Origin of the sequence: Rhizobium sp. BK376, assembly GCF_004341625.1 — a bacterium.
Classification (GTDB): Bacteria; Pseudomonadota; Alphaproteobacteria; order Rhizobiales; family Rhizobiaceae; genus Rhizobium.
Genome location: NZ_SLZG01000027.1, coordinates 1 through 56,760 on the forward strand (window position 1 = coordinate 1; position 56,760 = coordinate 56,760).

The window sequence follows — 56,760 nt, forward strand, 5'->3', positions numbered from 1 at the left end:
AGTCTGCCCGCTGTGGCACGCTGACATCCCCTCCGACCCGACGTCGGAAAGCACGGCAATCAGCCGTCAGCTACACCACTCCAATGGACACGATCGGCAAGACGAAACGAAATCAAACCATTCCATCGTACGCCAAAGGCCTCAAGCCCGTCTCTAAACAGCGCACCAGTCGCATTGAAACCCGCATCGATCATTGCCGACTTGAGCAAGCTGCTTCCGAGACGGTAGAACCGGTGAGTTCAATTTTGCAGGATGTGTTGGCGTTGTCGAAATTGATCCCAATTCGCCATGTGCCCTCAGGAAACTAAGGCCGCAAGCAAAGCGCGAATGATCGGGCGATCTGCCTCACTTTGGCGGAAAGCGAGAAAGTGCTGTGAATGAAACCCGAAACGTCCGGGTTTGATGGCACGCATCTGCCCGGCATTAGACCAGATCTCGGCCATATGCTTTGGCAGGAAGCCGATATAGTGTCCTGAGAGGATAAGCATGGCCTGAGCTTCCATCTGATGGACGGAAGCGGATACTTTCGAATGACCGATCCGGTAAAGGTCGTCTAGTTGTCGATAGGCGCGAACCGATAGGTTCGCCCGCTCGATGTCGCTTTGGTCGATAAGGCGGTCCGGCCGGTCGAACAACGGATGTCCCTTTCCGCAGTAAAGTTCGTTCAATTCCCGATACAGCGAGCGGTAGACGATCCCGGGCGCTTGTTGCGAAAAAGGTCCGATCACAGCATCGCGACGGCCTTCCGCGACGGCTTTTTCCAGTTCCAATGGCGTCGCCTGCGTGAGATCGATGACGACATCGATATCCGGCTGCATCAATCGGTTAAGGGTGTGTTGGAGTCCCAGCTCCCGGCTGGTGATGACGCCATCTACGATACCCAGCCGCAGACGTCCCGTAAGCCTTCCATTTGCCGCTGCGACCCTGTGGCCGAAATTCTCGACGTCGATGAAAAGCCGTGTTGCTGCCTCGTAAGTCGCCTGTCCGAGGTCCGTCAAACGGAAGGCCTTCCGCCCGCGAATACAAAGCTGGCCGCCGAGGCGCTTTTCCAGATCCGCCAGATGCGTGCTGAGAGTGGACTGGGAAAGGTTTAGCGCGATCTGCGCGCCCGCGAATCCTCCCGCATCGACCAATGTCATGAAAACACGCAGCAAACGTAAGTCTATATTATCCAATCTACGCATGGTTTCACATTGATGGTTTTCAATTCTTCGATTGGAATATTTTGATAGTTTTCAAACGAAAACCTGTCCATGATTTTTTCATTCAGCCGGTTCCCTCTAAAACGGACCCTCACGATGCTCCTGGACTTTTCGGGAAAAACCATCGCCATCACCGGCGCGAGCCGCGGCATAGGGCTGGCGGTCGCCAAGGCCTTCCATGCGGCCGGCGCGACGCTCCATCTCCTCGCCGACGATCCGGCGGTCGAATCCGTAGCCGCCAAGCTTAGTGCAAGGGGGCATGTTGCGGATGTCGCCGACGCCGCATCCCTGGCGGCGGCCTTTGAAAACATCGAAGGCCTGGACGTCCTGATCAACAATGCGGGCGTGGAGCGCATGACGCCTATCCTGGAATGGTCGCCCGCCATCGAAAGTGATTTCCGCCGCATCCTGGAGGTCAACGTTCTCGGCACCGCGCGGGTAACTGCGTTGGCCCTTCCGCGCATGGCAGGTGGAAGCGCCATCATCAATACCGCCTCCATCTGGGGCCGCGTCGCCGAACCGCTGTTTGGCGCCTATGTCGCGTCAAAGCACGCCGTGATCGGCCTGACAAAGACCTTCGCACGGGAACTCGGGCCGAAAGGCATTCGTGTTAATGCCGTCTGCCCCGGCTGGGTGCGGACCGATGCGGCAATGGCTTCGCTTGCCCGCATGTCGGTGCGCAGCAATACAGACCAGGAAGAAATGCTTTCGGCCATCGTCGGCGCCCAGGCGCTGCCGGGCCTGATGGCCCCGGCCGACATCATCGGCCCTTATCTGTTTCTGGCGTCCCCTCTCGCTGCAAACATCACCGGACAGACAATCGGTATCGATCGGGGAGAAGTGCCATGGTAGAGGTCCTGTCCGGCAAGACGGCCCTTGTGACGGGTGCTGCTCGCGGTATCGGTCGGGCGACCGCGCTTATGCTGAGCCAGCAAGGAGCTGCGGTGATCGGCCTCGATCTGGTGCCATCGCCAGCGCCTTTTGAGATCCTGCCATGCGATATCGGTGACGAAGCGTCTGTGATCGAAGCGGTCGAGGCAGCAAGCAGGAAACTCGGCGGCATCGACATTGTCGTCAACAATGCCGGTATAATGATCGAATCGACGCTTGCCGAGACCGGAACGGAACAGATCGACCTGCAGTTTGCCATCAATGTCCGAGGCACGATCCTGGTGACGCGCGAAGCGCTGAAGGCGGTGCGGCCCGACGGGCGTATTATCAATGTCGCGTCCGATCTCGCTTTTGTCGGCCGGGAAAACTTCGCCGTCTATGCCGCGACCAAGGGAGCTATCGTCAGCCTCACCCGGTCCTGGGCACGCGAACTGGCGCCGGATATCCTTGTCAACGCGGTCGCACCCGGACCGATCGACACGGATCTGCTCGGCTTCGAAACCCTGTCGTCGGAAATGAAGGCTGCTGAGACCGCCCATCCTCTCGGACGCATCGGCAATTCCGATGAAGTGGCCGCCGCAATAGCCTTCCTTGCGGGTCCCGGAGGCACATTCTTTACCGGACAATGCCTGGGCGCCAATGGTGGCTCGGCGATGTTGTGAGGTGATCATGAACGAAGGCGTTTTTCTCTCCGAATTGTCCTGGCCCGAATTCGCCAGACGCATTGAGGCCGGTCAACCGGTCCTGTTGCCTTTAGGGGCAACCGAGCAGCACGGCCGGCATATGGCAATGAACGTCGATGTCGTCCTACCGACTGCGATCTGCGAACGGGTGGCAAGGCGCATCGGTGCTATCGTTGCTCCGACTATTCCTTTCGGCAACCGGTCTCAGCCGCGCAGCGGCGGTGGCCGCTCCTTTCCCGGGACCCTCAACCTGACAGCCGCCACCCATGCGGCCGTCGTCCGGGATATCGTCTGCGAACTCCATCGGCATGGTGCAAGGCGCATCGTTCTGGTCAACGGCCATTACGAGAATATCTGGAGCAGCGTCGAGGGCATAGAACTCGCGCTCGACACGCTCGGGCGCGATCCGAACGATACTCTCGCCATCCTGCGTATCGACCATTGGGACATGGTGCGCCCGGAAACGATCGCGCGCGTCTTTCCCGATGGCTATCCCGGGATCGAGCTTGAGCATGCCAGCGTGATCGAAACATCGATGATGATGGCCCTGCGCCCTGATCTCGTCGATCTTTCGGCCGCCGCCAATGACGGACCTGCGCTTTTCAAGCCCTACGATCGTTATCCCGCGCCGCCGCAGGGACTCCCGCTCTCCGGTGTGCTCTCGCTCACCGAAGGTTCGACGGCAGAGAAGGGGCAATGGCTTCTCGATGACGTCGTCCTCGGCATCGAACAAGCGATACGAGAAGAATTTGGACTGGAGTAGAAGATAATGGATATACCACTTCAACAGGTCGATGCCGCCGTCGTGCCGCGTTTTGCCGGCATAGCGAGTTTTATGCGCCTGCCGGTTCTCGGCTCCGCCGAGGGGCTCGATATCGCCATGTTCGGCGTTCCTTGGGATGGCGGCACGACCAACCGTGCCGGTGCGCGTCACGGACCACGTGAAGTACGTAACCAATCGAGCCTGATGCGCAGCACGCATCACGTTTCCGGCGTCGAGCCCTTCGCGATGGTTCGCGTGGCCGACATCGGCGATCTCTCGGTCAATCCCATCGACCTTGCGGATGGATTGAAGCGTATCGAAAACGGCGTCGCGGCAGTGGTTGCGGCGGGCGCCTTGCCGCTTGGCATTGGCGGCGACCATCTGACCACCTTGCCCGCCCTACGCGCCGTCGCCCGCAATCGTCCTGTCGGGCTTATTCATTTCGATGCCCATTCCGATACCAACGACACCTATTTCGGCGACAATCCCTATACGCACGGAACGCCTTTCCGCCGCGCCATAGAGGAGGGCCTTCTGGATCCAAAGCGGGTGGTCCAGATCGGTATACGCGGCTCGATCTATGAGCCGGGTGAACACAGCTGGGCAAAGGAACAGGGCATCCGTATCATTTACATCGAGGAATTCGCCGCTCGCGGGGCCGAGGCCGTCATGGCTGAAGCGCGCAGCATCGTCGGTAATGGCCCCACCTATGTCTCCTTCGATATCGACAGTATCGACCCGTCCATGGCGCCGGGAACGGGCACGCCCGAGATCGGCGGCTTTACCACGCGCGAAGCGCAGCAAATGGTCCGGCTGATCGATGGTGTGGATATCGTTGGCGCAGATGTCGTGGAAGTGGCTCCGCCCTTCGACGTGGCAGGGCTGACCGCACTGACCGGCGCGACCATCGCCTTCGAACTGCTCTGCGTCATGGCGAAATCCGTGCGCATGCGGAGGTAAAAATCCTCGGCCGCCCCGTAAGGCGATGAGGCCATGCGGTCGGGCTTGCCCGACAGAGGAGACTGCCATCGATGTTTTCCGGCCTCGGGCCGGAACCGCGATCCAAGCAAACCATATAAAAGAGGGGCTATCGTAATGAAATCGAGCGCAAACATCTTGAATATCCGTCGCATGCCGGCCGTCATTATCGGTGCGGCCCTGTTGGCTGCATTCGCCAGCAGCGGCGCACGGGCAGCGGGACTGGCCGACAAGGTTAAGGCCAAGGGGACGCTGACCTACTGCAGCGACCTTTCGGTGCCGCCGTTCCTGTCTCTGGATTCGGCGACGATGAAGCCAGTCGGGTTCGATATCGATGTCGGCAATGCGATCGCAAAGGCGATGGGCGTTACGGCGTCCTATAAGAACATCAGCTTCGACGGCCTCATTCCGGCCCTGCAGGCCGGCCAATGCGATGCCATTATTTCCGCGCTTTTCGACAAGCCGGAAAGACGCAAGGTCGTGGATTTCGTCGATTATGCCAATGTCGGCAACGCCATCATCGTCAAGGCGGATAGCGCGCTTGCGGTCAGCTCCCTTGGTGATCTCTCCGGCAAGAAGGTGGCGGTCGAGCGCGGCTCCGTCAATGCCCAGGAAGTGACCGCCGCCAGCGACGAACTGGTGAAACAGGGAAAACCGGCGATCTCCATCGTCGCCCTGCCGAAAGCGACGGATGCCATCGTCCAGCTTCTGTCCGGTCTTGCCGACGCTTTCTACGGCGGAACGGCAACCGAGGCGGCGTACAACCGGCAGAACCCCGGCAAGCTCAAGCTTGCAGGCCCCCAGATGAGCACGTATTTCACCGGTATTGCAACGTTGAAATCTCACGCCGACCTGCATGAGGCGCTGGCAAAGGCGTTTGAAACGACGCTGACTGACGGGTCCTACGATGCGACGGTCAAGACGTGGAGTTTCGAGTCCATGGCTGTTGGAAAATAAGGACCTGAGCGACGCGAGCGGCATGTTGTCCGGCTGTCCGGGAACATGCCGCCAGGGCTCGCAGCAAAGGACGCGCAAACGTGGATTTCCACTATTTCCTCGAATTCCTGTTCAATCCGCCTGCGATAGTCTGGGAAGGCATGTTGATCACGATCTATATTTCGATCATCGCCCAGGCGGCCGGCGTGGTGATCGGGTTGATTGTCGCGCTTGCGCGAGGGGCGCGGTCCCGGGTGCTACGCTTCCTATCGGGCTTCTATGTCTGGTTTTGGCGCGGCACGCCGCTTCTGGTGCAATTGCTTCTCGTCTACACCGGCGTTGCTGCCGCGGGGTTCTATTCCTATCCGGAAATCGTCCTCGGCCCGATATCAATATCTGGCCCCATGCAGGCGGCCTTGGTTGCACTTGCGTGCAACGAAGGCGCCTATATGAGCGAGATCTTCCGAAGCGCGATCGGCACGGTGGGATCTGGCCAGATGGATGCCGCCCGCGCTCTCGGATTCCGTCCCTTCCTTGCGTTTCGCCTGATCGTCCTGCCGCAGGCGATGCGTGTCGTCATTCCGCCTCTCGGCAACGAGTTCACGCTAATGATCAAGGGCACGTCGCTGCTGAGCATCATTGGCGTGCGGGAATTCTTCGGCACGCTGCAGGACATCAACTCCGCCACGTTCAAGACGTTCGAACTCTTCCTCTTTGCCGCAATCTGGTACCTCATCCTCACCAGCATCCTTGGACTGTTCCAGAACTGGCTGGAACAGCGCATGTCGCGCCATGAATTGGTCTCTCATACAAGCAACATGGCTGCGAGAACGCGATGAGCCGCAATATCAGGAACAAATAACATGCGTGACTTTCATCTGCCGGGCCGTTCGCCGTCGCTCGGAACCGGATACGCCATAGCGACCTCGCATCAGGAAGCAAGCCTTGTCGGCGCAGAAATCCTGCGCAACGGCGGCAACGCTGTCGATGCCGCGATCGCGGCTTGCGCCCTTCTCGGGGTCATTGAGCCGCAAAGCACGGGCATCGGCGGCGATTGTTTTGCCTTCGTCTGGAATGCGAGTGACCGCAAGCTTCACGCGATTAACGGTTCCGGTCATGCTCCAGCGGGTATTTCGGCCGATTGGCTCCGGGCGAAGGGCTTATCGATGATCGACGAGGACAGCGTTCACAGCGTCACCATCCCTGGTGCTCTCAGAACTTGGGAACTACTTCTGTCGACATTCGGTACGAAGTCGCTCGGAGAGCTTCTTCAGCCAGCGATCGAGCGCGCGTCTTACGGATTTCCGGTCGCAGAACGCGTGGCTGCCGACTGGCAGGAAGCGGCTACCCGGCTCTTGTCGTCCGCCGGCCTGTTTCTTCAAGCCGGAAAAGCTCCTCGGACGGGCCAACTATTCTCCACGCCGCAACTGGCACGGACACTTCGCATCGTCGCCAGAGAAGGGACCGAGAGCTTTTATGAAGGTGATCTGGCAAAGTCGATGGTCGCGTCGTTGAATGCGGCAGGCGGGTGCCATCGCCTCGAGGACTTCGCCGACTGGCGCCCGGCCTGGGTCGAGCCGCTGACGGTGCGCTATCGCGACGTGGACGTGCATCAGATCCCTCCGAACGGACAGGGTCTTGTCGCATCGCTGATGTTGAAAATCCTCGAAGGCTTCGAGCACGGGTGTCTTGATCCAGTCGGCCCGGAACGGTTTCACCTGCAGATCGAGGCATACCGTCTGGCCGCCGAAGTTCGGGACCGGTATATCGCCGACCCGGATCACGCGCTCGTGCCGGTCGATATGATCCTTTCCGACGGCTACGTCGAGGAATTGCGTGACCGTATCCAGCTGGGTTCGGCCATGCAGGCCGTAGCGCCGCTACCGCAGGGGCCGACCGACACCGTCTATCTGACGACTGCCGACCGGCACGGCAACTTCTGCTCCCTGATCAACTCCATCAGCGGATCGTTCGGCGCGGCGATCTGCTGCCCGCAGACCGGTGTCCTGTTTCAGAACCGTGGCGCCAATTTTACGCTGGAAGACGGCCATCCCAACCAGGTGGCGCCTCGCAAGCGGTCCCTCAACACTATCATTCCAGGATTCGCGACAAAGAATGGAGGGCCCTACCTCTCTTTCGGGGTGATGCATGGTTTCTACCAGCCCGTCGGGCAAGTCCAGGTGCTGCAGAACGTGGTCGATTTCGGCATGGACGTCCAGGCGTCGATTGACATGGGGCGCGGGCTTTTCACTGGCGAAGCATTCGAGGCGGAACGATCCGTTCCAGCGGATACCTTGAAGGATCTCACCCAGCGCGGGCATAGGACCAAGCCGGTCGATATGCCTTGGGGTGGCGGACAGGCGATCGCCCCGATCAATGGCGTGCTGCACGCTGGTTCCGATGCTCGGAAGGACGGATCGGCGATCGCGATATAGCGGTAGGCTTGCGAAATCCGAAGATAACTGCAAGTCGCATCCTCGATGATGCGTATAGAGCAACTCTCGGAGCTCCAGGCCGATTCAAAAGGCGCTCATCAAAAGCTCCAATGGACGGCTACGAGACGAGTTCTTGAATGAAACGCTCCTTGGCTGCGACCCATTGCTTGATCGGCCTTTTTAAACCGGCAAGGCGATACAACAGTTGCTGACCGTAGATTTGAACGGCAAGCCCATCATCCTTGCCGGCGCCGGTGCCAATATCGGCAAGGAGACCACCTCGTGATCCGACCGCCTTGCCGGACTTCTCGATCAGATTGAAACCCCTGTTGAGCGTTCTATAGCCGATGGCGCCTATGGTGTGCAGACGCGCGATCTGCTGGCGGCACGCTTGTGCAACAATGCGGATGTGGTTATTCCGCCGACGAAGAACGCCGTTGCCGTTGCAAGCCCCTGATGCGACAGCAACACCGACGGTTCAGGGGCGCCCGGGTTGAGGACTTGAATTGATGTACGTACCTCACTTTACTACAGAATTTTTCTGTTGCGATCCAGCCTTCGGAAGCAACCGAGGGGCAGGAGCGGGGAGGACATTCAGGGGAGGGTGAGCAGGAGTTAATGGTTTCGCTCGGGAGCCAGGACCACTGCGCCAAATGTGATAGGTCATTCCTATGGAGATGGACGAAGAGGTGCTCCTGAGCATTGGCGGTGGTGAAGACAAAAAGAAGCCCGCGTAAGCGGGCTTGAGGAGGAGAGTTCAACTCGCACACGGGAAACAAGATGTGCGATAGTTTGAAGTAGGGAAGCCGTCCAACCAATCAAGGCCCTTTCGTTCGGGCTGATGGTGCAACAACAGGGATACCCACGTCAACTTGTCTGAAGCCACTCGCGAGGCATACATTGAACTATAACAGTTCCATCCGCTTGTTCACCGAACGCCTCGTGCTACGTCCGACGGTGCCGCGCGATGTCGAACGCGCCATTGAGATCAGGTCCAATCACGAGGTCGCACGCAATCTCGCGTCGGCGACAATTCCGCCTGACATTGAGAAAATGACCAACTGGTTCGCGGGCCACGCCGAGGAGTGGCGCATGGGCTCCGCCTACCGGCTGGCGATTATACTCGATGGCCATATGATCGGCATCTGCGACGTCTTCGACGTGTCCGAGGGACAGGGCGAAATCGGCTACTGGCTCGACCAAGCGGTATGGGGGCGCGGGTTCGGCCTTGAAGCCGCAGAACGGCTGGTCCGGTTCGCTGCGGAGGATGTCGGCCTAATCTCTTTGCGGGCTGGGTGCGCGGACGACAACGTCGCTTCGGCGGCGATCCTTACGCGCCTGGGCTTCACCCGGCTGGAGCACGTCCGGATTTTTTCAAGATCGCGGAATGAAGAGATCGTCCAGCGTCGTTTTCGACTTGCTGTCTAACTACGTCAGAAGTCGTGTGAAGAAGCGCTCACCCGCGGAGCTGCACCAAATGGGGCGGCCGCTCGCCGATCGCGTTCTACCTTTAGCCAGCTCGCAAAGTTGCGATACAGTACCAACTCAAGGAGAATAGAATGACATCCGAACTCGGGTTTTCCCTGCGAGATCGGCTCGCCTACCCACCAATTCACAAGCGTCCAGGATTGGAACTCCCCGGAGACACCCGGTTTGCCGTCTGGACGATCGTAAACGTCGAAAACTGGAGCCCGGCCGGCGAAATGCCCCGTTAGATCTGCTCGACTTGCGTCGGTGCAGTGATTTCCACGATGAACTCGAACTCTGCGAGCGAGCTATGCTGGTCCGATCCTAAAACGGCAACGCTCCAGTAGTCGGGCGACGCCCCAAACACGTTGCTGACCTGGACAATCTGCAACGCCGCTACCTCTCCGTTTGGCTCCTTGCGCCGCACCCAATAGCAATTCGGTGGCTTAATCAAGGACGGGTCTATCATGGTTTACTCCACTTGCAGTCTGTTCGCCCTATGCTGATTCCCGGCTGCTCGCCAGCCCTGCACCAGACTTGTTCACCATGTGCTGCGTTGCAGCGGCCAGACCTGGAACTTTACGATAGAGCGCGCACTTCCGGGGTGAACAAAATCAAAGTTTGGTCCCATTGACCGCACTCTCAACCCGGATCCTTCTGTCATCGCCGTTATTCCATTAATCGCGGGAGCCACGCGTCTCGCCTCAAACATCGATCAAGGCGATCGCGTCAGCCGTTTGTCCGATTTGAACGGGCCGGCGCTCTGGACAACCGAACCCGTTCGTGTCGACGTGGTCGCGCAAAAATACGAGCGCTTGCCTCAGCCCGTTCGGCTTCCACAATCATCGCCTTGCAACGCTTGTAAAAGGAGTGACCGACCTCCGTCACGCGAAAACGTCGGCTCCAGCGGTCGATCAACAGGACGCCGAGTCTCGCTTCAAGCGATTGCCGAAGGGCGGTCGATCATTTCCAAGCCGGAGGCGCGTTGGCGCGAGCCCGGATCTGCCGATGTGTGTTCGAGCTTCGAGGTGGAATTTGAGAAGGAATGGGGCCTTCGAAGGCTTTGGCGGTCTTGAACGGTTCGTGTAGCAGTCGGTTCATTTGCAGCACTGGTTCGCCTCGCATCTCAGAATTCGGCCTACTTTATTTCGTGCACGTAACGATGATTGGCGGTCGTGGCACGATGCGTCGAGGCGAGCACGGGTGTTGCCGATTGATCATAGGCGACCTCATCGATCATCAGGATTGCCGTCGGCAAGGTAAGCTGAAGCCATTTGACGTCTTCTTCGGTAGCAAGAACGGCCGCAATCTGCTCGCGAACCGCCGAGATCCGGATACCATATCGATCGAGCAGGTGGAGATAGAAAAGGGGTGGGATCTCATCCTTATTCCCGGTAAAGCCCGGAAGCCGCGCCTCGGCAAGCACCAGTGTCTCGTGCATGATCGGCTTGTCGTCGACAATTCTGAGGCGATGGAAGCGAACGACGCCCTCGCCAACCGCCAGCTGTAGCTTTGCAGATTCGCTTTCCGTCGCCGTGCCCCGGTGAAGTGATGTGACTCTCGTCACCGAATGCTGCAGTGATCCATCCAGCCCGTGCAGTCGAAAATACTGAAAAAAGAAGCGCAGGCTATGCTGCGGCGTCCGACCTGTGACGACCGTCCCGGTCTTGCGCCGGCGGGTGAGCAAGCCTTCGTTGGTAAGGTCCATCAACGCCCTTCGGATGGTACCGACGGCGACGCCAAACTGCTGCGACAGTGCGATTTCGCTCGGCAGCACGGTGCCTGCCTCCCATTTGCCCAGCATGATGGCTTCGGAAATCTGTCGTTTGACCACCTCATAAAGAGGGAGCGAGAGGTCCGATGCGCGGACGATATCTGCTGAAGAAATAGGCGTTTTCTCCAATGATTTGCCTCTTATTTGGAGTTGACTCTTGGCGGCCAGGTTCGCATCATTACTATATAGTTTATATTAATGTGCTTGGCGACACGCTTTCGTCGCCTGGCACCGGGACTTGACGATGGATCGGCACGAAACCGCACTCTCTCCACAGCTGACCAGAGCCATGGCGGCGATCGAGGCTGATGTCGAGCGCGCAGTTGATGATCTTTCGCGCATGGTCGCGATCGATACGTCCTTTCCCCCGGGAGAGGGATACGATGCCTTTGCCGATCTGATGGAACAATTACTGGCCCCGCTTGATTTCGAGAGCCGGCGAGTGGTGGTGCCGGAGCCGCTATGGCGTGTGGAAGGTGGTCCGGCAAGCGGGCCTCGTACGAACCTTGTCGCGAGGCATGCGACCGGCAAGCCGGTCTGCGGACTTTACTATCACGTCGACACGGTGCCGGTCGCACCCGGATGGACGCGCAATCCGCTTCGCCTGACGCGCGAAGGCGACACTTTGTATGGCCTCGGCGCGGCGGACATGAAAGGGACGATCGCCGCGTCATTATTGGCTCTTCGGGCAGCGCGGGAACACGATGTCGCTTTTGCTTATGATCCAATGCTGCTCCTTTGCACCGACGAGGAGGGAGGCCTTTATCCTGGCGTCCGCCATCTGGCGGAGCAGGGGATGCTGGAGGGTCATATCGTCAATTTCAATGGCTCGGCGGCGGCGCGCATTTGGGCCGGTTGCTTTGGCGTTTTCCATCTGCAGCTCAGCATCAAGGGACATGCCGTCCATGCCGGCGAGGGCAACCGTACAGGCGCCGGCATCAACGCTATTGAAGGCGCTCTGCCGATCCTGAATGCGCTGCAGGCTCTCAAGCCCGAGATCGCCAGCCGGGAATCGACGCTGCCGCCTCCGCCGCACGCCACGGGACCGCTTCAGCCGCAACTGACGATTTCGGCCATACACGGCGGCACGAGTGGCGGCCAGGTGCCGGCGGAGGTCAAAGTCCTGATCAGCCGCCGCTATGCGCCGGAGGAGAGCTATGAAGAGGCCCGCGCCGAAATCGAGACCATCATTCGGGCAAGCGGAAATGCAATAGCCGATATCGGCATCGACATTCAACTGGTCGGTCATCTCATTCCGACATCGGATCCCTATGGTCCCCATTGGCCGCGCTGGCAGGATGCTCTTTGCCTCGGCTTCGGATACCGGCCGGATGATTTCCGCAAATGGGGAGCCGCGAGCTGTTCTGATTTTGGATACGTCCAGCAGATCACCGGCATGCAGGAGGTGATCCTGAGCGGCCTCGGCCGGCCGGAAAGCTGCATCCACAGCCCGGAAGAACACACGACCTGCCCGGACATCATCGCTCTGGCGAAAACGATCCTAGCCTACCTATCAAAAGAGTTTGCATCCGATCGCATTCCGGAACTCCTGCCATAACGAAAAAGGGAACATCGACATGCTTGAAATGAATCGACGCCGGTTTCTTGCCGGCACGGCCATCTTCCTTGCTGCGCCCTCACTGAGCTTCGCGCAAGCCGCAGCGCCGACAAAAGGCGGGACGCTGCGCATTTCCATCGACCAGGCTGCCAGCGTCATCCATCCGCTGCTGACGCGCGTGAACCCGGAATATCTGGTCACCGAGCTGCTCTACAGCAACCTGACGCGACTGAAGGTGGACATGACGGTCGAACCGGATCTCGCCGAGAGCTGGAGTGCCAACGACGACCTGACCGAATGGACCTTCAAGCTGCGCAGTGGAATCACGTTCCATGACGGCTCCGCCATGACCTCGGCCGACGTCGTCGCGACCTTCAAGGCGATCCTCGATCCAAAGAATGCATCGCCGGGCCGTAACAATGTCGGTCCGATCACCGATATTACAGCTGGCGATCCCAGCACTGTCGTCTTCAAACTGTCGGGCGCCTATGCCGACATGCCGGCTGCTCTTGCCTATACGAATGCCCGCATCATCCCGGCCTCCATCGCAACCGGCGACTTCAAGAAGCTGTCCACCGAGGCCAACGGCACCGGCCCGTTCAAGCTGGTGTCCTACGAACCGGACCGGCTGATCGTCGTCGAGCGCAACCCGAACTATTATGATCCAGCGCGCCCTTACCTGGACCGTATCGAAGTGCAGGTTTTTCCCGACATCTCCGCCGAGGGGTCGGCGATGATCGCCGGCGACGTGGACGTCATGTCGACCGTCCAGCCGACGGAATATCTGCGCATGCAGGGCAGCGACGGCGTCGACGTGCTGCGCGTCGCCTCCGGTCAGTTCTGCAATATCAATTTCGGCTGCGATACCAAGCCGTTCAATGATCGGCGCGTGCGTCGCGCTCTCGCCTTGACGGTCGACCGCAAGGCGATGGTGGACTTTGTCACCGAGGGCTTCGGCACGCCCGGCAACGACACACCGATCAATGCGTCCTACCATTTCTATTCGGATATGCCGCTGCGCGAGGCGAATATCGACGAGGCCAAGAAGCTGCTGGCCGATGCCGGCTATCCCGATGGCTTCGAGGCGACCTTGATTGCCTCCGACACGCCGGCGGTGCGCACGCAGCTCGCCGTTGCCTTCCGCGAAATGGCCAAGGAAGCTGGCGTCAAGATCAACGTCCAGACGATGCCGCATGCGACCTATCTCGAGCAGGTCTGGAAGAAGGGCAGCTTCTATGTCGGCTTCTACAACATGCAGCCGACCGAGGACGGTATCTTCAAGCTGCTCTATACCTCCGACGCCGCCTGGGACGAGACGCGCTGGAACAACAAGGACTTCGACAAGCTGATCGCATCCGCCCGCGGCACGAAGGACGAAGCCAAGCGCAAGGACCTCTACGCCCAGGCGCAGAAGCTGATGAACGATGAGGTGCCGTCGATCATCCCGTCCTTCTTCGATGTTCTCGCCGCCAAGCGCAGCTGGGTGGAGGGCTTCCAGGTGCATCCGCGCGCCTCGGTCTTCCGGCTAGACTATGTCTCGCTGACCGACAAGGCGCCGAAGCGCAGCTAAAAGCCTACCGCCAAACCGGACGTCGAAAGGCGCCCGGTCCTTGTCGTTGGAAGGAAGACCAGTGTCGCCGAATTATATCCTCAAGCGGGTGATGATGATCGTCTATACGCTCTTCATCGTGTCGCTGATCGTCTTCGCCATCACCCAGGTTCTGCCGGGCGATGCCGCCGTCATCATGCTGGGCGAGAATGCAACCAAAGAAGCGCTCGAAGCCCTGCGTCAAAGCATGGGCCTCAACGCGCCGGTCTGGGTGCAATATGGCCGCTGGCTCGGCGGCGTCCTGCATGGCAATTTTGGCACCTCGCTGCGCACGGGGCAGGCGGTCGGTCCCGTCATGCTTGAAGCACTCAGCCGGTCACTGCTGCTCGCCTTCCTGTCGATCGCCCTGATGCTGATCCTTGCTATTCCGCTCGGCATTATCGCGGCGGTGCGGCGTGGCCGGATCGCCGACATGGTGGTCAGCCTGATTTCCTATGCCGGCATCTCCCTGCCGGAGTTCGTCACCGCGACGGTTGCCGTCCTGATCGTCGGCGACTGGCTGAAATGGCTGCCGCCGACCGGCTATGTGCCGCTGACGGAAAATTTTGTTGGCGGCATTCAGCATCTGATCCTGCCCGTCTGCGTCATATCGATCATCCTGATCGCCCATGTATCGCGCATGGTCCGCTCTGAACTGGTTGATGTCCTGCACACCGATTATGTGCGGGCAGCTAGGATCAAGGGATTGTCCGGCATGACGGTGCTTTTACGCCATGCCCTCAGGAATGCGCTGTTGCCAACGATCACCGTCGTGGCGCTCGATGTCGGCTATTTGCTCGGGGGCGTCATCGTTGTGGAAGAGATTTTCGCCATTCCTGGCATCGGCCGGGCACTGATCGTGGCGATCCAGACCCGCGACCTGCCGTCGATCCAGGCGGGCGTACTCATCATGGCGGCCACCTATTCCATCGTCAATTTCGTGGCCGACATCCTCTATGCCTGGCTCGACAAGAGGATCCAATATGATTGAGTTTCTCAAGCGGCTGCTGCGCACTCCGCAGGGAGCGATCGGCCTCTTTATTGTTCTGCTGGCGCTCGTCATCGTGCTGTTCGGACCGTCCTTGGCGCCGCACGATCCGGAAAACCTCGCGCCGCTTTCCCGCTATAAGCCGTCAAGCGTGCATTACCTGATGGGAACGGACCAATATGGTCGCGATATCTTCAGCCGCCTGCTGATCGGCGGCCGCGCCACCATCAGTATGGCCGTGCTCGCGACCGTCGCGGGCACGCTGGTCGGCGCGCTGATCGGCACGACCTCCGCCTTTCTCGGCGGGCGGGCCGATGAAGTGATCATGCGGACGGTCGATGCGGTCATGTCCATTCCGAGCCTCCTGTTTGCACTGCTGGTGGTCAATCTGCTCGGTTCCAGCACCGCCAATGCGCTGATTGCCGTCGCGATCGCGTTTGCCCCAAGCATGGCGCGCGTTACCCGCAGCGTTGCCCTGTCCGTCCGCAAGCAGGATTATATCAGCGCGGCGATCGCGAGGGGTGAGCGCTCGTCCTATATCATCCTGCGCGAAATGCTTCCCAATGTGGTGGCGCCGATCATCGTCGAGATGACGATCCGGATATCGTTCGCCGTGATGCTGTTTGCCACCTTGAGCTTCCTTGGGCTCGGAGCCCAGCCGCCGGCAGCCGAATGGGGGCTGATGGTGTCAGAAGCCCGTCAATATATGCATCTCAGTGCCGGCATTCTGATCTGGCCGAGCCTTGCCATCGCCATCGTCGCTGTCGGTTTCAACCTTCTCGGTGACGGCCTGCGCGACGCTCTCAACCCGCGAACCTGAGGACGGCACCATGACGAATACGAACATGCCCACCCTCGACATCCGCAACTATTCGCTGGCCTACGCGACATCAGGCGGCAGGTTCCATGCGCTGAAGGATATCAATCTGTCGATCGGTCGCGGGGAAATTCTCGGGCTTGTCGGTGAATCCGGATCGGGCAAGACCTCGCTTGCCTGGGCCGTCATGCGCTACTTGCCGAAGAATGCGCACGAGACCAGCGGCGCCATTCTCCTGGCCGGCGAGGATCTTGCTGCCAAATCTGTCGCCGAGATCGACAAGCTGCGCGGCCGGCGGATCAGCATGGTGTTTCAGGACCCGAGCACGTCTCTCAATCCCACGCTCTCGCTTGGACGGCAGCTCTCAGAGGTGCTGGTGCGGCATCGAGGCCTGACGAAAGCGCAGGCTTGGAAGGAAGGCGAGGCGATGCTGGCGCATGTCGGTCTGAAGACACCGGCAGACATGATGCACCGCATGCCGCATGAGGCCTCGGGCGGCGAGAAGCAGCGTGTCGTCATTGCCACCGCCTTTGCCTGCAATCCCGAATGTATTATCTTCGACGAGCCAACGACGGCGCTCGACGTCATCACCTCGCGGCAGATCCTCGACCTCTTCATTGCGCTGCAGGCGGAAACCGGCGTTGCCTGCCTCTACATCTCGCACGACCTTGCGCTAGTCTCCCGAACCGCGAGCCGCGTTGCCGTCATTCGTCACGGTGTGATTGTCGAAAAGGGCGATGCGGCACAAATTTTCCAGGCCCCGCAGGACGACTATACACGCGAACTCATCGCCGCAGTTCCCAATCCGCGCCATCGCCTGGTGACGACCGAGATCGATCCGTCCAAAGAGCCGCTGGTCAAGGTCGAGAATGTCAGCGTGCGCTATGGCCGAAAGCCTTTCTTATCTGCGCTGACGGGCAGGGCGCATCGCGGGACGGTCGGTAATCGCGCCGTCAGCCTCACGGTCAATCCCGGTGAAATCCTGGGCATCGTCGGCGAGTCCGGATCGGGCAAATCCACGCTTGCCAAGGCGATGACCGGCCTCAATCGTTTTGACGGCAGGATCTGGTTTGCCGGCAAGCCGATCTCCGGTCTGCAAGACATGGGCACGGAATATCGCAAGGACGTGCAGATCATTTTCCAGCATCCTGATGCCTCGCTCAACCCGCGCCAGAAGATCGGCGAGATTCTGTCGCGGCCGCTAAAACTTTACGGAAAGGACGGGTCCAATGCCGAACAGATCGGTACCATGCTGGAGCAGGTCCGGCTGCCGCGCAGCCACGCCGATCGCTATCCGCACCAGCTGTCGGGTGGTGAAAAGCAGCGCGTCGCGATCGCCCGTGCCTTTGCGTCCAAACCGAAACTGGTTATCTGCGACGAGATTACCTCGGCGCTGGATGTCTCGGTCCAGGCCTCGATCATTCAGCTGCTGCTCGAGCTGCAGAAGGCCAGCAACACCGCCTATCTCTTCATCACCCACGACCTCAATCTCATCCGCCAGATCGCCCACCGCATCGCCGTGATGTATCGCGGCGATCTCATCGAAATCGCCAGGGCCGAGGAAATCGATCGTCCGGAGCGCGCCGACTATACGCGCCGGCTGTTGGACGCGGTGCCGCCACCTGCGGGCACTCAAGCCTGATATTGTAATGTAAGGAGCATGATCATGGACCCCAAATCCCTTGTCGACCAAATCGACGAGAAAGCCTGTCTCGATTTCCTGTCGAAGATGGTCCGCCACAAGAGCCATTCTCAGACCGACGGCGAGCGGGAGCTTGCCCGCGTGATGGCCGAAGAGATGACGGCGATCGGTCTCGATGCCGAATTGCAGCCCTTCGACAACGGCGAGCGCTTCAATGCCATCGGCAGGCTGAAGGGAACAGGCGGCGGCAAAAGCCTGCTATTCAACGGTCATCTCGACACCAACCCGGTAACCGAGGGATGGACCGTCGATCCCTATGGCGGACTGGTGGACGATAAGTTCATCTACGGGATCGGCGTTTCCAACATGAAGGCGGGTGATGCTGCCTATTTCTGCGCCGTAAAGACCCTACTGGACGCGGGTGTCAAGCTCAAGGGCGACGTCGTGCTGACGTTCGTCGTCGGCGAGTTACAGGGTGGTGTCGGCACGCTCGCCGCCATTCGCAGCGGCGTGACGGCCGACTATTTCGTCAACAGCGAGCCGAGTGACCTCGTCGCGGTCACCATGCATGCCGCCGCCCTTTCCTTTGTCATAGAACTGACCGGCGATACCCGCCACCTGTCCAAGCGGGAAGAATCGGTCGATGCGATAGCCGCTGCCTGTGACATCATTCCGCGTATCAATGCGATGACGTTCAGCGGTGCCAGGAGCGAAACGCACCGGTCAATTAATCGTGGCCATGTCGGCGTGGTCCATGGCGCGCTCGGCCGCAATCTCGAAGAATGGCGGCCGCCACAGGTCGCTGACTTCGTTCGTTTGAGGGGTTCTTGTCGCTACGCGCCCGGTCAAACCCAAGAAGGCGTCCTCGCCGATTTGCGGGCAGAGCTTACCGAACTGGAGAAGCGATTCCCTGGTCTCAAGGCCAAGCTGGTGCCGGAGATGATTGAGGGCCGTCCGCTTATGCCGCCTTTCGAGGTCACTCCCGAATCACGGATCGTTAAGGCGATCAATCGTGCCTACGAGGCGGTGCGGGGCGAAAAGCAACCGACAGGGGCCATCACACCGACACGCTTCTACGGCACGGACGCCGGCCATCTCTACAAGGAGCTCGGCATGGAAGGCATCGTCTGCGGACCGGGTGGACGCTACAACACCATGCCTGACGAACGCGTCGACATCGTCGACTATCTCGACATGATACGCGTCTACATCCTCACCATCCTCGATATCTGCGAGGCCGCCTGAGCGATGTTCGCGCGGGCCGAATATGACTGGCGTATCGCTAAGGCACGGCTTGCCATGGCGTCCGCGGATGTCGATGTGCTGCTCGTCGACAGCGGCGAACTATTGGCGTGGCTGACGGGTTATACCGTCTCGGAAACCATGTATCGCGCGGCCTTCCTGCCGCGCGACGGCAAACCTTGGTTCGTGTTAAGGGCGCTTGACGAGGCGCCGTGCCGGGAAAAGACCTGGATCGAGGATGTCGTCGGGTTTGCCGATGTCGACGATCCCTGTTCGGTCATCGCCGAACAAGTCCGCGCCCGCGGTTTCGCCAAGGCCCGTATCGGGATCGACACGCATTCCCCCTGCCACAGTGCGGCAACACATGCGAGGCTCGCAACAGAGTGTCGCGGTGCCCGAATCGTGCCGATGCCGGGGCTAAGCGACAGCCTGCGATGGGTGAAATCCGCGGCCGAGATCGCAGTGCTGCGGCAGGCCGCGGCGATTGCCGACAAGACGATGCTGGCGATTGCGCAAACGGTGCGTCCTGGGATGACAACCCGCGACGCTACAGCAACGGCGTCGGCCATGTTCTTGCAGGAAGGAGCGGACACCGGAGAGGTCGGGCCGGTGGTGAAGGCTTCCGGCAGCCATGAATTCCTGCACGGCATCTTCAAAACGGACCGCCTAGAGGAAGGTGACATCCTTCACGTCGAACTCATTCCACGCGTTGGCAACTATAGCGCCCGAATGATGCGGCCGATCGTGATCGGCAAACCCTCCCTGGCAATGCGGGAGACCGCAAACCGATTGATCGCATTGCAGGACCGGCAAATCGAGGCGATGAAGGCTGGCGCGATAGCCACCGATGTTGATGCGATCCTGCGCCTGGGAGCCTTATCGCAAGGATTGCGTCCGACATATCAGAACGTCACAGCATATACGCTCGGCCTCTATACGCGCACGGCGCGCAGCAGCGACTTTTCCCGGGTTTTGCTTCCAACGTCCAATTGGCCTCTCGAACAGGGCATGGTCTTCCATGCCTATACGACGGCCGCCGGTCTCGGGTTCAGCGAGAGCGTCCTCATCACCCGGGCCGGCGGGGAGCGGTTGACCCAGGTGCCGCGGGAAATACTTTCCGCGAATAGACTTGAGACACCGTTGCGACGAACGTCTTAAGACCAATATACGATCGTGGTGGCGCATGACTGAGGACATCCTCCGCCGCAGGCATTCGGGCAGGGAAAGGCCGGAGGTCGCGGACGACGTGCACCCGGCTCTGGCCGATATCGCCCGCGGCCTCGACGCGCTGGAGGAGGGGTTGCACTGCTTGAAGGGACCCCGGGCGAGGGCCGTCGTGCTGGTAACCGCCTCGCAGGCACCGGTGGCGAACTGGCTGATCTTTCACCTCTAGCGCTGATAGCAGGCACGCCGCCGCGCCGTCGATCCTGAGCGCGTATGGTCTTGGTCCCATCGACGCGTGAGCCATCAAGAAACTCTTTGAGAGGTCTGTTCTATGGGCGAAGCTGACAACAACTTATCGAGCGAAGGATACTTGGTCTTAATATCTCAACGTGTTGTGCGCGTTAGCTCCTTCATCACGCTGGCTGTCATGCTGGCGATTGGATCTGCGGTCGGTCCCTTGAAAATGGGCCTTATGCTTTTGGGGTGTGCAGTGTTGATCATTATACCGATCGAGTGACTTTTGCTGTGCGTCCGATCAATCGGTGGTCGAAAGACAGCGCCAGAAGGAAGCATTGAACTGAAAGCAGGTAGGAAACCCGTCCTTAGTAATACCAACAATTCTCCGGTGACCGGTACTTCATGGAAACTGCCCCCAGGGCGTACGGCGCCGAGCGTTTCGCCCGCGACAATTTTCCACCACTCAAAGTGAAACTTTTTAATTCCGAAGCGACAACCTCACAACGTCGACTTCGGACTATTTCATCCAGTCCTCTACGGCGCGGCGCAGAAACTCGAGATCGGCTTCGTTGTTTTTTGGACTGCCGGCACGATGGCCCCATATGGAAGGAATCGGCCGCAACTCGGCGTCGACGAGATGGGGAATATCGGCAGCATTATCGGCAACGGGGAAGTAAAGATCGGTTCGCCCTGGCAGGAGCAGCATGCGGGCGCGTATCGCATTGAGCGCGGACACAAGGTCGCCCCGGTACATCTCATTGTCGCTGATGTCGGACGCGATCCAGGTGCAGGCCTGGGCATATAGATCTGCGGCTGGCCTGCGGGAGAATCCCGGCTCCCAACTGTCGGTGAGGAAATCCTCCAGCGTCGCGGCATCCGTGCTGCTCAAATGCAGTCCGGCGCGGTACCAGTCCTGGCTCATCGCCCAGCCGGCATAGATGCGGGCAAAGGCACGCAGCGCCGCGCGGGGCTCTGCCGAAAAACGGCCACGGCCAAGGTGTTCCGGCGCCGCCTCGAGGGTTGCGAGCAACGACAGCAGAAATACCTTGTTGTGGGGCGCCGTCCGGGCACTGCCACACACGACGATGGCGCGCTCGACGGTTTCGGGAAAGAGCGCCGCCCAATGATAGGCCTGTTGCGCTCCCATGGAGAAACCGTAGACACAGGCTATGTGCTCGATTCCGAACACTTCCACCAGCAAACGCTTCTGGGCACGAACATTGTCGGCGGTCGTCACAAGGTCCGGATAGTCCGGCGTATTGGAGGGGCTCGACGACAACCCATTGCCGAACATGTCCGGCGTTATGATAAACCAGCGCGTAGGATCAAGAACCTTGTCGGGCGCGATCTGCCATTCCTGATCGGTGTGCTGGGCGCTGTAGCTGGTGGGAAAGACGACGACGTTGTCGCGGCCGGGCGAGAGCGTACCATAGGTCTTCCAATTCAGGCTCGCGCGGCGCAGCACTTCGCCCGACTGCAGCGCAAGGTCGCCGAGCTCGAAAAGGCCCGTTTTAGTCGCAATGGTCATGGGCTTTTCTCCTGGGATCTGCGTGCGTTGCCTTCGAGCGCCGCTCGACGCGCCCCAAACCTAAATCCGGGGTGGGTTTTGTCAACGTCATTATCGGATGGAGGCAGGCCAGCCTGCGCGGTAAAGTGGCAGCAAATCTGGTGGCGATGGCAGGTTAATTGGACAGCTTCGGCCAATATTCCTTGTTTCGTATGGCAGTAAGAACTGTTCTTGAACTTGGCTCGAAACGAATCAGCTCGGATATCATTGCCTTTTGCGAACCCATCAAGAACGTCTTTGGCAGACCGCCCCAAAATCTGAGAGGATCGCAATTCTAGGCGATCACCTGGGGCTCATCCGAACCAGGCAGCCGGCACCGCAGACGATGCTGGCAGGTTATTTTTCCATCTCGACGCGTTCTTTAATATGTACGCAAAAAGGCAGCGGCACGGGCACAAATTGATGCTTTTCGCGCGGATCGTCCTTGCCGTATCCATGTCTTGAACAGACCGAGAGGGACAAGGCCATGGCGACGCCATTTTACTGGAACGAGTTGAATACCCACGATTTCACTATCCTCTCGCCCGATACCACAATCGCCATCCTGCCGATCGCTTCGACCGAACAGCACGGGCCGCATCTGCCGATCGCGACCGATGTGACCATTGCCAACGGCATGTTGTCGGAGCTGAAACGGCAGCGCCCGGACGATCTCGACATTCTCGTCCTGCCGACCCAGGAAATCGGCAAGGCAAATGAGCATGTCTATGGTCCGGGCACGCTTTCGCTGAGTGCCGAATTGCTGATCGGGGTCTGGACGGCAATCGGCGAGAAGGTGGCCGAGGCGGGCGTCCGGAAGATGGTGATCGTCAATTCACATGGCGGCAATGTCGACATCATGAGCATCGTCGCCCGCGAACTGCGCGTACGCTACCAGATGGCCGTCGTCGGCACGCAATGGAGCCGCTTCGGCACGCCGGATGGGTTGATCAGCTCGCACGAGAACCAATATGGCATCCATGGCGGCGAAGTGGAGACATCCCTGATGCTGGCTTTTCGTCCCGAGCTGGTGCGGATGGAGAAAGCGCAGAATTTCGCCTCGAAAGCGGAGTGGATGAAACAGCAATCGCGCTTCCTGCAGCCTCTGCCGCCGCACTCACTCGCCTGGATCGCCCACGATCTCAATCCGAACGGCGTGGTTGGCGATGCCTCGGCCGGCACGGCGGAAAAGGGCGGGCTGATTTGCCGCCATCAGGTCGCCGGCTTCGTAGAGCTTCTGCAGGATCTGAAGCGCTATCCGCTCTCCAATCTCTACGTCAAATAGCCCTCGACACGAGGCCGCTCGGCGGCCGGCTGGATGTGCCCCTTGGCTTCGAGTTCCTGGACAAGGCCGAGTAATTCAGCGAGCAGATACTCCACGAAGAGGCTGGTAGCTGCATCAAGCGGCGCGCGGGCACGGGCAACGAGCTTCATAGGCTGATGGCGTGCATGCGGCTCCGCGATCGGTCGGAAGACAAGTTCGCCGCGGCGGCATTCGGTAATGACGTCGAGCGGGTTGAGTAGCGTCAGCCCGGTGCCGCATTTGACGAGCTGCTTCAGCATCTCCGAAGCATTGGTCTCAAGCACAGGCTCGACGGGAACCGGCAACCGCGAGAAGGCGAGGTTGATGACCTCACGAAGGCTGGTGCCGGGCTGGGCGAGAACCAGCTTCTCCTCGACGACATCGGCGAGATTGATCGGTCCCGGCCTGATCAGGGGATGGCCAGGCGGCAGCACGACGCCGATCGGAATGTCGAAGGTGCCAAGCGTGCGAATGCCCGGCGTCGCCGGAATGTTAAAGCCCAAGCCGATATCGACTTCGCCCGAGAGCACGGGCGCCACCGTCGTCGAGCCTGCATCGTTGCGGAGCTGGATGAAGACGCGCGGATGTTCCGACAGAAACCGTGCGATGATTTCAGGCAAGGGGCCTGAGGCAAGGCCAACCGTCGTGACGATGCGCACCTTGCCGGCCTGCTGCGTCTTCAGGCTACGGATACGGCCTTCCAGCCGCTCGTAATTTTTCAGCACCTCGCGGATGTGCTCTATGCAGAGTTCGCCGGCGGCCGTCAGCCTCAAGCCACGTGGCAGGCGCTCGAAAAGCGGTGCGCCCATCTCTTCTTCCAGCGCCAGGATCTGCCGGTTGATCGCCGAGGAGGCGACGTTGAGGCGGGATGCCGCCTTGCGGATCGAGCCCGAGCGCGCGATCTCGTTGATGTACAAAAGCCTGCGTGAGTGCAGCATGCCGTTCCCCGTTGCTCAAATCTTAGCCGGCCCGCACAAAATAGGCACAGGCCGGGCGCGAGATGCCAAAAAGGCATCACTGCGCACGAATTTTGCTGCTTTGCAAAGCGCAAGGCAACCGCTCAAATGCGGCCAAAGGGGTGCCGATGGCGGCATCCGAGAGCGCCAGAGGGAACGGCCTGCCATGTTCGATGCATTGAAGTTCAAAGCATTTCTTGCCGCAGCGGGGATGATAGCGGCCACCGCCGCTGCCCAGCCGGCCGCTGCGCTCGACAAGGTGACCTACGGCACGAACTGGCTGGCAGAGGCCGAACATGGCGGCTTTTACCAGGCTGTCGCCGATGGCACCTACAAGAAATACGGCCTCGACGTGACCATCGTGCAGGGTGGGCCGAACGCGGCCAACAGCGCGCTTCTGGTGTCCGGCAAGATCGACTTCTATATGGGCGGCCCGCAGGAAGAGCTTGCCGCCGTCGAGCAGGGCATCCCGGTCGTCGATGTCGCGGCGATCTTCCAGAAGAACCCGCAGGTGCTGATCGCCCATCCTGATGCCGGCGTCGACAAATTCGAGGATCTCGCCAAGGTGCCTACGATCTTCCTGAGCAAGGATGGCTATGTCGACTTCTTCCAATGGATGAAGGCGAACTATTCCGGCTTCAAGGACGAGCAGTACAAGCCGTACAACTTCTCCTCCGCGCCCTTCATCGCCGACAAGAATTCCGCCCAGCAGGGCTATCTGACCTCGGAGCCCTACGAGATCCAGAAGCAAACCGGCTGGGAGCCAAAGGTCTTCCTGCTCGCCGACAACGGCTATCTCGCCTATTCGACGATGATCACCGCCCAGGTCTCGACCGTCGCCAACAAGCCCGATCTCGTGCAGCGCTTCGTCAACGCCTCGATCGAGGGCTGGTACAACTATCTCTACGGCGACAACAAAGCGGCCAACGATCTGATCAAGAAGGACAATCCTGACATGACCGACGGCCAGATCGCCTATTCCATCGCCAAGATGAAGGAATACGGCATCGCCGATTCCGGCGACGCGCTCTCCAAAGGCATCGGCTGCATAACGGACGACCATTACAAGAAGTTCTTTGAGCAGATGGTGCAGATCAAGGTCTTCCAGCCGGATACCGATTACAAGAAGGCCTTTGACACGCAGTTTGTCTGCAAGGGTGTGGGGATGACCTTGAAGAAGTAAGGAGATCTCCTTCTCCTGGCTGGGGAGACGGCAAAAGCTGCACCCATCTGCTCCATTGGCGCCTGGTGCGACAGGCGAAGTGGGCGCGACATCTTCCCCGCTTCCCTCGGGGAAGGGGGCTAGGGCGAGGGGCGGCATTAGCAGCGGCCGGGACGACCGCTCCTTAAACAGCAACCGAAAAGATGCTTGATGATCTCAACCCAACCCACTGTGTCCCCAACCCCGGTCGACCTTCGCAGACGCCCCCTCGTCGTCATGGAGCAGGTGTCGAAGATGTTTTCCAGCGGCACGCTGGCATTGTCGGGAATGTCGCTGACGGTTGAAAACGGCGAGTTCATCAGTCTGCTCGGCCCATCGGGCTGCGGCAAGTCGACGGCGTTGCGCATCATCGCCGGGCTTGGTGATACCTCTAGCGGGCGCATCGACTGGCCAAGCTCACGCATCAATGCCCGTGGCCTGCCGGAAGGCGATATCAGCTTCGTCTTCCAGGAGCCGACGCTTTTGCCCTGGAAGACCGTCTTCGACAATGTTTACCTGCCACTGCGTCTGCGCCGCATCTCCAGAAGCGCGGCGAAACCGGCAATCATGGAAGCGCTTGCGACCGTTGGCCTGCAGGATTTCGCCAACGCCTATCCCCGCGAGCTTTCTGGCGGTATGAAAATGCGCGTGTCGATCGCGCGAGCGCTCGTGACCAAGCCGAAACTACTTTTGATGGACGAGCCCTTCGCGGCCCTCGATGAGATCACCCGGCAGAAGCTCAATGACGACGTACTGAAGCTGTGGAAGGAAACGGGCATCACCGTGATCTTCGTCACCCATTCCGTATTCGAATCCGCCTACCTCTCCAACCGTATCGTCGTCATGAAGGCACGTCCCGGGCGGGTGCACGCAGATTTCCCACTGGTGACCAGCCACAAACGCGACGGCCATTATCGTACCTCCGAGGAATATCGGCAGGCCTGCGAGAAGGTTTCCAATTCGCTGATCGAAGCCATGGGTGGGGAGGAGCATTGATGAGCGTGGGTAACGCCTCGGTCCTTCCCAAGGCACGCAGCCGCAATGCCGAGACGGCATTGCGCATCGCCGTCCCGATCCTGGTCATCGCCGTCCTGATTCTGATCTGGTATCTCGCCGTGATCATTTCGGGCGTACCGCCCTATATTCTGCCGGGACCAGCGGCGGTCGCCACATCGCTGTTCAAGGATTGGGGCATTCTGGCACCCGCGCTCTGGGTCACCACCAAGATCACCTTCATGGCGCTGATGCTGGCGCTGGTCGGTGGCGTGGGGTTTGCGATCTTCCTCGTCCAGTCGCGCTGGATTGAAATCGCCTTCTATCCGATCGCGGTCATCCTGCAGGTAACACCGATCGTCGCCATCTCGCCGCTGATCCTGATCTACGCGCCGTCGACGCAGGTCGCTCTATTGGTCTGCGCCTTCCTCGTCGCCTTCTTCCCGATCCTGTCGAACATGGTGCAGGGCATGAAGAGCGTCGATCACAATCTGCTCAACCTCTTCGAACTCTACGGTGCGTCACGCTGGCAGACCCTGCTTTATCTCAAGTTGCCGGCCGCCCAGCCCTATTTCATGACTGGCCTTAGGATCGGCGGTGGTCTCGCGCTGATTGCGGCGGTCGTCGCAGAGTTTGCGGCGGGTTCGGCGGGTGCCGGCTCAGGTCTCGCCTTCCGCTTGCTCGAGGCGCAGTACCGGCTGAATATACCGCGCCTGTTTGCCGCCCTGCTTCTGCTGTCGCTGCTCGGCGTCGCCATCTTTGCGCTCACCTCCTTCATCTCGTGGCTCAGCCTGCATCGCTGGCACGAGAGCAGCCTCAAGCGGGAAAACTGATGACCTATCCCTTCATGTCCCCGCCGAACGCTGCGCGCTTCGTGCTCAGCAACGCCACCATTCCGGCCATCACCCTCAGCGGCTATGCAGCACCGACAAAGGAGGGCCTGTTAAAAGCGGATATCGTCATTGCCGACGGACTGATCCGCGATATCCTGCCGCCAGGATCGGCACCGGTCGAGTTGGCGCGAGCAGACATGAAAGACGGCATGGTCTGGCCGACCTTTGTGGATATGCATACTCATCTCGACAAGGGTCATATCTGGGAGCGCCATGCCAACCCCGACGGCAGTTTTCCAGGCGCGCTGGAGGCTGTCAAAGCCGACCGCGAGACGAACTGGTCGGCGGCGGATGTTCGCGCCCGTATGGAATTCTCACTGAGATCGGCCCATGCTCACGGCACCAGCCTGATTCGCACACATCTCGACTCGTTGGCGCCCCAACACCGCATTTCGTTCGAAGTATTCAAGGAGGTCCGCGAGGACTGGAAGGATCGCGTCGCGCTGCAGGCGGCCTGCCTCTTCCCGCTCGACGCCATGGCCGACGAAGCCTATTTCGCGGATCTGGTCTCCGTCGTCCGTAATGCCGGCGGACTGCTGGGCGGACTGACGCATAAGACGCCTGCCCTTCACGGCCAGCTTGATCAGCTGATGCGCGCCGCCTCCGAGAACGGGCTCGACATCGATCTGCATGTCGACGAAACAGCCGACCGGGAGGTGCTGACGCTGAAGTCGATCGCCGAAGCGGTTCTGCGCAACCGCTTCGAAGGCAGGGTGACGGTCGGTCATTGCTGCTCGCTCGCCCAGCAGGAGCCGGAGGTCGCGATGGAGACCATCGAGCTCGTCGCCAAGGCGGGGCTCTCGGTCGTGTCGCTGCCCATGTGCAACATGTATCTGCAGGATCGGCATCCTGGCCGCACGCCTCGCTGGCGGGGCGTGACGCTGTTCCACGAGCTTGCCGCCGCCGGCGTACCGACTGCCGTCTCGTCCGACAACACGCGCGATCCCTTTTACGCCTATGGCGACCTCGACCCGGTCGAAGTCTTCCGCGAGGCGGTACGCATCCTGCATCTCGATCATCCGATCGACACTGCCGCACGCGTCATCACCACCACACCAGCTTCGATACTTGGCCGGACGGACATCGGCCGCATTGCCGCCGGCCGCCCGGCAGATCTCGTGCTCTTCAGCGCGCGGCGCTGGAGTGAATTCCTCTCCCGGCCGCAGTCCGACCGCATCGTCTTGCGCAAGGGTAAAGTCATCGATCGGAGCCTGCCGGACTATCGCGAACTCGACAGCATCTTTGGAGGCACAAATGCCTGATTATCAGCAGATCAAGAAGGAACTCGACGGTATCGCGGTTGAGGACAATCCGGCGCTGGTGCGCCAGAAGAGCCGCGATTTCTATTGGTATTCCCCTGTATTGAAGCGCCAGCTCGACAATGTCACCGCCGATCTCGTCGTCACCCCGAAGACTCTGGAGGAGGTGATAGAGACGCTGAAGGTTGCCTATGCTCACGACGTGCCCGTCACCCCGCGCGGCGCCGGCACCGGCAACTACGGTCAGGCCATGCCGCTTTCCGGTGGCATCGTGCTCAACCTTGCAGCCATGAACAAGGTGAAGGAAATCCATCCCGGCCGCGTCATCTGCGAACCCGGCATCGTCATTGCCGAACTCGACAAGCAGACCAAGGCGCATTCTGGCCAGGAGCTGCGCTTCCACCCCTCGACGGCGCAGACGGCGACGATCGGCGGTTTCATCGCCGGCGGCTCGGGCGGCGTCGGTTCGATCACCTGGGGCGGGCTCCGCGACCTCGGCAACATCCTGCGCCTGCGCGTCGTCACCATGGAGGCAGAGCCGCGCGTGCTCGACCTCACCGGCTGGGATCTGACCAAGGTCAGCCATGCCTATGGCACCAACGGCATCATCGTCGAGGTCGAGATGCCGCTCGCACCGGCCTATGACTGGGTGGACGTGCTCGTCGGCTATGACGACTTCATGGATGCCGTGCGTTTCTCCGACGGGCTCGCCAAGTGCAACGGCATTCTCGTCAAGGAGATCGCGCCCATCGCAGCACCCATCCCCTACGACTATTTTACCCGCCACAAACCCTATATCCGCGAGGGACAGTCGATCGTCGCGCTGATGATCGCGCCACATTCCATGGAGCCGTTCCTGGCCTTCACCCGGCAGCAGAAGGGCGAAATCACCTTCCGTTCAGACAAGGTCGAGAGCATGAAGGGAATCCCGCACGCTTATGAGCTCGCCTGGAACCATACAACCCTGCGTGCGCTGAAGATCGACCCTGGCGTCACCTATCTGCAGGTTCAATATCCTGGTCCTGACCATGTGGCAAAGGTCGCAAAGATGGTGGAAATCTTTGGTGATGAGGTGCCTGGCCATCTCGAGTTCATCAAATTCGACGGTCAGATCCAATGCTCGGGCCTGCCGCTCGTACGCTATACGACCGAGGAGCGGCTTGAGGAAATCATCAAGATCCATCAGGACAATGGCTGCGCGATTTTCAATCCGCACCGCTATACGCTGGAAGAAGGCGGCATGAAGCAGACGGACAAGGTCCAGCTCGCTTTCAAGAAGGAGACCGACCCCAAGGGCTTGCTCAATCCGGGCAAGATGATCGCCTGGGACAATCCGAATTTCGACTTCAGCGCCGGCAGGAACTATCTTTTCCCGGGCCTTGCTGCACTCATGGAGGCTTCATGAGGGTTCTGGTTCTCCACTCGCATCCGGTCGAGGAAAGCTACGGAGCCGCGTTGCACAGGCAGACGAATGAAAGCCTTAGACAGGCTGGTCATGAAGTGGATGACTGTAATCTCTACGCGGAGGGCTTCGATCCTGTCCTTTCGCGCCACGATCGGCTGATCTACCACGACTACCCGGACAATACCGAACTGGTGAAGCCCCATGTGGAGCGACTGCAGAGAGCCGAGGCACTCGTCATCTGCACGCCGGTCTGGAATTTCGGCTTTCCGGCCATCCTGAAAGGTTATTTCGATCGCGTTTGGCTACCGGGGGTCACGTTCGAGTTGGTAAACGGTAAGGTGAAGTCGAAGCTGCAGCATATCCGCAAGGTCGCCGCGGTACTGACCTACGGCGCCGATCCCTTCCGCGCCTTTGTCGCCGGCAATCCACCGAAGAAGATCGTCAAGCGCGTTATTCGCGCTCAGATCAAGCCGTTCGCGCCCGTGACTTTTCTCGCCCACTACGACATGAACCGTTCGACCGAAGAGACACGCAAGCGCTTTCTCGCCCGGGTCAAAAGCCAGATGGAACGCTTCTGACCCGCGACTTGATAGCTCAGAACACCTTGGCTGCGGTGACTTCCACCTCGACAAGAAACTCCGCCCGCGTGAAACCGCCGACGACGATGAGTGTCGAAACCGGCTTCGGATCGAGCGTGTAGCGATCCCTGACGGCCATATAGGCCGGGAAATCCTCGCGGCGGGTGACAAAGCCGGAAATCCGGATGACGTCGGCGAAGCTCATGTCGGCTTCGGCGAGAATCGCCTTGATTGCCTCGAAACAAAGTTCCGCCTGAGCCGTCACATCCGCCGGCACCGCATCTTCGAGATCGATGCCGAGCTGGCCCGACGTTACCAGCAAGCTGGCGCCGGGTGGCACGAGGAGGCCATGATTGTAATTGCCGAACGGACGGCGAACCGAGGGCGGATTGAAGGTCTGTTTCATCGGGCGATCTCGTTATGCATGAAGTTCTCGGAATGGCACGCTGTTGATCTTGGCCCTGATGCGGCAATTGCGATCGCTTTGCCAGGCTCTGGCATTAGAATTGAGAACATTGGATGCGAAGGCGGCCAGCGAACAAGAGGGAGGAGGCGATACATTTCAAACTGGTGAATCCCGTCTTTATTTGACCCTTCTTTCTGCCTGACGGTGACCCTGTTCCGCAGAAACAAGCTTATGAACTATTTAGTCATTTCGAATCAATCGTGGGTCATCGCGAAACGGCAATTGGGATGGATCTAGTATGGAATTCAACTCTATCGCCACGGGCGATGATTGCCCGGATGCAATTGGCAACCGGGCGCATCAAGATCTCTTGATTGCATCTGCCTCACATCGGCGGAATTACACCGTCTATGCCGACCAGAACCCTATCGGTTTCGACCATGTTGTCGCCGGTCGTCGTGCCGTTGATGATGACGCCCGCACCCGCCTTGATGTCGTCCTTGGTCGCGTTGCCGAGGGTGACGACCGGCGTTCCCGGTGGGATCGAAATCTTCTTCTCGCCGCCCTTGTAGGTGAGCGTCAGGGTCGGGCCGTTGACCGACGTGACCGCGCTCGCAACCGTCGCATTGGTCATCGAGCTTTTCGGCTTCAAATCCCAGCCGTAATCGCCCTCGCCGGTGCCCTTCATTGCGGCCGGGAAGATGAGAACTTCAAGCGCACCATTGACACCGGAGTCGGTCGGCACGGACGCAATACCGACGAAGTCGCCGGGCTTGATATCCGTGACGGAGGCTTTGACGATGCCGTTAACGGCCCATCCGGACTTCAACGCAATCGTCACGTCCTTGCCTTCGCGCGACTTGACCATCAGTGTATCGCCGCTGAGACTTTCGACGATACCGCGGACACGAGCCTTGTCGGCGGCATGCGCGGACACCGTGGCCAGAGCGCTGAGCGCCAGGGCGACTCCTGCGGTTTTCAGGTTTGATAGCGACATTCTTTTCTCCATCTTTCATTCTCCTGATGCATAGTTCCCAACTGGCCAAGGGCACAGCGTGTGTGGGGATCGCATTGGAAGGTGGGTCCTTGGGATAGGCGCCTCATCGGCGCCACCGGTCGACCTGCAATCCGTTACATCATTCGGCACCGGCCTGTATCCGTTACACAGGTCACGCGGATGTGATCGGTAGATGGGGAAAAAATCTCGCCCTGTATGTAACAAGTCACGCCGAACAGCGAATGATCGTCAGTGGATGACTAAACCGGTATCGGAACAGGTTCTGAAGGGTCTGATGCTTTTATCGCTCGACGGCGATGAAGCAGCTTACAGGCGTTTGCTCTTCATCCTAAGGGATCTGCTTTTGGGCTTTTACCGCAAGCGCCTCGGATCAAATGCCGAACGAGATGGAGAGGATCTGGTCCAGGAGGTGCTTTTGGCACTCCATAGCCGGCGGATTACCTATGATCGGGAGAAGCCGTTCACCGCATGGTTCTTCAGAATTGCGAAGTACAAGCTGATCGACCATTTGCGAGCCACGGGGAGAGGCGGCATCGAAATCGTGTTGGGAGACGATATTGCCGCCGAATTTCGCGAAGAGGCCTTGTTTGCGCATCTGGACGTCGATCGGCTTCTTGGTCAATTGCCCGCCAAACAGAGGGACCTCCTGCGGCAGGTCAAGATCGTCGGAAAAACCACTGCAGAGGCGGCGATCGAGACGGGGGAATCGGAAGCGATGGTGCGTGTCAGTATTCACCGGGGAATGCGCGCGCTAGGACGGAAACTGGGCTTTGCCAATGACGAAAATTGATGATCTCATCGAGACGCTGGTGAGCGATCTTGCCCCGATAGGCCGTCAAGCGTTGCGGCTACGGCTTGCCTGTGTCATCGTTCTGGGTATAACGGGTGCGGTTGTCGCATTGCTCACATCATTGCCCTTTCGTCCGCACCTGCATCACGTCACCGTCGCCGCCTTTTGGGTGAAGTTCCTCTATACTGCGAGCCTGATGGCAGTGACCATCGTTGCGCTCGACCGCGTTGCACGACCGGAAGGATCAATCGTCGCGCTCGTCCGGGTGTCGGTCGTGGCGTTCTCGATCATGCTGCTGCTATCCCTCGCCCAGATAGGCACGTCTCCGGTGACATCCTACCTGGGACTGATATTCGGATATTCGGCGTCATTCTGCCCATTCCTCATCCTTGCCTTCGGCCTTCCGGCCTTTGTTGCCAATATGTGGTTTCTCCGTCGCGCGGCTCCAATGGATCCCGGGATCGCTGGCTTCGTCGCAGGCGCATGCGGTGGTGCTATTGGCGGATGGGTATATTCGCTGGCCTGTATCGAGAATGGCATGCCGTTCATCGCAATCTGGTACACGCTGGGGGTCTTGCTGAGCGGACTGCTGGGAACGTTAGTCGGCAAATTGATCCTCCACTGGTAGATCACTTCAACTCCGATGTGCGTGCAAGGTGAAGACGGTTCGATTCGTTACGAGAGCCGGACAGCGGGTCGGCATCTTCTTCGAGATAGGAGATGTCTAGGCGACGCTGGGAACGTCGGAGTATTGCGGCAGTGGCCACATAACCACATATGTGGTAATGTGAGTTTTCTCAGTTTAGGAACAAGTTGGATGAGCCGATTGACGATTGATATAACGGACCAGCAACATCAAAGCCTAAAGGCACTCGCTGCTTTGCAGGGCAAGACAATCAAGCAGTATGCACTTGAGCGCCTCTTTCCCGGTGACGCTGATGGAGAACGAGCTTGGGAGGAGTTGAAGACGTTGATGAACACGCGCATCAATGACGGGCTCGCCGGAAAACTGTCGACCAAAACCGTAGGTGAGATCCTTGATGAGGAGATTGCCGAGGACCGTGCTTGACGGCCTACATTCTTACCGCAGAGGCGGAATCGGATCTGCGTTCGGTAATCCGCTACACACGTGCTCAATGGAGTGCCGCCCAGGTACGCCGCTACGTCTCAGCTTTGGAGCGAGGTATCGCAAACCTTGCCGAGGGCAAATGTCCTTTCAAGGATATGAGCGAGCTTCACCCTTCGTTACGGATGGCGAGATGCGAACATCACTTCGTCTTTTGCCTGTTTCGAAAGGTTTCGCCCGCCTTGATCGTGGCGATTTTTCATGAACGAATGGATCTTATGAAGCGTTTGGCCGGTCGTCTAGACGAATGATTTTCGCACGAAGGCGAGATCGCTTGGGCGCAAGGTCAATAAAGCATTGTTATCATGTGGTTAAAAGGGATCGCCAGTTCAAATACCTCCAGGGCTAAACCCTTTCGGATGGGCCTGACATTCCGATTCATCAGGAAAGCAGGTACCAGGCGCCGCGACCGGCACCGTGCAGGATGAGGTGCCCTTGATCCACGAGTCCCTTGGGATGATCCTTGATGGTGTGACGGCGTGCAATCGGTGATCCGGGCAGCCTCCGCGACCGTAAACGGCCCGTGCTCGCGCGCCACCTCGAGCAATGTGACGGATAACCCCGGTTAACCCTATTCGGTCTGTTTTCCAAATCAATGTCCCCCGAAATGAGGCCTGACGCGGAACTCCGCCTCGTTAACCGCTTGCAGGAAAGCGAGGCGTGCCTCCTCCGGCCGCGCGCGCCCTTTACAGGCTGCAAAACAAACTTCCAGAGCGTTTTCCATGGCCTCGCTCCCATCTAATGGCCAGTCGTCCAAGAGACAGCTTGCAGCCTCGAGCGCGCTCGTAACGCTCAAGAGGTTTCTATGGCCGCCGAGTTCGATGACCACCGGCAGTCCCCATTCCGCAGGGATGCTCGATACGCGATATTGGTTGTCCATCACGTTCAGCCTGATAAACGATTCCATCTCACTATTCTCCTTGGCGTGCTCTGATCTACGAGACGCAGGCGGTGACAGTTTCAGCGATCACGGGAACTTGATCGTCGACGTAGTGTGCGCCACTAAAGAAGCAGGTGATTTTTCAAACAGACCAATCTGCGATGTATTCAAGGATGGATGAGACCCATCGTTATTGGGCGGGGAACTCGAGCTTGCGAACGTCGTAGCCGAGTTGGCTGACTTTGCGAACCATCGTCCTCAGCTTCGCTTTTGACGGGACAGCTCGTGCATAGATCCACAGCTTGGTCATGTTGGGATCGGCGCTGATAAACCATGACTTGTCTGGAGCCTCATACAGGACCCAGTAGTTGAAATTGATGAGCCACGCGTATTGGACGTGCATTTTCGCGTTGGTTTTCCCGAAATCGACGATCCGGCCCACACCATGTACGGTCTTCAAGCGCCCCTTTGGCGTTCCAACCCGGCATCCGTCCTCGACCGTGATCTCGCCTGGCACCTTGCCGCGCTTATAGGTGGAATAGCCGGCAACGCAGCCATTCGTCAGCCACATCGGATGCCTGGCGATTTCCAACCACGTTCCGCGGTAATGGTGCTGTCCAACGGAGACGACCCTGGGCTCGGCAAGCGCACTCGTAGCCGCAAGGAGCGACGTGAGAAGAAGCACTCCAGTAGCGCCATAGTTGAAGATATTTCGCATATTCATGTACCTCGTTTTCTAAACCGTATCCTCGCGAAAACGCTACCCTTGCAGGGCCCATCGCCGGCCCTGACCGGCGAAGCGCAGCGCGATGAAGGTCGTCAGGCATGCCAAAGCAAAGCTGTTCAAGTTGAGAAGAACGCCAAGATCGTCGTTGCTCCAGACATGCAGCGGCGTACCCAGATAGATCCGTGACAGCGCAAAGGTAGCGAAGACGATGATCGCGACGCCTCGTTGCCACCATTTCTCGTCCGGATGAAACGAGACGGCCGCCAGCATGATGCAAGCGGCAAAAAACAATTGCGTTCCCGAGCCTTGTCCGAACAGCTTGGTCTCAAACAGCGTATCGAACGCGCCGATGAGGGGCAGCATGATCCGGGCCGCAGGACCCGAACGCCTGGCGACATAGGGGATCGCCAGAAAGAAGGGCGCGGCTACTAATGTGCCAAGCGAAGCCATCACCCCATTGCCGACCAGATACCAGACGTACAGCGGATAGATCGGCTTGTTGACAAAGATCACCCAGGCGATCGTCACGCTCGCCCGGGTAAGCGGATCCGGCGTATCAGATGCGGCCGACATCAGGAAATCGGCGCCATCAGATAATGCCCTATACCCCAGACTTCCCCGCCGTCGTGCCCGAACAGGCCTGCCGTCGCCAGAAAGAACAAGCGCCACCGACGCTGCCAAAGTGTGGCATCCCTGCCGTAGACCTCGGCAAAAATCGGTCTGATCCGGTCGATCTCGCTATCGAAGTTCTCAAGCCAATCGAGTGCGGTACGGCGGTAGTGCGCGCCCGACCAGCGCCATTCCTGCTCGACCTGAAAAAGATCGGCGAAGCGATGCGGTAGGTCGTGGGCCGGCATGATGCCGCCGGTGAAGAAATGATGGGCAATCCAGTCGGCAGGATCATTATGATCGAAGCGATATGACCGGTTCTTGTGCGTGAAGACATGCAGGAACAATCTGCCGTCCGGCTTCAACCAGCTTCGGACATGTTCGAGCAGTCCACGCCAGTTCGCCATGTGCTCGAACATTTCAACGGAGACGACGCGGTCGTAGCGCTCGCCGGTCGAGAAATCGTTCATATCGGCTGTCACAACCGACAGGTTCGTCAATCCGCGTGTGGTTGCAAGGTCGAGTATATATGCCCGCTGCGAGGCCGAGTTCGAGACCGAGGTGATGCGCGAATTCGGGAACTGCTGCGCCAGATAAAGGGAAAGCGACCCCCAGCCGCAGCCGAGTTCGAGAATATTCATGCCATCTTCGATGGCCATGTGCTTGACCGCTTCTGCGAGCGCATGGATCTCGGCCTGATCGAGCGTGGTCGTTTCCGTTGGATAAAGGCAGCAGGAGTATTTGCGGCGGGCGCCGAGTGTCAGCGCAAAGAATGCGGCTGGCACCTCGTAATGTTGCCGGTTTGCCTCATTCGTGTGAGTGGCGATCGGAAACCGGGACATTGCGTCCACGAAAGCCGCCTCAGTTTCCATCGGGGTCGTCGCCAATCGATGTTTGCTGCGACCGCAAAGGAAGTCTATGCCGGCGAGTGTCATGGCGTCGGTCAGCGGCACGCGCTCTGCAGTGTTGATGGCGAATGCCAGCATGTTCATGGCTACTGTCCTTGATGACGAGTTGATGATTTACGGGGTCCAGGGAAGAAGGCGTTGATGCGGCCCTGCAACGCGCGAAATTTTTCGCCGCGCGAACGCAGCATGTGTTCTTCGAGCGGCGGAAGACCGGAGACGTGAACGAGCAGCCAGTACATCATGGCCGGAGCGAGAAGCGATAACCAACTCCAGCCCGACGGGGAAATCGCCATGGCTGGCCAGCTGCACCAGAAAAGCCATTCGAAGAAATAATTGGGGTGGCGAGAATAACGCCAGAAGCCGATCTCGCAGATCTCGGTCTTTGCCTGTGGCGTTTTTCGGAAGCGGCCGAGCTGGGCGTCGGATATCGCTTCTCCAATCAAGCCTGTGATCGCAAAGAAAATCGCGACAAGGTCGATAACGCGGGGAAAATTCGCGACGCGCGTTGCGGCGAGATAGACAGCAAGCACGAGAATAAAGGCCGCCAATGCCTGGACCTGCAGCAACAGAAGAAGCCGCCAGGCGGCATCTTTCCCCCATCCTTCCATCAGTCTCGCATAGCGTGGATCCTCTCCCCTGCCTCTGGTGCGTACGCCGATGTGGCCGCCGAGCCGAAGCGCCCAGGCCGCGACGAGGATTCCGATGGCAACGCGGCGATCGGGCGTACCGCTGGCGAAAAGCACCGACAGAATTCCTCCAGACCCGACCGCGAAGGACCAGATGGTGTCGATCCATCCGCTCGCGCCCGACACGCGCTGCACGCCCCAGGCGCCAACCATGGCCACTGATAGCCACGCCGCAATGATGATGAGAAAAGGCAGGTCCATGCATCCGCTCTTGTTTGGGCATGCCTCCTGCGCGCCTCGACACCTCTACGATGGAAGCTCCGAGGTAGTTTCAAGCTTTCCAATAAAAACTTGAAAAACGACCGCTCCTTGAAACTAGTCGTCCCGCCCGCCCGTACATGCTCACGAGAAAGACAGCTTGTTGCCGTCACTAAGAGAGGTCGTGCATGGCTTATCGAGATCGCAATGCAGGCGGCCGGCGCCTGAACATCGCCGTGATCGGCAGTGGCATCTCCGGGCTTTCCGCTGCCTGGCTTTTGTCGAACCAACATGATGTGACGGTTTTTGAAGCGGCCGATCGACTGGGAGGACACAGCAACACGGTTGAATTCGAAAGCGCCGGCCGCTCGATCTCGGTCGACACAGGCTTCATTGTCTATAACGAGGTCACATATCCCAATCTCAGCGCGCTGTTTCGTGTGCTTGAGGTCCCGACATCTCCCTCGGACATGTCCTTTGCGGTCTCGCTGGATGACGGCGCCTTCGAATATTCCGGAGGCACGAGCCTCGGGCTGTTTGCGCAAAAATCCAACCTCGTCAGTCGACGCTTCTGGTCAATGATGCGCGACATCTTGCGGTTCTACCGCCAGGCGCCGGGGGATCTACCTGGCATGGGCTCCCTCTCTCTCGATGACTACCTGACACGCGGCGGCTATAGCCAGGCGTTCCGCGATGACCATCTCTACCCGATGGCGGCGGCGATCTGGTCGACGCCGGCGATACAGGTCGGCGCCTATCCCGCCGCCAATTTCATCAGGTTTTGCTGCAACCACGGTCTGCTTGAACTGTGGAATCGACCAATCTGGCGCACGGTGCGCGGCGGCAGCCGCGAATATGTGGCGCGGATGACTGCCGGGTTCTCCGATCACATACGGCTATCGACGCCTATAAAGACGATCCGTCGTGCGGCCGACCATGTCGAGATCAATGACGTGCATGACGGCCGGCATTTGTTCGACGATGTCGTCATCGCAACCCACGCGGATCAGGCGTTGCGAATGCTGGCCGATGCGAGCACCGAGGAAAGGCGTATTCTCGGAGCTTTCCGCTACTGCCGAAATGAGGCGGTGCTCCACAGCGATATGGCGCTGATGCCGAAAAGAAGGGCCGCATGGTCGAGCTGGAACTACGTTGCCGACACACGTGACCTCGGACCGGTTCATCCATCGATCACCTATTGGATGAACCGGCTGCAGCCCTTGGGCGACGCGCCGCCGACCTTCGTCACGCTCAATCCTCAACGCGCACCTCGCCCTGAAACCGTTGTTCGACGCGAGGTCTACGAGCATCCCGTCTTTGACCTTGGTACCGATCGGGCACAACAGGAACTCTGGTCGCTTCAAGGCGTAAGCAATACCTGGTTCTGCGGCGCCCATTTTGGATCTGGCTTCCATGAAGACGGCATACAAGCCGGGCTGGCCGTAGCGGAGGATCTCGGCGGAATGCGCAGGCCCTGGCAGGTGGCGCAGGAAAGCGCCCGCATTGTGCGCAAACCGGTGATCCGCAACCTCGGCATCCCCGGAGAACTCGAGATCATGGCATGACGAAGCACCTTCACTCAGGCCTCTTCCCAGGGCATGTCACGCATGTTCGCCACCGGCCGAAACACCATCGTCTGGCCTATCGCATTTTTTCTCTTCTGCTCGATCTCGACGAACTTGGTGAGCTCGACCGGCGCCTTCGCCTCTTTTCGGTCGATCGCTTCAATCTTTTCTCGTTCCATCGAAGAGATCGCGGTGATCGTTCGGGTCCAGACCTGCGCAGCCAGGTTGAGCGCTCAATGTTGGAATGCGGCCTTGAACCGGACGGCGGCCCGATACGCCTTGTCACCATGCCGCGCGTTCTCGGCTTTGCCTTCAATCCGCTCAGCATTTTCTTTTGCTACGGTCAGAACGCCGGCGTCCGAGCCATCCTCTGGGAGGTCGACAACACGTTCGGTGAACGGCACGCCTACATGATCCCGGTGGAGCACATGGATGGAGCCGAGATCGTCCAATGCTGCGACAAAGCGTTTTTCGTATCGCCTTTCATGGATATGGATCTGCATTACAAATTCCGGGTGCTTGCTCCGGCCGATACACTCTCCGTCCATATCGATACCTTCGATAGGGACGGTCTCGTTCTAACGGCCCGTCACCTCGCCAGACGGATCGCGCTGACCGACCAGGCATTGTTGCACGCCTTCCTCTCCATCCCGCTTCTTGCACTCAAGGTTGTCGCAGGCATCTATTGGGAGGCGCTGAAAATCAGGATGAAGGGGATCCGGCTGCGGACGCGCCCACGCCCACCAGAAGCGCCCGTCTCGGTTGTACCATCGTCCGCAACACCCCGCACATCTCTCGAAAGAAATGGTTAGTCGCATGAGCTCGCTTGACGAATTTTCCCGCGCCCCCCTCGATCTGTCGAAGGCTTCTGATCGGCTCGGCTGGGCTGGAAAAGTCATCGATCGTCTATTCGGTGGTATTGGCTACGGTCGGTTGCGAATTGTGCTCCCGTCCGGTCAGATGATCGAAAAGCGTGGTCGGCAGCATGGTCCCGAAGCCGCGATTGATGTCCGGAGCTGGCGGATGTTGCGTCGTGTCATCGCTGCCGGTGACATCGGCTTTGCCGAAGGCTTCATCGAGGGTGACTGGACCACCTCCGATCTGACCGCAGTCATTCGCTTTGCCGCCACGAACAGTGAGGCGCTGGCGCCCGCGATAGAGGGCGGCTTACCGATGCGACTATTGAACCGCGCCAAGCATCTTCTGAACGCCAATACGAAACGTGGCAGCCGACGCAACATCGAAGCACATTACGATCTCGGCAATGCCTTCTATAAGGAATGGCTCGATCCATCGATGCTCTATTCCTCCGCAATTTTCGATCAGACGACGCCGACACTCGAGGCAGCCCAGCGCAAGAAGCTCGAAACAATCGCAGAAAAACTCCAGCTGTCTGGCGGAGAAAGCGTGCTGGAAATTGGCTGCGGTTGGGGTGCCCTGGCGCTTCACCTTGCCGAGAAATGGGATGCGATCGTGACGGGAATCACCCTGTCACCCGCCCAGCTCGACTGGGCACGGCATGCCATCGAGGCTTCCGAGGTGTCAGGGCAGATCGATCTGGACCTTCGGGATTATCGCGACCTGCACGGGCAATTCGATCGCATCGTTTCGATCGAAATGTTCGAGGCAGTGGGTGAGGCCTATTGGCCAGGTTACTTTGAGACGCTGAAACGCTGCTTGAAGCCCGGCGGCCGAGCCGTTCTCCAGATCATCTCTATCGAAGAAAAGCGCTTTGCAACCTATCGCAGCACCACCGATTTTATTCAGAAGTACATCTTCCCGGGAGGTTTCTTGCCGTCCGATGCCGCACTTTCGGCATCCGCCGCGGCGGTTGGGCTCAGGATCACCGCAACCGAGCATTTCGGACGATCCTATGCCCGGACATTAGCAGAATGGAGGACGCGCTTTCAGGCAAATTGGCCCGCTATTGGTGCGCTTGGTTTCGACGAGCGGTTCAGGCGTCTGTGGCACTACTACTTCTGCTATTGCGAGGCCGGCTTCGAGGAGGGGACCATCAATGTCGGGCTCTACACGCTCGAGCATGATGACCAATGTGGGCAGGTAAACAGGGAGACATGGCATGAATAGATTGAGCATCTGTATGATCGCCGCCTTTACTCTTGGCATGGTGGGAACTGCCGCCGCCGCGGACATCGACGGGCAATGGGCGCGTGGCGACGGAAACGCGAAAGTCAGGATCGGCCCTTGTGGTTCGGATATCTGCGCCATCAACACCTGGATCAAGCCGGGAACGCCGAGCGAAAAGGAGGGTGACAAGCTCGTCATGTCCATCAAGCCGGCTTCGAAAGGAACTTATGCAGGGACAGCCTTCGATCCCCAGCGCGACTTGACCTATAAGCTCACAGTCACGGTCGATGGCGATCGGATGACGACGAAGGGCTGTGTGGTTGTCGGTCTGCTGTGCAAGGGCGTCGAATGGATGCGCATCAATTGACGCCGCGATACGAGGTATCCGTGAAAGCCTATGTCGTCGCCTATATCTCGACACTGTCAACGTTGGGCGGCTTGGACGCCATTTGGCTCAGCGGCATGGCGGATCGCCTCTATAGGCCCGTCATGGGCGACATGTTGATATCGGACGCTCGGCCGGTGCCCGCCATCGCTTTCTATCTGGTCTATGCAGCGGGTCTCGTCTTCCTTGCCGTGAGGCCGGGCCTCTTGTCGGGGGCGTGGCGCATGGCTGTTCTCTTCGGCGCTGTTCTCGGTTTTACGGCCTATGCAACTTATGACCTGACGAACCAGGCGACCCTCAAGAACTGGTCGACCATCCTCACGATCGCCGATCTCTGCTGGGGCACTTTTCTGTCTGCGGTTGCCGCTGGAGTGGGCTCCTGGATCAGCGCCCATATCGTCGGCGGAAAAGGCCTTCGGGCACCGTAAACTTAGGGTCCGTCAGGCGACAGCTGATGCTCCTTTGTGAATCGGCATAGGGTTCCGATGCCGATCGGCACGATAAACGATTGTTTTCGTTGGGACGACCGGGGTCACTGCGCAACGCCTACTCACACCTGAACCTCACGTTCAAGCCGGTTGCAGTTGTCGATGCGCTGGTCAAGACATTGTCGGCGCATGATGCCGATCTCGGTCAGGGCCATGTTAAGCCAACTTGCATGCCGGAACGTATAGGGGAACTCCAAACGTCGCAAGATCCGCCGCGCCTCCCACTCAGATCGCGACACTGTGTCTTCGGAGACAAGTGCGGTTGACGCGGCGGCAACTGCGCAGTCTAGATCTCAGGCGATAGCAATGGTCCGACCCGAAATTCGTCAATGGCTGAGAAACACATAGTCGGCGCTGTATGGCTCGGCATACAGACTGCCGGCGCTCTGGCACGCGCCCGCAAAGACGCCGCCCCTGGTGTTGAGCCGTTGAACCGTATCGACCTTGGAAAGAATCCCGTCACCGGCATGTGCAACGACGTCGAGCCGCAGAACCGGAATGTCCTTCTCCGTTGCTCCCGGCGCCTGTGCCGCCACCTTTCCCTCGATCCGCGAGCCGTCGGCCAACTCCCAGGACGGACCGGCGAAATGGCGCCGGACCGTCTTATCATTGGAGATGAGCGTCGCGACGGGCTCGCGAAACTGCCAGCGCAATTCGCCAGCGTTATTTGCCCGGCACTGATAGATCTGCGCACCCTCACCATGTACGGTCGCGACCACCTTGGCGCCGTCGGCCGCGATGCCATTGGCAAGCGCGGCTGCTCTGGCGCCGAAAGCCGAACCGAACATGAAGGCTGCAACGAGCGCCATCGTTCCATAGATCGCGGTGGGGACCAGCAAGTCCTTCACACGCTGGCGCTGAATCTGCCTCCTGCGCGTCGCCACAACCTCAGATCGGCCGTGTTGATGATATCGCGTCATCTCATCTTTTCCCTTGGAGTGAAGTTTCATGTCGTTTCAGGGAGTGAACGATCCTCGCGCGTTTTTATTCACGGCCCACAAAAAGATTTGACGCGCAGGTCATCCATTTGCGAACAGCCAAACCTGTCAGAAGCCTGAAGAAGTGGTTCAGACCGCATTCAGCGACAAGGACCATAATGGTTACCAATTCCGGAGTGATCCTTGCATTGCGCGCTGATCCGACCCGGTTTCTGGAGCACGACAATGTTCAGGAAAATTGTTCTTTCAACGCTCGTCTTCGCTGCGGTTGTCGCACCGCTGTCACTGACCCCTGGCGCTGCCAGCGCGCAGGAATTCTATGGTCGGCCCTGGCATGATAATCGCGGCTGGGGCGGCCCTTCGCCTGAGTGGCACCACCATTATCACCGTGATTACGGCGGCCTGGTTGCCGGGGGCATTGCCGCTGGCCTGGTTGGTGGTCTTATCGGTACCGCTATCGAAAACAGCGGCCCTCGCTATTACACGCCTTCGCCGCATTGCTGGTATCAGCGTCAAACGGTCCAAGACCAGTATGACAACGGCTATCACGTGGAAAGCGTCCGCGTCTGCAACTGATGCGGCGCGCCTTCAGAAGGGGAAATATTGTAGACGTAGCGGTTCGCTCATAGGAGGCTTCGGCCTTCGGCTGCGCCGATTTAGCAAGTGATCGAGCGCTCATCAACTATCGCAATGAGCGCCCTCTTTCACATGGCGCTGGATCCAAGGACCATCGTGAACCGACGACCCGCTTAATTGCTTCGGACCGCTCTGAGGCATCATGGCAGATTGGATAATCCCGCCGAAACCCTACTCACCGGCTCATACCTGAAGTTAGAAAAGATCACAGAGCGGCTTTCAATGAACATCGGCTGGGCAGCCTTGACCAGCTCGCACTCCACAACGCCGCTGCGAGCGGACCGGGAGGGAACCAAAGTAGCGCCAGACCGCGCGGGCGATGATCTGCGGCGGAAAGCGGTGGTTCTCATAGCTGACCGTGGGTTCGCTCGTCCCGCCCCATTATCCGCGAACCCTAAGCCACAGACAACGTGACATCGCCGGCCGGACATATGGACGCAAGCGCTCAGATCAATTATCGCAAAATATCTTGCGACCTGGGGGCGGCCGTCCACATATGGGCTTTCAAGAGCAAGCAAGACCTCTCGTCCTTGGCATCCTGATGTGGCCGAAATCAACAGCGTCTGGCATAAGCTACGCGCCAGCCATCTAATCCGCAGTCCAACCACCATCCAGTAGAATGGCGCTTCCGGTCATCATCAAGGAAGCCTCGGAGGCGAGGAAAATGGCGGCGCCGACGACATCGGATAATTGGGCTAAACGTCCAAGCTTGATTTTCGACAACACACTTTCCCGGAAGGCCGGATTGTCCAGAAATGGCTTCGTCATCGGTGTCTCGACGAACGTGGGACAGATGGTGTTGACGCGGATACGGCTTGGACCAAGCTCCACGGCCAACGCCTTTGTCATACCTTCCAACGCCCATTTCGAGGCGCAGTAGAGCGACCGGTTGGTGGCGCCGACGTGCCCCATCTGCGACGAGATGTTGATGATGGATCCCTCTATCCCGGCTTTGAGCATCGTCCTGGTCATCGTCTGTGCCGCAAAATAGGCCGCCCTCAGATTGAGACCGATGACCGCATCGAAGTCGTCCTCGGTGACATCGACCATAGGCTTCGGCCGGTTCATGCCCGCATTGTTGACGAAGACATCATAGGGCGCATGTCCCGCCACAGCTGTTGCAAAGGCGGTGATATCCGTGACGTCGGCGACGCAGAGGTCGGCTTGCCCTCCGGCCCGGATCACCTCGGAGACCGCTTCCTCCAGCTCGTTGCGGCTGCGAGCGCAGAAGGTGACGAATGCCCCCTCCTGCGCCAGCGCGATCGCAACCGCCCGACCGATGCCGCGTCCGGCGCCCGTAACGAGAGCCCGCTTTCCATCCAGTCGAAAGATAGCCTTGTGCATTATTCGGCAGCCTGGCCGTAGGGCACGTTGCGGCCGCCGTAGCGTCGGACGCGCACGTTGCATTGTTCAGCATGCCCGATAAAGCCCTCGAGCATACACAGACGCGAACCATAGGCGCCGATCATCGCCGCTGCCTCATCCGTGATCACCCGCTGGTAGCTGTGGGTCTTGAGAAACTTGCCGACCCAGAGGCCACCGGTGTAGCGGCCGGCCTTCTTCGTGGGTAGCGTGTGGTTCGTACCGATAACCTTGTCGCCATTGGCAACGTTGGTACGCGGTCCAAGGAACAGGGCGCCGTAGCTATGCATATTTTCCAGATACCAATCGTCCCGTTCGGTCATGACCTGCACATGCTCGCTTGCGATATCGTTCGCAACCGCCAGCATCTCGTCATGGGTATCGCAGAGGATGACCTCGCCGTAATCTTCCCAGCTGCGCGAGGCCGTATCAGCGGTGGGCAGGATTTTCAAAAGCCTGTCGATCTCGGCAAGGGTGCCCTCGGCAAGCTTACGGCTGTTAGTCACAAGAACCGCCGGAGAGTTGTAGCCGTGTTCGGCCTGGCCGAGCAGGTCGGTCGCACAGATTTCGGAATCGACGGTATCGTCCGCGATGACCATCGTCTCCGTTGGGCCGGCAAAGAGATCGATGCCCACACGGCCGTAGAGCTGGCGTTTCGCTTCCGCGACGAAGGCATTTCCAGGACCGACCAGCATGTCGACCGGCTTGATCGTTTCGGTGCCGAGCGCCATCGCGCCGATCGCCTGAATGCCCCCAAGGACATAGATCTCGTGCGCGCCGCCGAGATGAATGGCCGCTATCACGGCCGGGTTGGGTTCGCCCTTGAAGGGAGGCGTGGCGGCGAGGATGCTCGGAACGCCGGCAACCGACGCGGTTGCGACCGACATGTGGGCGGAAGCGACCATCGGGAACTTGCCACCCGGGATATAGCAGCCGACCGACTGCACGGGTATGTTCTTATGGCCGAGGATGACGCCCGGGAGCGGTTCGACTTCAATATCCAGCATCGAATCCCGCTGAGCCTGCGCGAAATTCCTGACCTGTGCTTGCGCGAACTTGATATCCTCCATGTCGCGGGTGGAAACCCGGCTCATGATGGCTTCAATTTCACCCGGCGAAAGCTTGAACGATGCCGGCGTGTAATGATCGAATTTTTCCGCCAGTTCACGAACGGCCGCATCGCCGCGCTTTTCGATATCCTTGAGGATCGCTTCGACGGTCTCACGCACCTTTGCGTCGTCTTCGGACCTCTCCGTCGCCGGCTTGCCCGTCTTCAGATGGTGAATTGCCATATTGCGTCACTCCTTATGAATGGCAAAAAATGCTGCGAGGAAAGCAGGTTCTCGCCTTCGCAGCGGGGATAATCAGGATTGCGACGGTTCCTTCGCGCTGCCGAAGACACGTGTCTTGAACGCACTCAGCTGGGCGAGCTTGTGGTCGCGCCAGCGGCGACGCTCGCCGAGGTCCTCGGATTTGAGGCTCTGCCGCCGTTCCTTCTCGGCGGCGGCGACCGTCTCGCTACTCCAGGGCGCCGGGTCTCGTCTGGAGAGCGCCATCTGGTGGTACATAGGGCTTAGCCGTCGGGCATAATCGGCAATGCCGCCTGGCGCATTGAGATCGATCGTTTCGAAAGGCCCCATGAAGGACCAGCGCAGTCCCAGTCCTTGCGACACGGTTGCATCGATGTCGGCGAGGTCCGCATAGCCTTCCGCGTAGAGTGCCCATGCCTCGTTCAGCAACGCTCCCTGCAGGCGATTGAGGATGAAGCCGTCGACCTCCCGCTTCAGCTGGACCGGAACCTGACCGATATCCGCCATCAGCGCCCTGCACGTTTCGACCGCCTTGGGTATCGTCCACGGCGCGGGAACGAGCTCGACGACCGGCACCAGATGCGGCGGGTTGACGGGATGAGCGATCAGGAAGCGTTCACGATTGCGGCACCCCGCGGTGAACTTGGAGGCCGGAATGCCCGATGACGACGAGCCGACGCAGGCATCGGGTGGCAGCAGCGCGTCGATGTCCATCGAAATCCCGATCTTGGCCTCGACCGTTTCGAAGACGGATTCCTGAACGTAGATCGCGTCTTCGACAGCTTCGGCCAGCGTTTTCGCAAGGGTCACGCGAGACAATATCTCGTCGACATTGCCGACAAGTCCGAGATCATGCAGGCTCGAAAGCTCCTGAGCCATCCAGCCCAAAACGCGATCCGACACCTCTTTAGAGGGATCGAAAACCGAAACCTCGAAGCCTGAGCGAGCGAAGACCAACGCCCACGCCGAGCCGACCAGCCCTGCACCAACGATTGCTACCTTTCCGCCGCTCATCAGGCTTTGATCCTTGTTTCCTCGCCATCGGCAAGGCAGATCTCGGTGATGCGCAGGCCATCTTCGGCAACATGGGACGGAAATGCGTCCCGAAGGCGTTCCTCGTGAACGGGGATGACGCGGCGCACCTCATAGTCGACATGGGAGAGCATCTCCTCGGTCGCAAGAACGAGGTTTGTCTGGCTTCCGACCGCCAAACCAACGGGTAGATAGATGTCGTCGAGATCGACGGCCGGGCCGGCACCCTTCAGGTTGTCGAACACATAGACCAGGTCGCCCGCCAACACCCAGGTGTCATCGGAATTGGGCTTGCCATCGTTTCGCACTTTCACCCACATGGAGCCGTAGGTATGGCTGTCATACGCGACATGCAGGTCGATGCCCGGCAGGACGTTTTCGCGTGCTCCGTCAACGGTAACAAGGCGCCGATCCCTTGCAAGCGCGACGCCACGCACGATGTCGCCCGGATCGACCGCCGTCATCATCCAGCGCATGCGATCAGGCAGCGACATCGCCCAGACCCACTTGGAGATCTCGCGTTCCTGGACGTAGAATGTTGCGTTCGGAAAATCCTCGACATTGCCGAAATGGTCGAAGTGGCAATGTGTGATGAAGCAATGATCGACGTCTTCGGGTTTTACTCCGACCTTTGCCAGAACATCCCTCGGCGAGCGCCAGTTTTCGACTGCGAACTTGTCGCCGAGATGTTTGCCATATTCCTTGTTGTTGTAGCCGACATCGACCATGATCGTGTGGCCTTTGCCCTTGATCACGACGTAGCAATAGGGAAGCTTCACATATCCCTGGTTATGGGCGCCGTAGATCACGCCGCTTTTGTGGTATTTCGCCACATATGAATATTCGCATACCCAGATCGAATAGTCCGCCATGTCGTACTCCTCCGTATCGTGTCAGTTTTTGGAAATCTGTGTCTCGCAGGAACAGCAGGCGTTCCGGAAATCGATCATCGCAAGGCCGCCCTTGTCCCAGGAGCTCGCCGACAGATGCTGATATGCGGCCCGCAGGCGTTCTTCCATCAGAGCAAATTCGCCATCTGGATCCATGCTGCGTCGCCATTGCGGAAAGAAATCGAGAATAGCCCGGCACAATCGGTGGCACGTATCCAGCGCCCGCACATGCGCTGCAGGAACGCCGCGTTTTTCGGTCAGTGCTCTAAGGCGCTCCTCTGCCTCCTCGCACCGGGCTTGGCAGGCCAGAAGTTCGGGCAATTCCAGCACTTCGGCGCGCCGCGTCAACTGCGCCAGGATCAGGAGACCGGCGATCTGGCCGACGACCCTGCGAAGCGCTTCGTAAATGGGACGAACCTCGACGGCATAGTCCACCAGATGGTCGCTTATCAGTCCGGCGAGCCCCGCTTGCGGATCGGCGGGCGGTTCGGTGCCTTCTTGAAGCAGGGCGCAATCGGGACGGTGGAGGATTGCCAACCGCTCGAATTGTTTCGCATTTCCACGCGATGTCATGATGCGTAACCCCGCGCTCTGGTGCTCTGACGCTCGACGAGGGCTCCCGGCGCGATCCGATGGATCTGGGGCGGAAGACGCGGCGAGGAAGACAATTTCGTCGCAAGATCGACCGTGACCGCCAGCATCTGGTCGATCGGCTGTTGCACGGTGGTCAATGAATGGGATGGCCAGGCGGCCATGGAGACATCGTCGAAGCCGACGACAGAGAGATCGGCGGGAATCGACAGGCCCGTCGAACGGAGGCCGTCCGCAAAACCGATGCCGACGATATCGTTTGCACAAAAAACGGCATCGGGCAGGGTTTCAAGTTTTCGCGCGTTGAGCGCGGCCTGAAATCCGGCCTCATAGGTGAAGCTTCCGGCTTCGATGACGATCGGACCGGACAATCCTCTGGCCAACGCCCGATCGGTGAAGCCACGTCCGCGTTCAACGTTGGTCGATGCATCGGGAAAGGCAGAAACATAGGCAAGCCGGGTATGCCCCAGATCAGCAAGATAATCCGCTACCATGGCGCCGCCAAGCACGTTGTCGCACGTCACGCCATGCTGGCTTTCCGCCCCCGCCAGGCGATTGAAGAAGATACACGGGCTTCCGGCATTTTCGCACTCGGCGATCGCGTGGGTCGACATGGGCGCGGCAACAATGACCACGAGATCGGGCTGATAGGACAAGAGAACATGGACCGCCGCATCGACTTCGCCCGTTTCGCGTGCGGCGACCAGCATCACGTTCATCCCTTCGCGCTGCAGATCGGCCGTGAGCCGCGTCATAACTTCCGGATAGAACGGGTTGCTGAGATCGGCAACGACAACGCCAACAATCCGCGTCCGCTTGGTGATCAGGCTTTGCGCATAGGGGTTGGGCTTGTAGCCCATGGAGCGTGCCTTTTCGAGCACGACCTCTCGCGTGGCGTCCGCAACAACAGCGTCCGGGTAGAATGCGCGCGATACCGTCGAGACTGACATCCCCAGTTCCCGGGCAACGTCCTTCACGGTAATGCGCTTCTTCGCAAGTGACTGTTTTTCGGGCCTTTTCACTTCAATCTCCGTGCGGTTTATTCTGATGGACGATCCATCGATTCCACGCACACTACTTTCAATTCCAGGTTTATCCAGTTGTTCGGGTCGTCGGGGGCGATGATGCCGACCCTGAGACCGGCATCATCGGTTTTGTTAGTTCACCGTGGCGTCGATCTTGGTGAGCTTGTACTGGTCGGCTGGAGCCTCGCATTTGTCGCAATTGATCCCGGGAGCATCCGGTGCCTTCTTGATGTCCTTCGGCAGCGGCTGGATCGTGGCACCTGGCGTCGGCGTCCCATTAAGCGCAGACTGGATGGACAGTTCCGGCAGAAGTTCTGGGTTGAGAACTTCCGTGACGAAGGAGGACGGCACCTTGTCAGCCGGGAAAGCGTTGCAACCGTCCTCGAACTTATCGCCCTTGCAAAGCTTGACCTTGTCGGCCGGTACCCACGGCAGCGGATATTCGATGTTTTCCGGCTTCAGGTCACGCTTCTTCTGCAGGACTTCCATCATCACCTTGAAGGCATAGCCGGCCGTCGCCGGCGGAGAGCCGGCCGAAACACCGGTCAGCCCCTTCGCCTTCATAGCGGGATCGGCGAGCGCCAGGCGGAAGCCATTGGAGTTTTCGCCGGTGACCGGGACGAGCTTTCCGCCCTTGTCGAGGAGAGCCTGGATCGCACCGTATTCACCGGCCTGGGCCCAGATACCGTCAACTTCGGGATGGGCGGCAAGAGCCTTGGCGGTTTCCTGCTGTGTCGTCCGGTCGTCCCAGTAGGAATAATATTCGGCAACGACCTTGATACCCGGATATTTGTTGAAGACACTCATCGCGCCATCCGTGTGGCGCTTGTCGACCGAGTTGCCCGGGACGCCGCGGCTGAGGAAGATGTTACCCTTGCCGCCCAGCGCGTTGACCAGTGCCTGCGCCGAATTTTCCCCGAAGCCGGCAGTCACGTAGCTGACGTTATAGGCGCACTTTTCGGTCACCGTCGCGTCGTACATGAAGAATAGCGTGCCTTGGTCGCAACCGCGCTTGATCGTGCGGTTCAGCGCGGTCGAGGAAATCGGGAAGCTGATGATGCCGTCGGCCCCATCGTCGATCATGCTTTCATAGGCGGAGATTTGCGCCTGCGGGTCGGTGCCGGAAATGACCTCCTTCAACTCGACTTGGTCATTGTAGGGCGGCGTGGCTGCGAGCGCCTTGACGATATTGGCGGCTTCCGACTGCCAGGCGTTGCCCGAATAGCTCAGGCTCAGATAGATCTTGAGCTTCTTGTCTGCCGCATGCGCGTCAGCGGTCCACATGCCGGCTGCTGCCAGCAGGCCCAAGGCCGTTGCAACGCCACGCGAAAACTTGCTTTTCATGTTTCACTCCTCCGTTGATGATTGGATTTGGGGCGGCTTCCCCTTGACGCGTTACGTCCTGCGGATCGCGCGCAACCGCTCGAAAATCTCGTCGCGCAGAAGAAGCAGGGCGACGAGAATGATGAATCCTTCGATGATGCTCCTCAGGCCGAAGCTGAGGCCGATGGCTGAAATGATGGTTCCAAGCGTGGTCAGCAGGATTGCTCCGCTGACGGTTCCGAGAAACGTTCCGCGACCACCGAGGATGGACGATCCGCCGATGACGACCGCCGCAATCGACGGCAGCAAGTAGTCGTCACCCATGCGAAGTGTTGCGCCGTTGGAATAGCCAACAAGCATCATTCCGACAAAGCCCGAGCAGATGGCGCTGATCACATAGGGAAGGATGCGGGCGACATTGACCGGGACGCCAGCGATCCTGGCAGCTTCGACGTTGGTTCCAACCGCATACATGTAGCGCCCCAGGACCGTCCGGCTCTGCACGAGCCAGCCGAAGATCACGAAGCCGATCAGAAAGATGATCGACCACTTCAAGCCAAACAGATCGCCCTTCATCAGCGCCTGAAGAGATTCCGGGGCGGCGCCACGCGGCGTGCCTTCGGTGAATCCGAGCGCGGCGGACGCGACGATGATCGCAACGGCCATGCTCATGATGAAGGGCGGCACCCGCAGGAAAACGACGCCCAGTCCCGTCATGAGACCGACCGCACCGCATGCCAGAAGCACGACAGGCAAGAGCAACAGCTGCGCCGGGTTGTGATCGCCCACCAGGCCGGTCGATAAAATTCCTCCGAGCGTGATCAGCGATGGAAGCGAAAGATCGAGACCTCCGGTCAAGACGACAACGCCTTGCCCGAAGCAGAGAACCACGAGGAAGGACCCGAGTACCAGGACGGTCTCCACCTGCGCCCAGGACCCAAGGCCGGGACTGATGAAGCGTGAGCCGAAAAGCATGAGGATGCACAGTACCGTCACGGTTACCGCGCTGATAGTTTCCCTGCTGACTGTGCTGCTCGCACGCTTGTCGGCGACGGAGCCGAAATCGGCGTTGGATTGGGGAGCCGTCGTCATGCCTTCCTCCCGATTGCGAAGTGTGACAGCAGGCCGCTGAAGACGACCGCGAGGATGAGGACGGCACCTTGAAAGATCCCGGTGTAGAAGGATGAAACGCCACTCGAAAACAGAAGCTTTTGAAGGAGCGTGAGCGTGGCTGCCCCGACGATCGAAGCGAAGAGACCACCCTTGCCGCCCGAAAGCGAGGTTCCACCGAGCGCAACCGCCGCAAAGGACAGCATCAGCAGAGGGTCACCTGCGGTCGGGCTTCCGGTTGCCGTCTGCGCGCTCAGCATATAGCCTGCAAGTCCGAAGAGCATTCCCGCGCTGACGAAAGCCATGAAGCGCACCCATCTGACATTCACGCCGGACAGAGCCGCGGCGGTCTCATCGGCGCCGATCGCATACATGGAAATGCCGAGATCCGTCCGGCGCACGAGAAGCCAGACAACTACGACGAGTGCGAGGATCATTCCCGAAACCGGGAGATTGAAGAGACGATCGGTCAGTTCATCGCTGACCCATTCGGCCACCGACCCGCCTGGCGCGTCGAGAATGACGAGGGCCACACCCTTGCAGACGATCATCGTCGCAAGCGTCGCCGCTATCGACTGGATACGTAGATAGGCGACGAGCCAGCCATTTATCGCCCCCACGACAGCACCGATGGCAAGGCAGATAATCAGGGATGCGAAGGCGCCGCCCGGTCCCTCCAGCGGATAGACCGCCATCACCACATTGGTGACCGAGACGACACCGGCGAGCGACAGATCGAACCCCTTGACGATGACGACGAAGGCCTGTCCGGCCGCAGCCAGCGCAAGCGGGACGGTGTTGTTGACGAGATTGGCGATCGCGCCGGCATTGAGCGCCCGGGGCTGCTGCGCGACATAGGCTGCGTAAAGCAGGAAGTACAGAATGCAGATCAGGACCGAGCCCTTGATGTAGGAGGCGAGCGGCCGGCGATTGCCGGAATGGACCGAACCGCTCATCTGTTTGCCCTCCGGGGCTCTTCGCCATGGCCGATCATCGCTGCAACGATCTGGCGCTCAACGATCGCATCGCCTTCAAACGTCTTGACGACCTTGCCCTGATAGAGAACCAGACACCGGTCAGCGAGCTGAACGATCTCCGGCAGTTCCGATGAGTAGAAGAGGACCGCGCCGCCCTCCTGCGCGAAGGCCCGGATCGCGTTGTAGATCGACTGTTTCGTGCCGACATCCACGCCGCGTGTGGGATCGAAAAGCAGCAGAGTTTGCGCGCCACTGGCAAAAGTGCGCGCGATCAGGGCCTTCTGCTGATTGCCCCCCGACAGATCGCCGATCGCAAACGAGAGATAACGCTCGTTCATGTCGACCTTGGCGGCCTCCTCCTTCGCCAGCCTCGGCTCTGCGCCACGGGCGATAACACCAGCCGCCGAAAGCCTCGGTAGAACGGGGAGAACGACGTTCGTTGCTGCCGTCAGACCCGCGAGGATGCCCTCAGTCTTGCGCTCTTCAGGCAGATAGGCGATGCCCGATCCCGCTTTGAGCGCCTGCCGTGGCGACGAATAGGACCGTGTCTTGCCATCGATGCGGATCGTTCCGCTGGATGGCGGCTGCAGGCCGCACAGTATCCGGAATAGCGAGCGTTGTCCCTGACCCTCCAGCGCCGCGACGCCGACGATCTCCCCGGGCTCGATGCCGAAGGAAACGCCGCCAAGCATGGAACCAGACAGATCCTCGACATCGATTCTCGGAGCTGGTCTCAAGGCCGTGGCCAAGCGCCGAGCCGGTCGTTGATGGGACACCGGTCGGCCAACCATCATCTCGAATATATTGTCGTCGCTTGCGTCCTTGAGGGAAACGGTTGCAATTGTGCGACCGTTTCGAAGCACGGTGGCGCTTTGGCAGATTTCACGAACCTCTGCGAGCCGATGCGATATATAGAGGACCGCGACACCCTTGGCGGTTACCTTGGCGATTTCACCAAAAAGCCAATCAGTTTCCGCCAGCGCGGCCGTTGGTTCGTCGAGAACCAGAACACGTTCTGCATTCTTGAGTGCCCGCACGATCTCCAGACGTTGACGATCCGCCATCGGCACGCTTGCCATTTCGGCAGAGGGATCGATGCGCGAAAGCTCGTAGTGCGCGAGAACGTCCGTTGCCTGTCGGATCGTTTCACGATGCGAAACCAGGCCTCCCGCCGTCTTGGGAAGTCGCGGCAACAGCAAGTTCTGTGCGACCGACAGGTTCGGTATCAAGCTTAGTTCCTGGAATGCCGTCGCTACGCCAAAGCTGCGTGCTTCGTTGATGGACGCCGGCGCGAAGGGAGCGCCATGCAGCAGCATCCGGCCGCGATTGGCGGTAACGGCGCCCGTAATGATCTTGACCAGGGTCGATTTGCCTGCGCCATTTTCGCCAAGCAACGCGTGGACCTCGCCCGCTTTCAGGGCAATGTCAGCCGATTCCAGCGCCACCGTGGCGCCGTAGGACTTGGTTAGTCCCTCCGACAGCAGGGCGACAGTCTCCCCCGACGCCGGGCTCGGCGCCATTGCATTCAATGTTGACACGGCATTCCTCCCGACCCAATGAACGCGGAGATCCATTGGAAACGTTCTCAGCAAACGTTCTCTGAGAACGTTTGCATTAAGCTCTTGCGGAATCCTATCGTCAAGGGGGAAGGGCTATTTGCGTTCAGAATTTTTCTGGGGCGCCGTTCACGCAGGACGGACTTCAGTCACACCACGACACAGCTTACGGCCGAGTATCGGTGCATTTCAGTACCGGCGTAAGTTCGTAGACGAACGATTTGGTAAATGAGCTGACACGAAGATCTGCAAAGGTACCGTCACATTGTTCGAAGCATGCCCGCATGGGGCCTGCTTCTGCCACCTCTGATCTGTTCCTTGGGCGACCCAATCGCCCGTTGGGAGTTTGGATTTCCAAGAACGCAGGCCACCCCTCGAGCCGCTGTCGAGAAATTCGAAGCGGATGGCTTTGTGTCCGCGTGGTCGCTGGTTCGGTTCCCTTCAAGGCGTCCTACCTACAACTCGCTCAAACTTAGTTCTTCGAGGCAACTTTCGGCTTCGGTTGATACAGACGCCGTTTGACTTTCGAGCGTAGAGCATTGCGCAGATCTTTGTCCGCGATCGAAAGGTCGAACCATTCCGGATCAAAGTAGCCACCGCACCACCGAATGGTTTCAGCATATTCTGGATCTTCCCGATCGGCGATGATCTCCAGGAAACGCTCATATCCCGATACGCCACCAACATCTTCGGGCGGTCGCGCCCTTTCCCCGGCGACACAGCTCCCGTGTTTGGGCGTAGCGGCGAGCGTCAAGAACTGCTCGACCGCAACTGTGTGTCGCCAGCCATCCCCGAAATCATAGTGGTAACTGAAGACATGCCGGCAAAGGCCGGGGAGGCCTGAGATCACCGCATGGCGGTAGCAATAGATCGTGCGATGGTGGATGCGGATTTGTGGTATTGCTTCCAGTTGTCTGGGCGTCGGTGTAGAAACGCGCCATCGCGCCTATAGACAGGCTCGCAAGCTCGTCCCATCACCTGCCTTCATCACTCTCGTCCTGCTTTAAAGTGCCGGGAAGCCGATGAATCCTCACTCAATACTTTGGACTTTGATCTCTCAGCATTGCGCTGTTCGGCGAAAATCGACCATGCGGCGATAAACAAAGCGGCGATCAGGGGGCCGATGACGAAGCCGTTGATGCCGAACAGGGAGATGCCGCCGACTGTCGAGATCAGCACGACGTAGTCGGGCAGTCTCGTTCCCTTGCCGACCAACGGCGGGCGCAGCAGATTGTCGATCAGCCCGATAACGAAGATACCGATGAGAACGAGGATCGCTGCTTTCAGCCAGGCTCCCACGAGGACCAACCAGATAGCAGCCGGACCCCATACGAGCGCCGCTCCGATAGCAGGCAGCATCGACAGGAACGTCATCGTCACGCCCCATAACAGAGCGGCCTCTACACCCAGAGCCCAGAATGCCACGCCGCCGATCGTGCCCTGGACGATCGCGATGATGATGTTTCCCTTGACGGTAGCGCGCACGACAGCAGAAAACTTGTCGAGAAACTGCCGCGTATAATCGTCGCTCAACGGGATGGCATGCCGGATCTTGCCGCTGAGGTCAGCGCCATCTCTGAACAGGAAGAAAAGCAGGTACAGCATGATGCCGAAGCTGATGAAGAACTGCAGGGTAT

59 protein-coding genes and 3 pseudogenes (1 of these 62 only partly in view) are annotated in these 56,760 nt (G+C 59.3%); 35 read left to right on the plus strand and 27 right to left on the minus strand.

Annotated elements, in window-relative coordinates; all coding sequences use genetic code 11:
* Positions 1-308: hypothetical protein (locus EV561_RS37665; RefSeq protein ID WP_207910628.1), on the plus strand; the 308-nt coding region annotated here is incomplete at its 5' end.
* Here EV561_RS37665 and EV561_RS31415 read toward each other — a convergent pair.
* A complete protein-coding gene (locus EV561_RS31415; RefSeq protein WP_132527838.1) occupies positions 297-1,184 on the minus strand; it encodes a LysR family transcriptional regulator in 888 nt (295 codons plus the stop codon). The two genes, EV561_RS37665 and EV561_RS31415, sit on opposite strands and share 12 nt — an antisense overlap.
* 114 nt (positions 1,185-1,298) lie before the next feature.
* Between EV561_RS31415 and EV561_RS31420 the strand changes: the two genes are divergently transcribed.
* The 9 genes from EV561_RS31420 (at position 1,299) to EV561_RS37400 (ending at position 9,603) form a co-directional block, all read left to right on the plus strand.
* Positions 1,299-2,054 (plus strand): SDR family oxidoreductase, encoded by a 756-nt coding sequence (locus EV561_RS31420; protein WP_132527839.1) that lies wholly within the window; start codon positions 1,299-1,301, stop codon positions 2,052-2,054.
* Positions 2,048-2,755, plus strand: coding sequence for an SDR family oxidoreductase (locus EV561_RS31425; RefSeq protein ID WP_132527840.1), 708 nt, complete (start codon positions 2,048-2,050; stop codon positions 2,753-2,755). The genes EV561_RS31420 and EV561_RS31425 overlap by 7 nt, the downstream gene beginning before the upstream one ends.
* A 7-nt stretch (positions 2,756-2,762) precedes the next feature.
* Positions 2,763-3,539, plus strand: coding sequence for a creatininase (locus tag EV561_RS31430; RefSeq protein ID WP_132527841.1), 777 nt, complete (start codon positions 2,763-2,765; stop codon positions 3,537-3,539).
* Positions 3,540-3,545: 6 nt separating this feature from the next.
* Positions 3,546-4,499, plus strand: coding sequence for an agmatinase (gene speB, locus EV561_RS31435; protein ID WP_245513119.1), 954 nt, complete (start codon positions 3,546-3,548; stop codon positions 4,497-4,499).
* 135 nt (positions 4,500-4,634) lie between these two features.
* Positions 4,635-5,474: an ABC transporter substrate-binding protein gene (locus tag EV561_RS31440; protein ID WP_165927986.1), complete on the plus strand. Its 840-nt coding sequence runs from the start codon at positions 4,635-4,637 to the stop codon at positions 5,472-5,474.
* Between the two features lie 80 nt (positions 5,475-5,554).
* Positions 5,555-6,292, plus strand: a complete 738-nt coding sequence (locus EV561_RS31445) for an amino acid ABC transporter permease (RefSeq protein ID WP_132527843.1) — start codon at positions 5,555-5,557, stop codon at positions 6,290-6,292.
* Between the two features lie 24 nt (positions 6,293-6,316).
* Entirely contained in the window at positions 6,317-7,888 is a 1,572-nt protein-coding gene (locus tag EV561_RS31450) for a gamma-glutamyltransferase family protein (RefSeq protein WP_132527844.1), read from the plus strand.
* Positions 7,889-8,788: 900 nt separating this feature from the next.
* Positions 8,789-9,316 carry a GNAT family N-acetyltransferase gene (locus EV561_RS31455; RefSeq protein WP_132527845.1) on the plus strand — a complete coding sequence of 176 codons (528 nt, stop codon included), beginning with the start codon at positions 8,789-8,791 and terminating at the stop codon, positions 9,314-9,316.
* A gap of 131 nt (positions 9,317-9,447) precedes the next feature.
* Positions 9,448-9,603: a hypothetical protein gene (locus EV561_RS37400; protein ID WP_165927987.1), complete on the plus strand. Its 156-nt coding sequence runs from the start codon at positions 9,448-9,450 to the stop codon at positions 9,601-9,603.
* Here EV561_RS37400 and EV561_RS31460 read toward each other — a convergent pair.
* The 3 genes and pseudogenes from EV561_RS31460 to EV561_RS31470 form a co-directional block, all read right to left on the minus strand.
* On the minus strand, positions 9,600-9,824 hold the full coding sequence (locus tag EV561_RS31460; protein WP_132527846.1) for a hypothetical protein: 225 nt from the start codon (positions 9,822-9,824) through the stop codon (positions 9,600-9,602). The two genes, EV561_RS37400 and EV561_RS31460, sit on opposite strands and share 4 nt — an antisense overlap.
* Before the next feature lie 347 nt (positions 9,825-10,171).
* A pseudogene (locus tag EV561_RS38120) lies at positions 10,172-10,297 on the minus strand (LysR family transcriptional regulator); the annotation flags it as partial.
* A gap of 196 nt (positions 10,298-10,493) precedes the next feature.
* Positions 10,494-11,258 carry a GntR family transcriptional regulator gene (locus EV561_RS31470; protein ID WP_245513120.1) on the minus strand — a complete coding sequence of 255 codons (765 nt, stop codon included), beginning with the start codon at positions 11,256-11,258 and terminating at the stop codon, positions 10,494-10,496.
* 115 nt (positions 11,259-11,373) lie between these two features.
* On the opposite strand from EV561_RS31470, the gene EV561_RS31475 reads away from it, so the two are divergent.
* The 8 genes from EV561_RS31475 (at position 11,374) to EV561_RS37405 (ending at position 20,357) form a co-directional block, all read left to right on the plus strand.
* Positions 11,374-12,687 carry a M20/M25/M40 family metallo-hydrolase gene (locus tag EV561_RS31475; RefSeq protein WP_132527847.1) on the plus strand — a complete coding sequence of 438 codons (1,314 nt, stop codon included), beginning with the start codon at positions 11,374-11,376 and terminating at the stop codon, positions 12,685-12,687.
* Between the two features lie 19 nt (positions 12,688-12,706).
* The gene (locus EV561_RS31480; protein ID WP_132527848.1) at positions 12,707-14,257 is read left to right on the plus strand and encodes an ABC transporter substrate-binding protein; all 1,551 of its coding nucleotides are present in this window, start codon (positions 12,707-12,709) and stop codon (positions 14,255-14,257) included.
* A gap of 61 nt (positions 14,258-14,318) precedes the next feature.
* A complete protein-coding gene (locus EV561_RS31485; RefSeq protein WP_132527849.1) occupies positions 14,319-15,266 on the plus strand; it encodes an ABC transporter permease in 948 nt (315 codons plus the stop codon).
* Positions 15,259-16,083: an ABC transporter permease gene (locus EV561_RS31490; RefSeq protein ID WP_132527850.1), complete on the plus strand. Its 825-nt coding sequence runs from the start codon at positions 15,259-15,261 to the stop codon at positions 16,081-16,083. Before EV561_RS31485 ends, EV561_RS31490 begins: the two co-directional genes overlap by 8 nt.
* A gap of 10 nt (positions 16,084-16,093) precedes the next feature.
* Positions 16,094-17,722, plus strand: a complete 1,629-nt coding sequence (locus EV561_RS31495; RefSeq protein ID WP_132527851.1) for an ABC transporter ATP-binding protein — start codon at positions 16,094-16,096, stop codon at positions 17,720-17,722.
* A gap of 24 nt (positions 17,723-17,746) precedes the next feature.
* Positions 17,747-18,967: a M20/M25/M40 family metallo-hydrolase gene (locus EV561_RS31500; RefSeq protein ID WP_132527852.1), complete on the plus strand. Its 1,221-nt coding sequence runs from the start codon at positions 17,747-17,749 to the stop codon at positions 18,965-18,967.
* A gap of 3 nt (positions 18,968-18,970) precedes the next feature.
* Positions 18,971-20,122, plus strand: coding sequence for a Xaa-Pro peptidase family protein (locus EV561_RS31505; protein ID WP_132527853.1), 1,152 nt, complete (start codon positions 18,971-18,973; stop codon positions 20,120-20,122).
* A gap of 88 nt (positions 20,123-20,210) precedes the next feature.
* Positions 20,211-20,357, plus strand: coding sequence for a hypothetical protein (locus EV561_RS37405; protein WP_165927988.1), 147 nt, complete (start codon positions 20,211-20,213; stop codon positions 20,355-20,357).
* A 525-nt stretch (positions 20,358-20,882) separates the two neighbouring features.
* Here EV561_RS37405 and EV561_RS31510 read toward each other — a convergent pair.
* Positions 20,883-21,893 (minus strand): alpha/beta fold hydrolase, encoded by a 1,011-nt coding sequence (locus EV561_RS31510; RefSeq protein ID WP_132527854.1) that lies wholly within the window; start codon positions 21,891-21,893, stop codon positions 20,883-20,885.
* Positions 21,894-22,398: 505 nt separating this feature from the next.
* On the opposite strand from EV561_RS31510, the gene EV561_RS31515 reads away from it, so the two are divergent.
* Complete coding sequence (locus tag EV561_RS31515) at positions 22,399-23,196, plus strand: creatininase family protein (protein WP_132527855.1); 798 nt, start codon at positions 22,399-22,401, stop codon at positions 23,194-23,196.
* Here EV561_RS31515 and EV561_RS31520 read toward each other — a convergent pair.
* Complete coding sequence (locus tag EV561_RS31520; RefSeq protein WP_132527856.1) at positions 23,184-24,152, minus strand: LysR substrate-binding domain-containing protein; 969 nt, start codon at positions 24,150-24,152, stop codon at positions 23,184-23,186. The genes EV561_RS31515 and EV561_RS31520 overlap by 13 nt on opposite strands.
* A gap of 184 nt (positions 24,153-24,336) precedes the next feature.
* Here EV561_RS31520 and EV561_RS31525 point away from each other — a divergent pair, with 184 nt between their 5' ends.
* The 6 genes from EV561_RS31525 to EV561_RS31550 all read left to right on the plus strand — a co-directional run bounded on the left by EV561_RS31525 (position 24,337) and on the right by EV561_RS31550 (position 30,499).
* Complete coding sequence (locus tag EV561_RS31525) at positions 24,337-25,353, plus strand: ABC transporter substrate-binding protein (protein ID WP_132527857.1); 1,017 nt, start codon at positions 24,337-24,339, stop codon at positions 25,351-25,353.
* A 189-nt stretch (positions 25,354-25,542) separates the two neighbouring features.
* A complete protein-coding gene (locus EV561_RS31530) occupies positions 25,543-26,367 on the plus strand; it encodes an ABC transporter ATP-binding protein (RefSeq protein ID WP_132527858.1) in 825 nt (274 codons plus the stop codon).
* Positions 26,367-27,197 carry an ABC transporter permease gene (locus EV561_RS31535; protein ID WP_132527859.1) on the plus strand — a complete coding sequence of 277 codons (831 nt, stop codon included), beginning with the start codon at positions 26,367-26,369 and terminating at the stop codon, positions 27,195-27,197. Before EV561_RS31530 ends, EV561_RS31535 begins: the two co-directional genes overlap by 1 nt.
* Positions 27,197-28,519 carry a cytosine deaminase gene (locus EV561_RS31540; protein WP_132527860.1) on the plus strand — a complete coding sequence of 441 codons (1,323 nt, stop codon included), beginning with the start codon at positions 27,197-27,199 and terminating at the stop codon, positions 28,517-28,519. The genes EV561_RS31535 and EV561_RS31540 overlap by 1 nt, the downstream gene beginning before the upstream one ends.
* Positions 28,512-29,921, plus strand: coding sequence for an FAD-binding oxidoreductase (locus EV561_RS31545; RefSeq protein ID WP_132527861.1), 1,410 nt, complete (start codon positions 28,512-28,514; stop codon positions 29,919-29,921). The genes EV561_RS31540 and EV561_RS31545 overlap by 8 nt, the downstream gene beginning before the upstream one ends.
* Positions 29,918-30,499, plus strand: a complete 582-nt coding sequence (locus EV561_RS31550; protein ID WP_132527862.1) for an NAD(P)H-dependent oxidoreductase — start codon at positions 29,918-29,920, stop codon at positions 30,497-30,499. The genes EV561_RS31545 and EV561_RS31550 overlap by 4 nt, the downstream gene beginning before the upstream one ends.
* Positions 30,500-30,515: 16 nt before the next feature.
* On the opposite strand, the gene EV561_RS31555 is transcribed toward EV561_RS31550, so the two are convergent.
* Together EV561_RS31555 and EV561_RS31560 are read right to left on the minus strand one after the other, a co-directional pair.
* Complete coding sequence (locus tag EV561_RS31555) at positions 30,516-30,905, minus strand: RidA family protein (protein WP_132527863.1); 390 nt, start codon at positions 30,903-30,905, stop codon at positions 30,516-30,518.
* Positions 30,906-31,290: 385 nt separating this feature from the next.
* Complete coding sequence (locus EV561_RS31560; protein ID WP_132527864.1) at positions 31,291-31,902, minus strand: hypothetical protein; 612 nt, start codon at positions 31,900-31,902, stop codon at positions 31,291-31,293.
* 256 nt (positions 31,903-32,158) lie between these two features.
* Between EV561_RS31560 and EV561_RS31565 the strand changes: the two genes are divergently transcribed.
* The 4 genes from EV561_RS31565 to EV561_RS31580 all read left to right on the plus strand — a co-directional run bounded on the left by EV561_RS31565 (position 32,159) and on the right by EV561_RS31580 (position 34,090).
* The gene (locus EV561_RS31565) at positions 32,159-32,713 is read left to right on the plus strand and encodes a sigma-70 family RNA polymerase sigma factor (RefSeq protein WP_132527865.1); all 555 of its coding nucleotides are present in this window, start codon (positions 32,159-32,161) and stop codon (positions 32,711-32,713) included.
* Complete coding sequence (locus EV561_RS31570) at positions 32,700-33,341, plus strand: NrsF family protein (RefSeq protein WP_132527866.1); 642 nt, start codon at positions 32,700-32,702, stop codon at positions 33,339-33,341. Before EV561_RS31565 ends, EV561_RS31570 begins: the two co-directional genes overlap by 14 nt.
* A gap of 189 nt (positions 33,342-33,530) precedes the next feature.
* Positions 33,531-33,782 (plus strand): antitoxin, encoded by a 252-nt coding sequence (locus tag EV561_RS31575; protein ID WP_132527867.1) that lies wholly within the window; start codon positions 33,531-33,533, stop codon positions 33,780-33,782.
* Positions 33,779-34,090, plus strand: coding sequence for a type II toxin-antitoxin system RelE/ParE family toxin (locus EV561_RS31580; RefSeq protein WP_132527868.1), 312 nt, complete (start codon positions 33,779-33,781; stop codon positions 34,088-34,090). Before EV561_RS31575 ends, EV561_RS31580 begins: the two co-directional genes overlap by 4 nt.
* 341 nt (positions 34,091-34,431) lie before the next feature.
* Here EV561_RS31580 and EV561_RS31590 read toward each other — a convergent pair whose 3' ends face one another.
* The 5 genes from EV561_RS31590 to EV561_RS31610 form a co-directional block, all read right to left on the minus strand.
* Positions 34,432-34,746, minus strand: coding sequence for a DUF982 domain-containing protein (locus tag EV561_RS31590; RefSeq protein ID WP_132527869.1), 315 nt, complete (start codon positions 34,744-34,746; stop codon positions 34,432-34,434).
* Between the two features lie 163 nt (positions 34,747-34,909).
* Positions 34,910-35,437 carry a lipocalin family protein gene (locus tag EV561_RS31595; RefSeq protein WP_132527890.1) on the minus strand — a complete coding sequence of 176 codons (528 nt, stop codon included), beginning with the start codon at positions 35,435-35,437 and terminating at the stop codon, positions 34,910-34,912.
* 42 nt (positions 35,438-35,479) lie between these two features.
* The gene (locus EV561_RS31600; RefSeq protein WP_348633765.1) at positions 35,480-35,974 is read right to left on the minus strand and encodes a hypothetical protein; all 495 of its coding nucleotides are present in this window, start codon (positions 35,972-35,974) and stop codon (positions 35,480-35,482) included.
* Positions 35,975-36,018: 44 nt separating this feature from the next.
* Complete coding sequence (locus tag EV561_RS31605) at positions 36,019-37,047, minus strand: cyclopropane-fatty-acyl-phospholipid synthase family protein (protein ID WP_132527870.1); 1,029 nt, start codon at positions 37,045-37,047, stop codon at positions 36,019-36,021.
* A gap of 2 nt (positions 37,048-37,049) precedes the next feature.
* A complete protein-coding gene (locus EV561_RS31610) occupies positions 37,050-37,850 on the minus strand; it encodes a DUF1295 domain-containing protein (protein WP_132527871.1) in 801 nt (266 codons plus the stop codon).
* Between the two features lie 185 nt (positions 37,851-38,035).
* Here EV561_RS31610 and EV561_RS31615 point away from each other — a divergent pair, with 185 nt between their 5' ends.
* The 5 genes from EV561_RS31615 to EV561_RS31635 are packed head-to-tail and all read left to right on the plus strand — an operon-like array spanning position 38,036 to position 42,313.
* On the plus strand, positions 38,036-39,412 hold the full coding sequence (locus EV561_RS31615) for an NAD(P)/FAD-dependent oxidoreductase (protein ID WP_132527872.1): 1,377 nt from the start codon (positions 38,036-38,038) through the stop codon (positions 39,410-39,412).
* Entirely contained in the window at positions 39,409-40,224 is an 816-nt protein-coding gene (locus EV561_RS31620; RefSeq protein WP_132527873.1) for a DUF1365 family protein, read from the plus strand. Before EV561_RS31615 ends, EV561_RS31620 begins: the two co-directional genes overlap by 4 nt.
* A gap of 4 nt (positions 40,225-40,228) precedes the next feature.
* A complete protein-coding gene (locus EV561_RS31625; protein ID WP_132527874.1) occupies positions 40,229-41,500 on the plus strand; it encodes a cyclopropane-fatty-acyl-phospholipid synthase family protein in 1,272 nt (423 codons plus the stop codon).
* Positions 41,501-41,513: 13 nt separating this feature from the next.
* Entirely contained in the window at positions 41,514-41,867 is a 354-nt protein-coding gene (locus EV561_RS31630) for a DUF2147 domain-containing protein (RefSeq protein ID WP_132527892.1), read from the plus strand.
* Between the two features lie 20 nt (positions 41,868-41,887).
* Positions 41,888-42,313 (plus strand): DUF2177 family protein, encoded by a 426-nt coding sequence (locus tag EV561_RS31635; protein ID WP_165927990.1) that lies wholly within the window; start codon positions 41,888-41,890, stop codon positions 42,311-42,313.
* Positions 42,314-42,444: 131 nt separating this feature from the next.
* Here the strand turns inward: EV561_RS31635 and EV561_RS38125 are convergent.
* Positions 42,445-42,594 (minus strand): annotated as a pseudogene (locus EV561_RS38125) (IS630 family transposase); the annotation flags it as partial.
* Between the two features lie 105 nt (positions 42,595-42,699).
* Complete coding sequence (locus tag EV561_RS31640) at positions 42,700-43,293, minus strand: DUF3455 domain-containing protein (protein WP_245513121.1); 594 nt, start codon at positions 43,291-43,293, stop codon at positions 42,700-42,702.
* A gap of 243 nt (positions 43,294-43,536) precedes the next feature.
* On the opposite strand from EV561_RS31640, the gene EV561_RS31645 reads away from it, so the two are divergent.
* Positions 43,537-43,887, plus strand: a complete 351-nt coding sequence (locus EV561_RS31645) for a hypothetical protein (protein WP_132527876.1) — start codon at positions 43,537-43,539, stop codon at positions 43,885-43,887.
* A 648-nt stretch (positions 43,888-44,535) separates the two neighbouring features.
* Here EV561_RS31645 and EV561_RS31655 read toward each other — a convergent pair.
* From EV561_RS31655 to EV561_RS31710, 12 genes and pseudogenes are all read right to left on the minus strand, one after another.
* Positions 44,536-45,291: an SDR family NAD(P)-dependent oxidoreductase gene (locus EV561_RS31655; RefSeq protein WP_132527877.1), complete on the minus strand. Its 756-nt coding sequence runs from the start codon at positions 45,289-45,291 to the stop codon at positions 44,536-44,538.
* Positions 45,291-46,601: a histidinol dehydrogenase gene (gene hisD, locus EV561_RS31660; protein WP_132527878.1), complete on the minus strand. Its 1,311-nt coding sequence runs from the start codon at positions 46,599-46,601 to the stop codon at positions 45,291-45,293. The genes EV561_RS31655 and hisD overlap by 1 nt, the downstream gene beginning before the upstream one ends.
* A gap of 72 nt (positions 46,602-46,673) precedes the next feature.
* Positions 46,674-47,633, minus strand: coding sequence for a 3-hydroxyacyl-CoA dehydrogenase (locus EV561_RS31665; RefSeq protein WP_132527879.1), 960 nt, complete (start codon positions 47,631-47,633; stop codon positions 46,674-46,676).
* Positions 47,633-48,523, minus strand: coding sequence for an N-acyl homoserine lactonase family protein (locus tag EV561_RS31670; protein WP_132527880.1), 891 nt, complete (start codon positions 48,521-48,523; stop codon positions 47,633-47,635). Before EV561_RS31670 ends, EV561_RS31665 begins: the two co-directional genes overlap by 1 nt.
* A gap of 21 nt (positions 48,524-48,544) precedes the next feature.
* Positions 48,545-49,114 (minus strand): hypothetical protein, encoded by a 570-nt coding sequence (locus EV561_RS31675; RefSeq protein WP_132527881.1) that lies wholly within the window; start codon positions 49,112-49,114, stop codon positions 48,545-48,547.
* On the minus strand, positions 49,111-50,154 hold the full coding sequence (locus EV561_RS31680) for a LacI family DNA-binding transcriptional regulator (RefSeq protein WP_132527882.1): 1,044 nt from the start codon (positions 50,152-50,154) through the stop codon (positions 49,111-49,113). Before EV561_RS31680 ends, EV561_RS31675 begins: the two co-directional genes overlap by 4 nt.
* Positions 50,155-50,289: 135 nt before the next feature.
* Positions 50,290-51,501, minus strand: coding sequence for a sugar ABC transporter substrate-binding protein (locus EV561_RS31685; protein WP_132527883.1), 1,212 nt, complete (start codon positions 51,499-51,501; stop codon positions 50,290-50,292).
* Positions 51,502-51,552: 51 nt separating this feature from the next.
* Positions 51,553-52,572: an ABC transporter permease gene (locus tag EV561_RS31690; protein WP_132527884.1), complete on the minus strand. Its 1,020-nt coding sequence runs from the start codon at positions 52,570-52,572 to the stop codon at positions 51,553-51,555.
* Positions 52,569-53,546: an ABC transporter permease gene (locus tag EV561_RS31695; RefSeq protein ID WP_132527885.1), complete on the minus strand. Its 978-nt coding sequence runs from the start codon at positions 53,544-53,546 to the stop codon at positions 52,569-52,571. Before EV561_RS31695 ends, EV561_RS31690 begins: the two co-directional genes overlap by 4 nt.
* A complete protein-coding gene (locus tag EV561_RS31700; RefSeq protein ID WP_245513122.1) occupies positions 53,543-55,105 on the minus strand; it encodes a sugar ABC transporter ATP-binding protein in 1,563 nt (520 codons plus the stop codon). The genes EV561_RS31695 and EV561_RS31700 overlap by 4 nt, the downstream gene beginning before the upstream one ends.
* Positions 55,106-55,595: 490 nt before the next feature.
* Positions 55,596-55,940: pseudogene (locus EV561_RS31705) on the minus strand (plasmid pRiA4b ORF-3 family protein); the annotation flags it as partial.
* Positions 55,941-56,110: 170 nt separating this feature from the next.
* A protein-coding gene (locus tag EV561_RS31710; RefSeq protein WP_132527886.1) for an AI-2E family transporter crosses the window boundary here: on the minus strand, positions 56,111-56,760 show its 3' portion. Its footprint extends 460 nt past the window's final position; the window shows 650 of its 1,110 coding nt (coding positions 461-1,110); its start codon lies beyond the right edge, outside the window; the stop codon is at positions 56,111-56,113.

Coding starts and splice junctions, on each gene's coding strand:
- EV561_RS31415 (WP_132527838.1), bottom strand. CDS start 1,184: ATGCGTAGATTGGATAATATAGACTTACGTTTGCTGCGTGTTTTCATG.
- EV561_RS31420 (WP_132527839.1), top strand. CDS start 1,299: ATGCTCCTGGACTTTTCGGGAAAAACCATCGCCATCACCGGCGCGAGC.
- EV561_RS31425 (WP_132527840.1), top strand. CDS start 2,048: ATGGTAGAGGTCCTGTCCGGCAAGACGGCCCTTGTGACGGGTGCTGCT.
- EV561_RS31430 (WP_132527841.1), top strand. CDS start 2,763: ATGAACGAAGGCGTTTTTCTCTCCGAATTGTCCTGGCCCGAATTCGCC.
- speB (WP_245513119.1), top strand. CDS start 3,546: ATGGATATACCACTTCAACAGGTCGATGCCGCCGTCGTGCCGCGTTTT.
- EV561_RS31440 (WP_165927986.1), top strand. CDS start 4,635: ATGAAATCGAGCGCAAACATCTTGAATATCCGTCGCATGCCGGCCGTC.
- EV561_RS31450 (WP_132527844.1), top strand. CDS start 6,317: ATGCGTGACTTTCATCTGCCGGGCCGTTCGCCGTCGCTCGGAACCGGA.
- EV561_RS37400 (WP_165927987.1), top strand. CDS start 9,448: ATGACATCCGAACTCGGGTTTTCCCTGCGAGATCGGCTCGCCTACCCA.
- EV561_RS31460 (WP_132527846.1), bottom strand. CDS start 9,824: ATGATAGACCCGTCCTTGATTAAGCCACCGAATTGCTATTGGGTGCGG.
- EV561_RS31475 (WP_132527847.1), top strand. CDS start 11,374: ATGGATCGGCACGAAACCGCACTCTCTCCACAGCTGACCAGAGCCATG.
- EV561_RS31480 (WP_132527848.1), top strand. CDS start 12,707: ATGCTTGAAATGAATCGACGCCGGTTTCTTGCCGGCACGGCCATCTTC.
- EV561_RS31490 (WP_132527850.1), top strand. CDS start 15,259: ATGATTGAGTTTCTCAAGCGGCTGCTGCGCACTCCGCAGGGAGCGATC.
- EV561_RS31495 (WP_132527851.1), top strand. CDS start 16,094: ATGACGAATACGAACATGCCCACCCTCGACATCCGCAACTATTCGCTG.
- EV561_RS31500 (WP_132527852.1), top strand. CDS start 17,747: ATGGACCCCAAATCCCTTGTCGACCAAATCGACGAGAAAGCCTGTCTC.
- EV561_RS31505 (WP_132527853.1), top strand. CDS start 18,971: ATGTTCGCGCGGGCCGAATATGACTGGCGTATCGCTAAGGCACGGCTT.
- EV561_RS31510 (WP_132527854.1), bottom strand. CDS start 21,893: ATGACCATTGCGACTAAAACGGGCCTTTTCGAGCTCGGCGACCTTGCG.
- EV561_RS31515 (WP_132527855.1), top strand. CDS start 22,399: ATGGCGACGCCATTTTACTGGAACGAGTTGAATACCCACGATTTCACT.
- EV561_RS31520 (WP_132527856.1), bottom strand. CDS start 24,152: ATGCTGCACTCACGCAGGCTTTTGTACATCAACGAGATCGCGCGCTCG.
- EV561_RS31525 (WP_132527857.1), top strand. CDS start 24,337: ATGTTCGATGCATTGAAGTTCAAAGCATTTCTTGCCGCAGCGGGGATG.
- EV561_RS31530 (WP_132527858.1), top strand. CDS start 25,543: ATGATCTCAACCCAACCCACTGTGTCCCCAACCCCGGTCGACCTTCGC.
- EV561_RS31535 (WP_132527859.1), top strand. CDS start 26,367: ATGAGCGTGGGTAACGCCTCGGTCCTTCCCAAGGCACGCAGCCGCAAT.
- EV561_RS31540 (WP_132527860.1), top strand. CDS start 27,197: ATGACCTATCCCTTCATGTCCCCGCCGAACGCTGCGCGCTTCGTGCTC.
- EV561_RS31545 (WP_132527861.1), top strand. CDS start 28,512: ATGCCTGATTATCAGCAGATCAAGAAGGAACTCGACGGTATCGCGGTT.
- EV561_RS31550 (WP_132527862.1), top strand. CDS start 29,918: ATGAGGGTTCTGGTTCTCCACTCGCATCCGGTCGAGGAAAGCTACGGA.
- EV561_RS31555 (WP_132527863.1), bottom strand. CDS start 30,905: ATGAAACAGACCTTCAATCCGCCCTCGGTTCGCCGTCCGTTCGGCAAT.
- EV561_RS31560 (WP_132527864.1), bottom strand. CDS start 31,902: ATGTCGCTATCAAACCTGAAAACCGCAGGAGTCGCCCTGGCGCTCAGC.
- EV561_RS31565 (WP_132527865.1), top strand. CDS start 32,159: ATGACTAAACCGGTATCGGAACAGGTTCTGAAGGGTCTGATGCTTTTA.
- EV561_RS31570 (WP_132527866.1), top strand. CDS start 32,700: ATGACGAAAATTGATGATCTCATCGAGACGCTGGTGAGCGATCTTGCC.
- EV561_RS31575 (WP_132527867.1), top strand. CDS start 33,531: ATGAGCCGATTGACGATTGATATAACGGACCAGCAACATCAAAGCCTA.
- EV561_RS31590 (WP_132527869.1), bottom strand. CDS start 34,746: ATGGAATCGTTTATCAGGCTGAACGTGATGGACAACCAATATCGCGTA.
- EV561_RS31595 (WP_132527890.1), bottom strand. CDS start 35,437: ATGCGAAATATCTTCAACTATGGCGCTACTGGAGTGCTTCTTCTCACG.
- EV561_RS31605 (WP_132527870.1), bottom strand. CDS start 37,047: ATGAACATGCTGGCATTCGCCATCAACACTGCAGAGCGCGTGCCGCTG.
- EV561_RS31610 (WP_132527871.1), bottom strand. CDS start 37,850: ATGGACCTGCCTTTTCTCATCATCATTGCGGCGTGGCTATCAGTGGCC.
- EV561_RS31615 (WP_132527872.1), top strand. CDS start 38,036: ATGGCTTATCGAGATCGCAATGCAGGCGGCCGGCGCCTGAACATCGCC.
- EV561_RS31620 (WP_132527873.1), top strand. CDS start 39,409: ATGACGAAGCACCTTCACTCAGGCCTCTTCCCAGGGCATGTCACGCAT.
- EV561_RS31625 (WP_132527874.1), top strand. CDS start 40,229: ATGAGCTCGCTTGACGAATTTTCCCGCGCCCCCCTCGATCTGTCGAAG.
- EV561_RS31630 (WP_132527892.1), top strand. CDS start 41,514: ATGATCGCCGCCTTTACTCTTGGCATGGTGGGAACTGCCGCCGCCGCG.
- EV561_RS31640 (WP_245513121.1), bottom strand. CDS start 43,293: ATGACGCGATATCATCAACACGGCCGATCTGAGGTTGTGGCGACGCGC.
- EV561_RS31645 (WP_132527876.1), top strand. CDS start 43,537: ATGTTCAGGAAAATTGTTCTTTCAACGCTCGTCTTCGCTGCGGTTGTC.
- EV561_RS31655 (WP_132527877.1), bottom strand. CDS start 45,291: ATGCACAAGGCTATCTTTCGACTGGATGGAAAGCGGGCTCTCGTTACG.
- hisD (WP_132527878.1), bottom strand. CDS start 46,601: ATGGCAATTCACCATCTGAAGACGGGCAAGCCGGCGACGGAGAGGTCC.
- EV561_RS31665 (WP_132527879.1), bottom strand. CDS start 47,633: ATGAGCGGCGGAAAGGTAGCAATCGTTGGTGCAGGGCTGGTCGGCTCG.
- EV561_RS31670 (WP_132527880.1), bottom strand. CDS start 48,523: ATGGCGGACTATTCGATCTGGGTATGCGAATATTCATATGTGGCGAAA.
- EV561_RS31675 (WP_132527881.1), bottom strand. CDS start 49,114: ATGACATCGCGTGGAAATGCGAAACAATTCGAGCGGTTGGCAATCCTC.
- EV561_RS31685 (WP_132527883.1), bottom strand. CDS start 51,501: ATGAAAAGCAAGTTTTCGCGTGGCGTTGCAACGGCCTTGGGCCTGCTG.
- EV561_RS31690 (WP_132527884.1), bottom strand. CDS start 52,572: ATGACGACGGCTCCCCAATCCAACGCCGATTTCGGCTCCGTCGCCGAC.
- EV561_RS31695 (WP_132527885.1), bottom strand. CDS start 53,546: ATGAGCGGTTCGGTCCATTCCGGCAATCGCCGGCCGCTCGCCTCCTAC.